Raw genomic sequence first — 50,951 nt, 5'->3', positions numbered from 1 at the left:
CAAGCCGAAATCGAACTGAGGGCCGTAGAGATGAAAAAAGATACCCATCCCGAGTACCACATCATCGACGTCAAGATGACCGACGGCACCGTGGTGCAGATGCGCTCCACCTGGGGCAACGAGGGCGACCAGCTGGCGCTGGACATCGACCCCTCCGTGCACCCGGCCTGGACCGGCGGCAGCTCGCGCCTGCTGGACACCGGCGGCCGCGTGTCGAAGTTCAAGAAGAAATACGAAGGTCTCGGCTTCTGAGCCCAGCCTCTTCGACAAGACCAAAGGCGCGCCATCGGGCGCGCCTTTTTTGTTGCGCCGCGGCTGGTCCGTCGCCCGGCATACGGTTTCGCCCCGCACAGCGGCTGTCGGGACCGCGCAATGCGCGTCGCGCCCCCTGTGAAGGTCAGGCCCGCGCGGAGGGCTGCTCGCCTAGAGGGACAGAACGGCCCCGCCGGCTTGCTTGCAAAAGACTGAGCGCAAGACCGGCACGGCGGACCCTGCCAGCTGCGACAGCCGCAATTTCGACTCAAACCGGCGGGCATTAACCAAAAAGCAAAACGCGCCATGGCATGACTTTGGCCAATGACGCCGCACTTGGCGGATTGTCGCCGTTTTGGGATTCCAAACCGGGAAGCAGCTGAATACTGTGCGCGCAATCCGGCGGGGCACGGGTCACGTCGAGAAGAAGGGTCGCGCAGTGGCACATATCATCGTCTTCGGCAACGAAAAGGGCGGCTCGGGCAAGTCGAGCACCTGTATGCATGTGGCCACCGCGCTCACACGTATGGGGCATCGGGTGGGCGGGGTTGATCTCGACCTGCGCCAGCGGAGCTTTGGCCGTTATCTCGAGAACCGCGCCGCCACCTGCGAGCGCGAGGAAATCGTTCTGCCGCTTCCGACCCTGATCGAGCTGCCGCAGATCGATCAGGCCAGCCTGCCCGAGGGCGAGAATATCTGGGACTACCGGCTGAGTGCTGCGGTGTCCTCGCTTGAGGAGGAGTGTGATTTCGTCGTGATCGACTGTCCCGGCTCACATACACGGCTGAGCCAGGTGGCCCATTCGCTGGCCGATACGCTGATCACGCCGCTGAACGATTCCTATGTAGATTTCGACATGCTCGCGCGGATCGATCCGACGAGTAACAAAGTGCTCGGCCCGTCGGTCTATTCCGAGATGGTCTGGAGCGCGCGGCAATTGCGCGCCCGCGCGGGCCTGCCGCCGATTGACTGGATCGTACTTCGCAACCGGCTCGGCACGCAATACATGCACAACAAGAAGAAGATCGGCGACGCCCTGCAGGATCTGAGCAAGCGGATCGGGTGCCGCGTCGCGCCGGGCTTTTCCGAGCGCGTGATCTTTCGCGAGCTGTTCCCCCGGGGCCTGACCCTGTTGGATCTGCGCGATATCGGCATCGCTCAGCTGAACATGTCGAACGTGGCCGCCCGGCAGGAGTTGCGGGATCTCATCACTGCGCTGAACCTGCCCGGGGTCGAGGTCGACTTCTGAGAAGCGCGCCCCCGTGGATCATGCAGCACCGCCGAGCTGTGCTGCGCCGGAGCGCCCCGCGCGAAGGGAGCGCTCGGCAACACAGCCACCCGTCAGCCGCAGGACAGGTTCGTCACGTCGTTCCAGGGATCGATCCGGATGTTCAGCCGGTCCGGACGGAAATCCATGGTGACAGGGCCGAAATAGATCACCCGCACGCTCCCCGCCCCGCGCGGCACCAAGGTGGAGTTGGGGTCAATCGGCTGCCCGATCAGGCCTTCATTGTCCCAAGCCCCGCACGTATCGGCATCGCGCGGCGTGGTCACGCCCCAGGTCTCGAGGTCAGGCTGGAGGGCCTTGCGGATCCAGAACCGCTCCCCCTCCCGGCGCAAACGCTCCTGGTCCTTGGGCTCCAACTCGTCACCATAGACGCCGTTGCGCGCCTCAAACGCGTCCATCAGGGCGCGCAGGGCGGGCGGCAAGGGGGGACCTTCCATGGCCGAGGCATTCACCGGTCCCAGCTTGAGGTACCGGCCCAGCGCATCGAGACCCCGTTCGGTCGCAGGGCCGACCACCCCATCCACCGGGCCCGGAACAAACCCGTAGAAATTGAGCGCCGTCTGAATGTCGAACACATCCTCCCGCAGCCCCGACTGCGCCTCGGCGCTCCCCGGAGGCACCAGTGCCAGCAAACTCACCCAAAGCCCGACCACAAAAGCGCGCAGCATTCCAAAGCTCCTTATCTCTCTCCGCCCCACCCTAGCCGCAGCGCAGCACCGGGGTCCATCCTGTAACAAAGCCCATATTCCCCCCGCCGCCTGTTACAGTTTCCCGCCCTTTTGCAACGAAAGCCCCCGTGCCGATCACCCGAGATCAAGCGGGCGTGATCGCCCTAACGCAGCCGCGCATTCAGGCGCAAATCATGGGACAACAGCCCCATAGCCAAAGGAACCCCGGGATGTCGACCATGGAAGAAAACCGCAAGTCCGCTCTGCCCCGCTGGGTGCCGCTGGCCGGAATCGCCGCCATCGCCGCGATCGGGGCCTTTACCCTCAAGGACACGCTGAGCTTTCAGGCCCTTGCTGACAATCGCGAGGCGCTGATCGCCTTTCGCGACGCCAATCTGGTCCTGACCATCGCGGCCTATATGGCCATCTACATCGCCGTGGTGGCCTTCTCGCTGCCCGGCGCGACCATCGCGACGCTGGCGGGCGGGTTCCTCTTCGGGCTGACCACGGGGACGGTCCTGACGGTGTTCGCGGCCACGATCGGCGCCACGATCATCTTCCTCGCCGCCCGCTGGGGGCTGGGCGAGAAGCTTGCCGCGAAAATGGACGCCTCCTCGGGCAACGTGAAAAAGATCAAGGAGGGCCTGGCCGAAAACGAGCTGAGCGTGCTTTTCCTGATGCGCCTCGTCCCCGCGATCCCGTTCTTCGTGGCCAACCTTCTGCCGGCGCTCGTGGGCGTGAAACTGCGCAACTTCCTGCTGACCACCTTCTTCGGGATCATCCCCGGCACCGCCGTCTACACTTGGGTCGGCGCAGGTCTGGGCGAGGTCTTCGCCCGCGGCGAGACCCCGAACCTCGGCATCATCTTCGAGCCCCATATCCTCGGCCCCATTCTCGGCCTCTCGGCGCTCGCCCTTCTCCCCATCATCCTCAAGCAATTCCGCAAGACCAAAGGCGCCTGATCCATGACCAACCGTATTGAAACCGATATCTGCGTGATTGGCGCGGGCTCCGGCGGGCTGTCCGTTGCGGCGGGCGCGGTCCAGATGGGCGCAAAGGTCGTCCTGATCGAAGGCCACCTGATGGGCGGCGACTGCCTGAACTTCGGCTGTGTCCCCTCTAAGGCGCTGATCGCCGCGGGCAAGCAGGCACATCTGGTGCGCAAGGGCGGCTTTGGCGTCGCCCCGGCCGAGCCCGAGATCGACTATGCCGCCGCCAAGGACCATGTGCGCAGCGTGATCGACACCATCGCCCCGGTCGATAGCCAGGAGCGGTTCGAGGGCCTCGGCTGCACCGTGATCCGCGACTACGCCAAGTTCATCTCGGAAACCGAGGTGCAGGCGGGCGATACGGTGATCAAGGCGCGCCGCTTCGTGATCGCCACCGGTTCACGCCCCTTCGTGCCGCCAATCCCCGGTGTCGAGGACGTGCCCTACTTCACCAATGAGACGATCTTCGATCTGCGCGAGAAGCCGGACCACCTGATCGTCATCGGTGGCGGCCCGATCGGCATGGAAATGGCCCAGGCCCATGTGCGCCTTGGCTGCAAGGTCACCGTGCTCGAAGGCGCCAAGGCGCTCGGCAAGGACGATCCGGAGCTGGCCGCCATCGCCCTCGAGCGTCTGCGCGGCGAAGGCATCGAGATCATCGAAGGGGCACAGGCCTCCAAGATCTCGGGCGGTGACGGCGCCATCACGGTCGAGACCGCCGATGGCCAATCCGTGACCGGCACGCATCTGCTGATGGCGGTGGGCCGGACGCCCAACCTCGACAAGCTGAACCTCGAAGCGGCGAAGATCGAGTATGATCGTCGCGGGCTCAAGGTCGATGCCTCGCTGCGCACCACGAACAAGCGCGTCTATGGCGCGGGCGATGTGGCCGGACCGCTGCAATTCACCCATGTGGCCGGTTACCACGCGGGCATCCTCATCCGGCAGATCGTGCTTGGCCTGCCCGCCAAGACCCGGGACGACCACGTGCCCTGGGCCACCTATACGGATCCGGAGATCGCGCAGGTTGGCCTGACCGAGGCGCAGGCCCGGGACAAGCATGGCGACGCGCTGGAAGTGGCCCGGTTCGAATATGACGAGAACGACCGTGCGATTGCCTCGGGCAAGACCACCGGCCTGATCAAGGTCATGATCGTGAAAGGCCGCCCCATCGGGGCGTCGATCGTCGGCGCCGAGGCGGGCGAGCTGATCGGGCTCTGGGCCTATGCCATCGCCAACAAGCACAAGATGGGGGCCGTGGCGAACATGATCGCGCCCTATCCGACGCTGGGTGAGATCAACAAGCGCGCCGCCGGGGCCTATTTCAGCCCCCGCCTGTTCGAAAGTGATCTCGTCAAGCGGATCGTGCGCATTGTCCAGAAGTTCTGACAGGCTTATGTCGGGATCGAGAAAGGAGCGACTGATTTGAACTCGCTATCCGGACGCTTTCTGATCCTGACCGTCATCTTCGTGATGCTGGCCGAGGTGCTCATCTTCGTGCCCTCGGTCGCGCGCTTCCGAGAAGACTATCTGCTGGACCGGCTGGAGCGGGCGCAGATTGCCTCGCTGGCCCTTTTGGCGACGCCCGATGACATGGTCGCCCCCGAACTCGAAGAGGAATTGCTGGAGAATGCCGAGGTTCTCAACGTCGTGTTGCGGCGGGATGAGGTGCGGCAGCTGATTCTCTCGGTTCCGATGCCCGGAGAGATCTATGGCACCTACGATCTCCGGGATCCCTCGGCCTTCGAGTTGATCCGCGATGCGATGTGGAACCTCACCATGACCGAGGATCAGGTGATCCGCGTGATCGGCACGCCGGTGCGCGGGGCGGGCGAGGTGATCGAGGTGACGATGCCCACGGCCCCCCTGCGGGCGGCCCTCATCGATTACGGGATCCGGATCCTGATCCTGTCGGCGGTGATCTCGATCTTCACGGCCGCGCTGCTCTTTCTGGCGGTGCGCCGGTTCCTTGTGAAACCCATGCGGCGGGTGGTCGATCACATGACGGCCTATGCGGAGGCGCCCGAGGATGCCCGCCGGATCATCGCGCCCGATGCCGGGGTGACCGAGTTGCGCGATGCCGAAGACGCCCTGAATTCCTTGCAGACCCAGCTGACCACGGCCCTGAAGCAGAAGGACCGTCTGGCCCAGCTTGGCGGGGCGGTGGCCAAGATCAGTCATGATCTGCGCAATATTCTGACGGTGGCGCAGCTCTTGGCGGACCGGATGGAGCGGTCGGAGGACCCGACCGTGCAACGCGCCGCGCCCAAGCTCGTCCGCTCGATCAGCCGCGCGGTCAATCTCTGCGAGGGCACGCTGGCCTTCGGCAAGGCGGAGGAGCTGCCTCCGACGCTCTCGCGGTTCAATCTCGGTCCGCTGATCGATGATGTCATCGATAGCGAGACGCTGGCCTGTACCGGCGACGCGGTGACGCTTGTCTCCGAGGTGCCGCCCGCGCTGGCGATCCGCGCCGATAGCGAGCAGCTCTACCGAGTGATCTCCAATCTGGTGCGCAATGCCCGGCAGGCGATCGAGGCGACCGGTCAGCCGGGACAGATCTGCGTGGCCGCCCGCGAGGAAGACGCCGAATGGATCATCTGCATCCGCGATACCGGACCCGGCCTGCCGCCACGGGCGCGCGAGAACCTGTTCACGGCGTTTCAGGGCGGGGTGCGCAAGGGCGGAACCGGGCTGGGTCTCGTGATTGCCGCCGAGCTCGTGCGTGGTCATGGCGGCGCGCTGGAACTGGTGCAGACCGATGCCGAGGGCACCGAATTCGCCCTGCGCCTGCCGCGCAGCTCGGCCATTCTTGACGCGGCTGCAGAATAACGAAAAACCCGCTTGCAATGACCGGGGACGGGCGTTAGTGACCTCCCTCACGGACCGATAGCTCAGCTGGATAGAGTACTTGACTACGAATCAAGGGGTCGGGGGTTCGAATCCTCCTCGGTCCGCCACTCCCCCCTCAAGGCGCTGTGTGACACAGCCTGCAGGGGCGGGGGAAACGCCGCAAACGCGTTGACTCAAATGGCCCGTGCGCTTAAACGACGGGCTCTGTAGATTTTCTGGCACGCGCGCCATCCGGGCGGCGGGTCAACCGAAGGAGAAAAGCGATGAAGCGCACGTTCCAACCGTCGAACCTGGTTCGCAAGCGTCGTCACGGGTTTCGCGCGCGCATGGCCACCAAGGCCGGCCGCAAGATCCTGAACGCCCGTCGTGCTCGCGGCCGCAAGTCGCTGAGCGCCTGAGCCCTGCCGCTGGCCTTCGGGCTATGACGACAGAGCGCTCGCCCTCCGAGCCCGGTGCCGCGCAGGCACCCGCACCGCCGCCCGCGACGTCGCAGGCGGCGCTTGTCGTTTTGACCAAGCGTGCGGATTTTCTCGCCGCCGCCCGGGCCCGGCGTCAAGCCGCCCCTGCCTTTCTGCTACAGGCGCGACGGCGCGCCGAGGACATGTCCTCGGCGCAGACCCGCATCGGGTTCACCTGTTCCAAGAAGGTTGGCAACGCGGTCGCCCGCAATCGCGCCAAACGCCGCCTGCGCGAGATCGCGCGGCTTGAGCTGCCGACCCATGGCAAGCCGGGCTGGGACTATGTTTTGATCGGGCGCAAGGAGGCCACCGCCTCCCGTGATTTCGCGGCCCTGCGCGCCGATCTGGTCGCGGCACTCGCGCGCATTCATGCCCCGGGCAAACCGCGCGGGCCCGGTGGCCAGCGGTCCAAGGCCCCGCGCGCATGAGCCCGCTGGCGTTCCTTCTGTCGCTTCCCGTGCGCGCCTATCGCGCGGTGTTTTCCCCCTGGGTTGGGTACAATTGCCGCTATGACCCCACCTGTTCCGCCTATGCCATGGAGGCGCTGCGCAAGCATGGCGGGATGAAGGGAGGTTGGCTGGCCCTGCGCCGTATCCTGCGATGCCACCCCTGGGGCGGGATGGGCGTGGATGACGTGCCGGACTGAGCCGGTCCCGGGCCTGCCGCCGGTGCGGTGATCCGCCTCTCGGTGGTGTCCGCCCCCCTATGATCAGAGCTTTTCGAAGGTGATGATCACGTCCCCGACATAGACCCCTGCTCGGGTCATGTAAGCGCGGTTGAGCAGCCGATCCTCCGAGAGCAGCCACATCCAGTCATCGAAGGCAAATCGCGTGGTCGTGCCATCGCCGAGTGGCAGGTCGATGGTATACACCCAATTGAACGTATCCCCCCGCTCCACCCCCGTCGCAGTGCCGATCACGCCGGGGGCCGTCCCCTCCCAGCTTTGCGCACCCGTCTTGGTCAGGGTCCAGATCCGCTGCTCGGTGCTGGCATCCTCATAGACGAAATCCTCGACCAGGCGCAGGGTCTGACCATCCCAGTGGCCCGTGATCTCGACCTCGAAACGCCGTCGAACCGTGCCCAACACGTCCTGAAACTGGCCATAGGCGATGAGATCGCCCGAGAAGAAGTCTTCGAGATTGAGCTGCCTGTCGCTCAGGGCCGGATCTTCGAGCGCCGGTTTGCCCGTACAGGCCGCCAGCAACAAAACCGCTCCGATCAGAAATGCGCGCATGTGATCCCCCTTTGGGCCAGAGCTAAGTCCCTCCCCCCGCCGGGCAAGCGATTGACGCCGGGGGGTGCGCTCGCCTATGCCCTCCGGGACCCCTGAAGGATGACTGATATGCTCGACGAGACCGAGATCCATCCGCTGTTTCACGGCGCGCCCAGCAGCACCGAATTCAAGAAGCTGCGCAAGCGGATCATCCGCAACACGCGCGAAGCGATCGAGCAATACGGGATGATCGAGCCCAGCGCACGGGATGGCGCCAAGCCCCGTTGGCTGGTCTGCCTGTCCGGTGGCAAGGACAGCTACACGCTGTTGGCCGCGCTCCACGAGTTGCAATGGCGTGGGCTCCTGCCCGTGGACATCCTTGCCTGCAACCTCGACCAGGGCCAGCCCGGTTTCCCGGCCACGGTACTGCCGGCCTTTCTGGAGCAGATGGGCGTGCCGCATCGGATCGAATACCAGGACACCTATTCCATCGTGATGGACAAGGTCCCGGAGGGCCGGACCTATTGCGCGCTCTGCTCACGGCTGCGCCGCGGGAACCTCTATCGCATCGCGCGGGAGGAAGGCTGTTCCGCCGTGGTACTGGGGCACCACCGGGACGACATTCTCGAGACATTTTTCATGAATCTTTTTCATGGCGGTCGTCTGGCCACGATGCCGCCGAAACTGCGCAATGAGGAAGGCGATCTCTTCGTCTATCGACCCCTCGCCCATGTGGCCGAAGCCGATTGCGAAAAATTCGCGCGCGCGATGCATTATCCTATTATTCCCTGCGACTTGTGCGGCAGCCAGGACGGGCTGCAACGGCAGCAGGTCAAGGCAATCCTCGACGGGTGGGAGGCCAACAGTCCCGGACGCCGGCAGGTCATGTTCAAGGCCCTGACCAATATCCGGCCGTCTCACATGTTGGACCCGAAACTCTTCGACTTCGCCAATCTGTCCTTGGATGCCGAAGGGTTTTCGGAAAATTCGAAACAGAAGGAAACCGGCCCTTAACGGCTTGGCGATGGACGGAACATAGCTTCATTCGCAGCGAGCGGCACAAGGCCGTGCGCGCAAGAAGAGGCATGTGTTTTGGTTTCGCGTCTTTTGGACACTTTGAAGAACACTGGTCGGCAGCTGCTCCGCGATCCGGCCTTACTTGTTGGGTTTATTCCTCTTTTTGTGGCGATTTCCTATTCGACACGGGATATTCGCTGGCTGGTCGGGGCCAGCACACTCATTCCGTTCGTGGTTCTGGCCTTTCGCGCGATGGATGTCGTGACCTCGCCCAAAGGCGGGCGCGACACGCTGACGGGCCTGCCGAGCCGAGCCGCCCTGCTGGATATCGTGGACCGGTATTTCGCGACACCGGGGGCGAGCACGCGGACGGCCGCCTGCCTCGTGATCGACATCGATGAGTTTCATTCTTTCAACGAAAGATGGGGGCGGGATGCGGGTGACGAAGTGCTCCGCCAGACCGCCCAGCGCCTGCGCAGCGCGGTGCGCGAGAATGACACGGTTGTCCGGCTGGACGCGGATGCCTATGCGCTCTTCCTCGCACCGTCCCAAGGTATGACGCTCGATTCGATTCTGTCCATTGGCGACCGGATCCAGCGCGCGCTGAGCGAACCGGTGGTGGTGCATGGCACGACCGCCTATGTCAGCGCCTCGGTCGGGATTGCGCTGGCCAGCAAATCGCCCGAACCCACCGCCGCGAGCCTGCTGGTGGCGGCGGAGCGCGCCATGGTCGAAGCCAGGTCCCATGGCGCAGGGGCGCTGCGTCTCTTTTCCTCGGAAATGCAGACCGAGATTCGCGCGAGCCACGAACTGGCCGAGGATGTGGCCAAAGCACTCGAGAATGGCGAGATTGTTGCATGGTTCCAGCCGCAGGTTTCCACGGAAACCGGGCAGGTCACGGGGTTCGAGGCCTTGGCCCGGTGGGAGCATCCGACCCGCGGCACCGTCTCTCCGGCGGAATTCCTTCCTGCGATCGAGGCCACCGGCCGCACTGAACGGCTGAGCGAAGTTATGCTGTACCAGGGCCTCAAGGCGCTGGTGGCTTGGGAGCGGGGCGGTTTCGCCATTCCGAACATCGGGGTAAACTTTGCCGGGATGGAGCTGCGGAATCCCCATCTGATCGACAAGGTGAAGTGGGAGCTCGACCGCTTTGGCCTGACGGCGGATCGTCTGGCGGTTGAGATTCTGGAATCGGTGATCTCGCAAACCGAAGACGACATTATCCTGCGCAATATCAGCGCCTTGGGCGAATTGGGCTGTGGCATCGATCTGGATGATTTCGGGACAGGCCACGCCTCGATCAGCTCGATCAAGCAGTTCCGGATCAACCGGATCAAGATCGACCGCTCCTTCGTGACCCATGTGGACAAGGATGGCGAGCAACAGCGCATGGTGGCGGCCATCCTCACCATGGCGCAGCAACTGGGGCTCGACGCCCTTGCCGAAGGAGTCGAGACGATCGGCGAGCATTCCCTGCTCGGCCAGTTGGGCTGTCATCATGTCCAAGGCTACGGCATTGCGCGCCCCATGCCCTTCGAAGACACCTTTGCTTGGCTCGAGTCCCATAACGCCAAGCTTGCCCCGCCCCCCCGGATCGAGCGTCAGCAGGGCCATTAAGCCCTGCATACCCCGCACGACGCCCTTGCGTGGCAATGCCACGGATAAGGCGAGTTTCGGGAAAATGACTTGACCTTCCACTGCCTTCTCGGTTGAACCCACCTATTCCGAGATTAACAGGTGTGGGTCCCAGATGGACGATCAGAATAAGAACCTCATTCTTGCCACGGCTCTCAGCTTTCTGGTGATCCTGGTCTGGTTCCTCGTCTTTCCTCCGGAAGAGCCCGTGTCCGATCCGAATGCCCCGGCCCAGCTGTCCGAACAGGCCACTGGTGGGGATGTCGCCCTGACCCCGCCCGCAGCGGTCACCGAGGCGGCCCCGGGTGCCGCACCGCAAGCTGCAACTGCCAGCACAAGCGACGCGCCGCGCCTGCCGATTGAAACGCCCGCGGTCGAAGGGTCGATCTCGCTGCTTGGCGGTCGCATCGATGATCTCAGCCTCAAAGGGTATAACGAGACGCTCGAGCCGGATTCGCCCATCGTGCGCCTGTTGTCGCCCGTCGACGAGCCCGGTGCCTATTATGCGCTCTATGGTTGGGCCCCTGCAGGGGCGCTGTCCTTTGACGACGTGCCCGGCGCGAACACTGTCTGGTCGGTCGAGAGCGGTGAGACCCTCTCGGTTAACAGTCCCGTGACCCTGCGCTGGGACAGCCCATCGGGCCTGATTTTCCGTCGTGTCATCGCGATTGATGAGGACTTCATGTTCTCCATCACGCAAAGCGTCGAGAACCCCACGGAAACCAGCCAGCGGATGCAGCCCTACGGCATCATCGCGCGCCATGGCGAACCCGAAACCGTGAATTTCTTCGTTCTGCACGAGGGCGTCGTGGCCATGGCCGATGGCGGCCTGATCGAATCCGACTATGACGACATGCTGGATTACGATTTTGTCGAGCGCGAAGGCGCGCGCGCCGAAGTCACCCAGATCGAGCAAAACGGCTGGATCGGCTTTACCGACAAGAACTGGATGACGACGCTCATCCCGACACCGGGGCAAGCCTTCACCTCGGTCGCGAAATACGTGGGCAATGCGGACATTTACCAGACCGAAACCCGGCTGGCGACGCAAAGCGTGGCGGCGGGCCAGACGATCACGGTCGAGTCCCGTCTCTTCGCAGGTGCGAAGGAATGGGAGGCCATCCGGGGTTACGAGAAGACCCTTGGCATCGAGGGCTTCATCGACAGCATCGACTGGGGCTGGTTCTACTTCCTGACCAAGCCGATCTTCTTCGTGCTGCACGAACTCAACCTGCTGATCGGCAATATGGGTGTCGCGATCATCGTGCTGACTCTGCTGATCAAGGCGCTCCTGCTCCCGCTGGCCTGGAAATCCTATGTCTCCATGGCCCGCATGAAAGAGCTTCAGCCGCAAATGGAGAAGCTCAAGGAGAAAGCCGGGGATGACCGTCAGAAGCTCCAGGTTGCGATGATGGAACTCTACAAGAAGGAAAAGGTGAACCCCGCCGCCGGCTGCCTGCCTATCCTGCTGCAGATCCCGATCTTCTTCTCGCTCTACAAGGTGATCTTCGTCACGATCGAGCTGCGCCACGCGCCGTTCTTCGGCCCGTTCCAGGATTTGTCCGCACCGGACCCGACCTCGCTGATGAACCTCTTCGGCCTCTTGCCGAACGCGGCGCCCGAGCCCGGCTCGATCCTCGCACTGATCTTCATCGGCATTCTGCCGCTGCTGCTCGGGATCTCCATGTGGCTGCAGCAGAAACTGAACCCGGCGCCCACCGACCCGACACAGGCGATGATCTTTGCCTGGCTGCCCTGGGTGTTTATGTTCATGCTAGGCACCTTCGCCAGCGGCCTGATCGTCTACTGGATCGCGAACAACGTGATCACCTTCAGCCAGCAGTATTTCATCATGCGGCGCCACGGCTACAAACCTGACGTCTTTGGCAACATCACCGCGAGCTTCAAGAAAAAGAAGCCGACGGAGGATAAGTGACCGGCACCATCGCCGACATCTGGCGCCACCCGATCAAATCGCACGGGGTTGAGGCGCTGAAACAAGCCGGGCTGGAGGTTGGCAAGACCCTGCCCGGCGACCGTCTTTGGGCGGTCCAGCACGAAGCTGCGAAGCTCGATGGCCCGGGATGGGCCTCTTGCGCAAACTTCTTGCGCGTGGCCAAGGCTCCCGCACTCGCAGCCCTGCGGGCGCGGCTCCATACGGATGGGCAAACCGTCACGCTCACCCACCCGGAGCGTCCGGATCTGACCTTCAAACCGGATCAGGACGCGGCGATGTTCCTCGACTGGATCGCACCGCTGTGCCCCGCGAACCGCGCGCAGCCCGTGGGGCTCGTCCGCAATGACGATCGTGGATACACGGATTCCCCGGAACCGACTGTCAGTCTCTGCAACTATGCCTCGCACCGCGCGGTTGCCCAGAAACTGGGCCATGACATCTCGCCCCTGCGTTGGCGGGGGAACATCTGGCTGGACGGCCTCGGCCCTTGGGAAGAATTCGAATGGATCGGTCGCACCCTGCGCATCGGCACCGCCGAGCTTGAAGTGATCGACCGGATCGAACGGTGCACCGCCACCATGGCCAATCCCGAGACCGGGCTGCGTGACGCAGACACGCTGGCCGCCCTGCGCGAAGGTTGGGGACATCAGGATTTCGCCGTCTACGGCGTCGTCAAAACCCCGGGCGAGATCGCAATCGGCGCGCCCTGCGAGGTTATCACGTGACCAGTCTTCCCTTCCCGCTGACGCCCGAGCCCGATGCAGCGCGCCTCGAGGCGGGCCGCAAGCTCTTTGCCGGCGACGTCACCTTCCTCAAAGGCGTGGTGGCGATGAACGGACTGCCCCCCGCGGACCGGTTGGAGGTCTGCTTTGCCGGGCGCTCCAATGTGGGCAAATCCTCCCTGATCAACGCCCTGACCGGGCGCAAGGCACTGGCCCGCACCTCAAACACCCCGGGCCGCACCCAGGAGATCAACTATTTCTGCCTCGGCACGGACCGCTACCTCGTGGACGTTCCCGGCTATGGCTTCGCCGAGGCCCCGGTGGCCGTGGTCGCGAAATGGCAAGCCCTGCTGAAAGCCTATCTCACCGGGCGCCAAACCCTGCGCCGTGCCTTCGTGCTGGTCGATGCGCGCCATGGGATCAAGGCCGTCGACCACGAGATCATGGCCCTTCTGGATACCGCCGCCGTGACATTCCAGGTCGTGCTCACCAAGGCCGACAAGATCAAGGTGAACGAACAGGACCGCGTCCTCGATCAGGTTCGCAAGGGCCTCGCCGAACACCCGGCCGCCTTTCCGGAGCTCTTGCTCACCAGTTCCGCCAAGGGCGATGGCATCGCGACACTGCGCGCGCTGATCGCCGGATTGGTCTGACTTAAGTCTCTAAATATCCCGGGGGTTTGGGGGCTGGCCCCCAAGACGCTAGACGTGCTGCCCGCCATTGACCTCGATTTCGGTCCCCGAGATGTAGCTCCCGGGCTCCGAGCAGAGGAAATAGATCGCCGCCGCCACCTCCGAAGGCTGCCCCAACCGCCGCAAGGGCAGTTTTTCGACGATTTTCTCCGTCCCCGGCGACAGGATTGAGGTCTCCACTTCTCCCGGCGCGATGGCGTTCACCCGCACCCCGAGCGGGCCGAAATCATGAGCCATTTCCCGGGTCAGCGCCGCCAACGCCGCCTTCGAGGTCGCATAGGCCGCCCCGGCAAAGGGGTGCACCCGCGTTCCGGCGATCGAGGTGACATTCACCACCGCCCCGCCCGCAGCGGCAAGCTCGGTTTGCAAGCCACGTGCCAGAACAACGGACGCGAAGAAATTCACGTGAAAGACCTGCCCCCAGGTGCGCAGATCCGTCTCCAGCGTGTTCAAGCGCGCGCCGCCCTCCCCCTTGGGCGAGATCCCCGCATTGTTCACCAGCGCATCCAGCTTGCCGTCAAGCTTGCTCCGGATCGTCTCGATGGCTTCGATGGTATTCTTCGGGTCCGCCAGATCGAGCTGGATATGGTTGTCCTCCCCGCCCGGCCAGGGGCAGCGCGCATCGAAGGGTTGGCGCGAGCAGGTCAGCACGCGCCAGCCCGCGGCGGAGAACGCCTTGACCGTGGCGTGCCCGATACCCCGGCTTGCACCGGTCAGAACAAGTGTACGCTGACGACTCATGCGGAGGACCCTTTCCCGCCAACCCTACGCCTTGGCAGGCGGGCGTGAAACAGGTAACAGGCAGCACCACCAAGACAGAGCCAAGATGAAAACGAGATCGATGAAAAGCGACTGGATCGCCACCGCGCGCACCCTCTCCGAAGCCGTGCCGTTCCTGCGGCGCTATGACGACGCGATCGTCGTGGTGAAGTTCGGCGGCCATGCCATGGGGGATGCCGAGGCGCTGGCAAGCTTTGCCCGCGACATCGTTTTGATGCGGCAGGTCGGGGTAAACCCGGTGATCGTCCATGGCGGCGGCCCGATGATCAACGACATGCTGGCCAAGCTCAACATCAAATCCGAATTCGTCAAAGGCAAGCGCGTCACCGATGCGGCCACGGTCGAAGTGGTCGAGATGGTGCTCTCGGGGCTTGTGAACAAGCGGCTGGTGCAGGCCATCAACGGCGAGGGCGGCCGCGCCATCGGGCTGAGCGGCAAGGACGCCAACCTGATCGTCTGCGACCCGGCGGACCCCGCGCTCGGCTTTGTCGGCGACCCGGTCGAGGTGACGCCGGACACGCTGTTGCAGCTTGTCCGCTCCGAGATCATCCCGGTGATCGCGCCCATCGGCACGGGCCGCGAGGGCGAGACCTATAACATCAATGGCGACACGGCGGCGGGCGCGATTGCCGCCGCGCTCAAGGCGGACCGGCTCTTGCTGCTGACCGATGTGGCGGGTGTGAAGGATGCCGACGGCAAGGTCGTCACCGAGCTGACCGTCGAGCATATCGCCGAGATGACCGAGAGCGGCGTGATCGCCGGCGGCATGATCCCCAAGACCGAGACCTGCGTCGCGGCAGTCAAGGGCGGGGTCCGCGCAGCGGTGATCCTCGACGGGCGCGCGCCCAATGCCTGCCTGCTGGAGCTCTTTACCGAGCATGGCGCAGGCTCGATGATCCGAAGTGGCTGACACGCTCTCCTATGCGGCGCTGGAGGCTGACGCGGCAGCGCGGCAGCTTGCGATTTTTGGCGCATGGCATCCGGAGGGGGATGCGGACGTGCCCGATGGCACCCGGACCATGCTCCTTCTTGGTCCGCGAGAGCCCGGCTTCTGGGTTCATCTGCAGACCACGCCCGAGTTTACCGATGGCGCGCCCGATCCGCTGGATCGCTGGTCGCGGCGGGTGATCGGGCAATGGGCCTGCGGTCTGGGCAACCGGACCAAGGCGCTCTTTCCGTTCGGCGGACCACCCTGGCGTCCCTTCATCCGCTGGGCACAGGAGAGCGCACGCGCCCATGTCTCGCCCGTGGGGCTCTTGGTGCATGACGCGGCGGGGCTGATGATCAGCTACCGGGCTGCGCTGGCCCTGCGCGCGCGGATCGAGCTGCCCCCGCCACCGCCCAACCCTTGTGAGAGCTGTACGCACCAGCCCTGCCGCCTCGCCTGCCCCGTCAGCGCGCTCGCGCCCACGGCCTATGATGTGCCGCTGTGCAAATCCTTTCTGGACACACCCGCCGGTCTGGATTGTCATGGACGGGGCTGCGCGGTGCGCCGCGCCTGCCCGATCAGCAAGACCTATGGCCGCGCCGAGGCGCAATCGGCCTTTCACATGAACAGCTTTCACAGGCGCCCATGAAAACACTTCTTCTTCTACGTCATGCCAAGTCGAGCTGGGCCGAGCCCGGGCGCGACGACCATAGCCGCCCCCTGAACGGGCGTGGCCGGCGCGGAGCAGAGGCGCTGGGGCGCTGGATCACCGAAGAGGGCCTGACGCCTGATGAGGTGCTCTGTTCCGACGCCACGCGCACGCAGGAAACCTGGCGCAGGTTGGGGCTGGAGGGCGAGGCAACGCTGCGCCCGACGCTCTACCACGCGGGCCCTGCCATGCTCATGCAGACGGTGCAGGAGGCCACAGGTGCGCAGGTGCTGGTCATCGCCCATAACCCGGGGATCGCAGAGTTCGCCGACCAGATGGCCCGGGTGGCACCGGATCACCACCGCTTTGCCCAATATCCCACTTGCGCGCTGACGGTCCTGCAGTTCGAGATCGATGACTGGGCCGCGCTGGCCCCCGGCACCGGAGAGGTGCGCGCCTTCGTCATCCCGGCGGATCTGGGCGTGACCCGGACATGACAAAGCCCCGGGAGTTCCCGGGGCCTTGCCGCAATGGAACGAAGCTCAGTGACCGAGGATCTGGCTGAGGAACAGCTTGGTCCGGTCGCTTTGCGGGTTGTTGAAGAACTCTTCGGGCTCGTTCTGTTCTACGATCTGACCCGCATCCATGAAGATCACCCGGTTCGCCACCTGACGGGCAAAGCCCATCTCATGGGTCACGCAGAGCATGGTCATCCCCTCTTCGGCGAGCTCGATCATCGTGTCGAGCACCTCCTTGATCATCTCCGGATCGAGGGCCGAGGTCGGCTCGTCAAAGAGCATGATCCGCGGCTTCATGCAGAGCGAGCGGGCAATCGCCACACGCTGCTGCTGACCACCGGACAGCTGGCCGGGATACTTGTTCGCCTGATCCGGGATCTTGACCTTTTCCAGGAAATGCATGGCCGTCTCCTCGGCCTCTTTCTTGGGGGTCTTGCGCACCCAGATCGGGGCGAGCGTGCAGTTCTCGAGGATCGTCAGATGCGGAAAGAGGTTGAAGTGCTGAAAACACATGCCCACCTCGGACCGGATCGTGTCGATGTTCTTGAGATCCGAGGACAGCAAGGTGCCGTCCACGGTGATCGAGCCCGCCTGATGCTCTTCCAGCGCGTTGATGCATCGGATCAGCGTCGATTTCCCCGAGCCCGAAGGCCCGCAGATCACGATCCGCTCGCCCCGGTACACGGTCAGGTCGATGTCGCGCAGCACGTGGAATTGCCCGTACCACTTGTTCATCTTGTCGATTTCAATCGCCACCTCAGAAGAGATGGTCATTGTCGGGGCTTGGTCAGTCATAGCCATTTTCGTGCCCTTTCCTTAACGATGTCCGGTTTGAAGCTGCCGCTCCAACCATTGCGAGTATTGCGAGATGCCGTAGCAGAAGACGAAGAACAGCAGGGCGGCAAAGCCCAGAAGCTCCCAGTAGACGCCGAACCATTCCGTGGTGGACAGGATCGGACCCTGGATCATCCCCAGCATGTCGAACATCGAGATGATCGAAACGAGGGTCGTATCCTTGAACAGGCCAATCGCGATGTTCACGATAGAGGGGATCGAGATCTTCAGCGCTTGCGGCAGGATGATCAGGCGCATGGATTGCCAGTAGTCGAGGCCAAGGCTGTCGCCCGCCTCGTACTGTCCCCGCGGTAGGGCTGCGAGACCGCCCCGGATCGCCTCGGCGATATAGGCCGCGGCAAAGAGCGTGATCATGATGATCACCCGCAGCACCAGGTCGAAATTCGTGCCTGGAGGCAGGAAATAGGCCAGCATCACCGACGCCACGAACAGGAGCGTGATCAGCGGCACGCCCCGGATGAACTCGATGAAGACCACGCAGATGCCCTTGATGATCGGCAGGTTCGACTGCCGTCCAAGTGCAAGCGCGATCCCCAGTGGCAGCGACAGCACGATGCCCGAGGTCCCGAGGATGAAGTTGATCATGAACCCGCCGATGAACCGGCTTTCCACCGGTGTCAGCGACAGCGACACAATAGAGGCAAAGACCCCGCTCAGCAGGGGCGCGATGAAGATCCAGAAGACCACCGTCGCAACAAGCGACGCGACGATCCCACCGAAGAAGGACCGCCCTTCCAGAGCCCGGAACACGAAGTACCCGACGACGACCCCGACCAGCGCAAAGACCGACACCCAGAGCGACCCGCCCCAGATCAGCCAATAGGCGATGAAGGGGAAGAGGCCGGTGAACCACAGAAGCTTCCGGGGCAGCATGATGAACAGCACCGGAGCCAGCGCGATGAAGAGGCCGATAAAGGCCAGAACCGCGCGCCAGTATTCATCCGCCGGGTAGTTGCCAAAGATCAGCTGCGGCCAGCGCTCGGTGATGACCGCAAAGCAGCCCCCGATCTTGCCCTGCAACTGCTCGCGGCAATCCCGGATGGACTCGGCATCCCAGACCCCGTTGAAGAGCCATGGCAGGATGATCGAGGACAGCCAGTAGATAAACAGGATCGTCAGCACCGTCAGGATCGTGGACGGGATCGAGTAGAACAGGTTGCTGCGCAACCAACCGACCACCCCCACTTCCGTGGCGGGCGGCGCACTCGGCTGGATCTGCGTCGTGCGGACGAAGGCGACATTTGAGTTTGCTTTGCTCATCTCAACGCTCCTTCAGCTTCACGGCGTTGTTGTAGACGTTCATCAGCGCTGAGATGCTCAGAGAGATCAGCAGATAGAACAGCATGAGCAACAGCACGCATTCAAAAGATCGCCCGGTCTGGTTCAGGGTCACGCCCCCGAGGGTCCCGGTCAGATCCATGTAGCCAATGGCCGCCGCGAGCGACGAGTTCTTGGTCAGGTTGAGATACTGCGAGATCAGCGGCGGGATGATCACCCGCAGCGCCTGCGGCAGCACGATCAGGTTCATGATCCGGCCCGGGCGCATGCCCAGCGCGGCTGCGGCTTCTGTCTGCCCCTTCGAGACCGCGAGGATCCCTGCCCGGACGTTCTCGGCGATGAAGGCCCCCGTATAGAGCGCCAGACCGAACCAGAGCGCGATCAGCGTGCCCTTGATGTTGATCCCGCCCCGGAAGTTGAAGCCGCCAAGCTCGGGGTAGTCCAGACCGATGGGACGGCCCATGATGAAGAACATCAGCAGCGTCGGCAGGACCAGGATCGCCAGCGAGATGCGCCCGGTGGGCAGCAGCTGGCCGGTGTTGAAGAGCAGGTTGCGCGCATAACGCCGGAACAGAAACACGCCGATGACCGACAAGAGGAAGGTCGCGACGACAATGCCCGAGCCCGGGTTCCAGACCGGCGCGGGCACGTAGACACCGCGGTTGGTGAAGGCGACGCTGTCCCACAGGATCATCGCGGCTTCGGCGTCCTCGCCCCGGAAATCCCGCGGTTGCGGCAGGGCCTGGCTCATTACGGCCGAAACGATGACGATCCAGATCAGGACCGGAATATTGCGGAAGATTTCGACGTAGAACGACATCACCTTGGCCACGAGCCAGTTCTGCGACAGGCGCAGAACACCGACCACGACGCCCAGGATGGTCGCGGTGACACAGCCGAGGAAAGCCACCAGCAGCGTGTTGAACAGGCCAACAAAGGCCGCCCGCATATGGGTGTCGGTCGAGGTATAGGGGATCAGCTTCTGGTCGATCTCGTAGCTGGCCGCCTGCCCGAGGAAATCGAAATTGATGTCCTGTCCCAGTGCCGCGAGGTTCTGGATCGCGTTGCTCACCAGCCAGCCGATGCCGAGCACCAGCGCGCAGGTTGCCAGAAACTGAAAGGTGTACCCCCGATATCGGGTGTCGTTGATCAGCATGCCAAGCTGGAAGGATTGGCCGGGGGGTCCGCTATTGGGTGGCGGATCGCTGTAAGTCGTCATCTGAGGCCCCTGGAGCATCGCAAGGTTCTGTTTTGCACGTCGTTTCGCGTGCCGCCTTGCTGTTATGATTGCCTAAAATAAAAAGGGCGCAGGAAACCCTGCGCCCGATCTTTACGAGTGTTTACCGGAAGGGCGGTGCGTAGAGCAGGCCACCTTCGGTCCACTGAGCGTTCAGCCCGCGGGCCAGACCGATCGGCGTGTTCTCACCGATATGGGTCTCGAAGATCTCACCGTAGTTGCCACCGGCCATGATGACGTTCTTGGCCCAATCCGCCGAGAGGCCGAGCTGCTCGCCCAGGTTGCCCTCGGTGCCCAGCAGACGGTTGATCTCGGGGTTGTCGGTGCCTGCGGACAGTTCGGCGACATTTGCCGAGGTCACGCCAAGCTCTTCGGCTGCGATCAGCGCGTTGAGCGACCAGCGCACGATGTCGCCCCACTCATTGTCGCCGTGACGCACGAGCGGACCGAGCGGCTCTTTCGAGATGATCTCGGGCAGAACCACGTGGTCGCCCGGGTTCTCGAAGGCAGCACGGGTGGCCGCAAGACCGGAGGCGTCCGTGGTGTAGACGTCACAGGCCCCTGCGAGGTACTGCTGCTGTGCTTCGGAGGCGGTCGAAATCGGCACCGGCTCGAAGGAGATGTTGTTGGCGCGGAAGAAGTCCGCGAGGTTCAGCTCGGTCGTGGTGCCCTTCTGGATGCACACGGTCGCGCCGTCCAGCTCGGTCGCCGAGGACACGCCCAGCTCCTTGGGCACCATGAAGCCCTGACCGTCATAGTAGTTGATGCCGCTGAATTCGAGCTTCAGGTCAACGTCACGGGAGAAGGTCCATGTGGTGTTCCGGGCCAACATGTCGATCTCACCGGAGTTCAGAACCTCGAACCGCACCTGGTTGGTGACCGGGTTGAAATTCACGGCAGCCGGGTCGCCAAAGACAGCGGCAGCCACGGCGCGGCACACGGCCACGTCAAAACCCTGCCAGTCGCCATTCGCATCCTGAGACGCAAAGCCAACCAGACCGGTGCTGATACCGCAGTTGACGGCGCCACGCGCCTTGACCTCTTCCAGCGTGTCCGCAGCAGCACCACTGGCCGCGAGCCCCGCGACAGCCAAAGCGCTAAAGAGTACGGTTTTTTTCATTTTTTCCTCATCCTGATGGGACGCTGAGCAAGGCAGCGCCTTTGACCTTTGCGGTCAGTTTTAACGTTACGGAAGGGAACACCCCTCCCACCAGCGTCACAAATTGGGCATCTTCCCAAAATAACGTCAAGAGTGGGCTGAAACATTCCCCTAGGGCCTATGCTAGGGCGATTGCGCACCGGGGAAATGCCCAGAAATTACGCGGCTGCACTCAAAAGGGCCGCATACTGGGGACAAATATCGGTAAAAGCAGAGCTTTTTGGTGGGGATTAGGCGCGACAAAAGCCGTTTGGAAATCGGCGCTGCGCACCCGCCCTGGGGGAGACGCGCGTCAGGCGTCCGGTTGACGTTGCGACAGGTCGAAAATTTCTTTTGCGCGCAGGTAGTCTGTTCGCTTCAAGGAAACAAGCTCGGCCTCTTCCTCGTCCTCGCCCCATTGTTCGATCTGCCAATTCTCATCGATTCGCGACAGATCGAACCCTTCTTCCGCCGTCAGTCGCCCCCGCGCGACGGCCAGGCCGAGCACCAGCGACCCGGAGATCGCGATCAGATCATGGAGCCCCGTCAACGCAAAGGGGGCGTAACTGTGCACCGCCGCAGAGAGCCTGGCGAGAGCCTCCGGCGACTGGTCCACGGGCACGATCCCGGCCGTCACCTGCAACCGCGCGCCATAGGTCTCGGACGCCCAGTCCAGAAGCGGGTCCCAGCCCGCCGCCTGCCGCATGCGCAATCCCTCCGGGTCGGTCGCGCGGTAGCACAGCAGATCGGTGCCGCCATAGGCTGCCAGCATGTCCGCCACCTCGACCCGCTGCACCGTCACCTTGTCGAGCGCCGCATTGGCCGCGCGGGTGAAAGGCATGGTCTTGGGATCGATCAGCTCTTCTTGCGCCTGCCACTCGGCGGCGATCTTCTGCGCGAAGGCCTCGGTCGGCACGACGAGCCGGGTCTTGAGCGGCGTCTTCACGCTGCGCCCGTCCAGTTGCACCTCATACCCCTCGCCGCAGGCCAGCACCTCGGCATCGGTCCAGAACCGTTTCGGAGCCCAACTGCTCATGTCATCCTCCAGATCGTGTTAAGCGCAGGCAGCAGCGCGCCGAATTCCGGCAGCACATCGACCGCGCCATGGTCGCGCAGGGTGGCCGCCGGGTGGTAGCCCCAGCTGACCCCCAGCGAGGACAACCCCGCCGCGCGGCCCATCTCCATGTCGAAACTCGTATCGCCCAGCATGACGCCCGCCTCCGCCGCGACGCCGGTCTCGGACAGCACCTGCCAGAGCATCGAGGGATGGGGCTTGGACGGGTGATCATCCGCCACCTGGGTCGAGATGAAAAAGGGGCGCAAGGCATGCGCGTCGAGCAGATGCTCCAACCCGCGCCGGGACTTGCCCGTGGCGACGGCGAGCAGCACGTCCTCTTGCTGCGCCAGCGCCTCCAGCGCCGCGCGCGCCCCGGGATACAGCGGGGAGGCCGCCTCCGCCCCGCCCTGGGTGCGGCGGGTGAAATAGGCCTCCTTATAGGCGGCAACGAGCCGGGTCTGCACGTCCTCGGGCTCGGCCGGGACAAGCACCGCCATGGCCTGAGGCAGGGACAGGCCGATGATGCCCAGCACCGCCGCCCGGTCGGGCGGGGTCAGGCCGAGCGCTGCAAAGGCGTCTTCCATGGCCTGATGGATCTGGCCCTGGCTGTCCACCAGCGTCCCGTCCACATCGAACACCACCAGCCGCAGGCTCATTCAAGCTCCTCGAACGGATCCACCGGCACATCGCGCGCCTCCCAGCCCAGCGCGTCCCACGTGCGGGTCATATGGGGCGAGAGCGGCGCGGTCAGCGACAGCCGCGCGCCGGTCACCGGATGCGTCAGGCTCAGGTGCCGCGCATGCAGATGCAGCTTCTTGGACATCTCGCCGCCCAGTTGCGCGCCCCAGCCATCGCCAAGATTTTCCTGCCCGGAACCGCCATATTTGCCATCGCCGATGATCGGATGCCCCAGCTCGGCCATATGCGCCCTGAGCTGGTGGGTCCGCCCGGTGACAGGCACCAGCGCGCACCAGGACACCCGCCGCCCCAGCGCCGAGAGGACCGCGTAATCGGTCGTGGCGCGCTTGGCGTCCGGATGGGCCGCCATCTGGCGCGGGTCGATGCAGAGCATCTTCTCGCCTTCGCCATGCCGGCCATGCCCCGGGGCCTTGACCAGAGCGTAACGGATCGTGCCCATCTGCGGATGGGGCACCCCGGCCACTGCCGCCCAATAGATCTTGCGCGTCTCGCGCGCCCGGAACGCCGCCGTCAGCGCCGCCGCACTCCGCCGGGTCCGCGCCATGAGCAGAACCCCGGAGGTGTCCTTGTCGAGCCGATGCACCAGGCGCGGCGGATCCTCGAACCCGAAGCACAGCGCCTCGGACATGCCGTCCAGATGCCGGTCCTGCCCGGAACCACCCTGCACGGGCAGCCCGGCGGGTTTGTTCAATGCAAGGATATGGTCGTCGCGATACAGGACGGCCTTTTGCAGCATCTCGACATCGGCCTCCGAGACCTTGGGCCGCGCGGGACGGGCGGTGATGTCGCCCGGCTCCGGCAGGGGCGGGATGCGCACGGACTGGCCGGTCTGGACCCGCGTGGCGGGCTTCACCCGCCCGCCATCCACGCGCAGCTCGCCCTTGCGGCACATCTTCTCGATCCGGCCCTGCCCCACATGGGGAAACCGCCGTCGCAGCCAGCGATCGAGCCGCTGATCGCCCTCGTCCGGCTCGACCATCAAGGTTTGCACACCGCTCAAGTCAGCACCGCCCGGGCCACGGTCAGCCCCGCAAAGAGTCCGCCCACCGAGAGGCACACCGAAGCCAGAACATAAATCGCGGCATGGCTCATCTGGCCGCGCTCGATCAGAGTCACCGTTTCCAGCGAGAAGGCCGAGAAGGTCGTGAACCCGCCCAGAAGCCCGGTCATCACCAGCGGGGACAGATGTGTCAGCCCCTTATGGGCCGCCAGCACCACGAACACCCCCATGATGAAGGAGCCCACGATATTGGCGGACATCACGGCGACGGGAATGGCCGTGGGCCCTGTCATCCGCAGGATCCACACCCCGAGCAGCCAGCGGCAGCTGGCCCCGACCGCGCCCCCGAGGGCGACCTGTGCAAGCGTTGGTATCATGGGCGTTCTGTCCGCGCTGTGGCGGCGGATGTCAACTCTGCCTCTTGGCGCGGAGCTTGTTGAAATAGGCCATGCGCTTGGCCAGATCCCGCTCGAACCCGCGCTCGACCGGGGCAAAGAGATCCGGCCGCGGCATGTCATCCGGAAAGTAGTTCTGCCCCGAGAACCCGTCCTCGGCATCATGATCATAGGCGTAATCCGCGCCGTAGCCTTCGGCCTTCATCAGGGCCGTGGGCGCGTTCAGGATATGCTTGGGCGGCGGGGCCGAGCCGCTGGATTTCGCAAGCTTCATGGCCGCCTTGTAGGCCGTATAGGACGCGTTGGATTTCGGCGCCAGCGCGAGATAGAGCACCGCCTGCGCGATGGCGAGCTCCCCCTCGGGGCTGCCCAGCCGCTCATAGGTCTGCCACGCATCCAGACAGAGCCGCTGGGCCTGGGGATCGGCGAGGCCGATATCCTCGACACCCATCCGGGTGATCCGCCGCATCAGGTAGCGCGGGTCCTCGCCTGCCGTCAGCATCCGCGCCAGCCAATAAAGCGCGGCCTCCGGGTCCGAGCCGCGTACGGATTTGTGCAGCGCCGAGATCAGGTTGTAATGCCCGTCCCCGGACTTGTCGTATTGCGCCGCGCGCTGGCTGAGACGCTGCCCCAGCGCCTTGGCATCGAGCGGGGCCTCCGGGGTCCAGCGGGAGATCTGTTCGATCAGGTTCAAAAGCGCGCGCCCGTCCCCATCGGCCATCTCCAGCAGGGCCGCCCGCCCCCCTGGATCCAGCGGCAGGGCCGCGCCCAGCAGGCTCTCGGCCCGAGCGGCGAGTTTTTCCAGCGCGGCAAGGTCCAGCCGGTGCAGCACCAGAACCTGCGACCGGCTCAGCACAGCGGCGTTCAGCTCAAAGGACGGGTTCTCAGTGGTCGCGCCCACCAGCAGGATCGTGCCGTCCTCCATATGGGGCAGAAAGCCGTCCTGCTGGGCCTTGTTGAAGCGGTGGATCTCATCCACGAAGAGCAGCGTGCCCTGCCCCGAGCGGCGGCGCAGGCGCGCGGCATCGAAGACTTTGCGCAGTTCCGGCACACCGGTGAATATCGCACTGATCTGCACGAATTCCAGATCGGTCTCATGGGCGAGGAGCCGGGCGATGGTGGTCTTGCCCACGCCGGGCGGGCCCCAGAAGATTACCGAGCCGAGCGACCCGCCGGCCAGCATGGCACCCAGCGGACCCTCTTCATCCAGAAGGTGATCCTGTCCGATGACCTCGGAGAGCTGCGCCGGGCGCAGTCGGTCGGCCAGGGGCCGCGGGGCCGCTTCGGCCTCGTCCTCATCCGTGTCAAAGAGGTCCGCCATCTCAGCCCCGCCCCGCCGAGGCAGACACGCGCTCGGGCACGGCGCGGGGTGAGGGCGAAACCAGAGGGCGCAAGGAGCAGAAACGTGGCAGCATGCTCCGATGATATGCGCCCTCCGGGGGTCTTACACAAGCATCCCAAGCGCCGGGATCAGTGCAGCTTGCGGGTCAGATCGATGGAGACGCATTGGTTGTCGACACCGTCGATCTCCATGATGCGGCCCGCGGGTTCGATATCGAGCCCCAGCCGGTCGGCAAAGCGAGTCCAGACCGCCGGGACAAGCCCGATCACCTTGGAGGCGCCGTTGTCGCGGGCGGCCTTGGTCATCTCGCCGATCAGGAAGGCGTGCACCCGGCGACGGATCTTCTGCGGCGTCGTGTGCGAAACGAACACCCGGCTCGATTCCCAGATGCTCTCGTCCACCGGCGCGGGACCATAGAGCAAGTCCTGCGGGATGGAATCCAACAGGCCCATCTGGGCGTCCCGGATCATGTAGGTGTAGATCCCGCAGCGCGCCGTGGTGGGGGTCAGCCGGATGCCGGCATAGACCTCGCCGAATTCGTGAACGGCCACCCAGCGGCTCGCGGGCGTGTCGTATTGATCATACTCCATGCCCATGGCCTCCGGCAGGTCCCATTTGTTCTGGACGATGAACGACTGCCGTCTAGCGCGAAAAAGATTCGCAAATAACTCGCCATGGTTGTGCAGATTTTCGAACGAAAGAGTGGTGGTTTGCATGGGTCAGTCTCCAGTTTGTGGTGGGTCGATAGTCAGTCGACCGAAACGACGCCCGTCAGAGCAACCGGTAATCCTTTGCCCGCTGAATGGCTTCGGCTGTGGTACGTGCCATCAGCTTCTGTCTCGCCGCAGTCAGGCGAGCTTTCAACGCACTTTCAGAAATACCCAGCTTGGCAGCAGCTGCGGTGTGACGGTCGCCGGCCGCAATATGGCCGAGCGCTTCGATCTGTGCCTTGGTGAGGCTGTCCGGCGGCGTCGTGGTGTCGTGAAGCCGCAGAACAATCGCTTGGATGGCCGAGATTTCGTCATCCGTGAATTCACGGTCCGACCGGGCAGCTCCGGCGATGGTCCGCGATTTGATCTCGCCGCAAGAGACGGCGACACCATAGTTCAGCCCGAACCGAGCAGCATCTTTGAGGATGCCAAACGGATCGGGTATTCCGATCTCGCTCCACCTAGTGGCCCCGGTCATCCCGAAGCCCCACGCCAAAAGGGGGTCGCGCAGGGCATAGGCCTGCTCGGTGTAGCGGTCTTTCCATTCCTGGGGATAGGTCTGGTAGTCCATGAGGGGGGCGGCGAACCGGATATGCAGGCCGATATAGTAGCCAGCCGGGGAAAGAAGCCCCAGTTGATGCAATTCCAGATCTATGCCGAGTTTCGTGGACATGTCTTTTTAGACAAGTTGCGAGAATCCACGTCAAGCTTCAAAACTATTCTACCGAAGGTTGTAACGAGGTATCGAATGCCCGCAAAAATAAGTCCGGGCCTGTTTGCGCGCGTCATGGCATTGCCCGACGCCGCCCGGGAAGATTTGCTAGAGTTTATGGGCGGTTCGCCTGTTGATGACACGTGTCTCGAGGCCCTCATCGATGACATTTCGGATCGTATTGAAGCCGAACGTCAGCAGCGAAAAGCCAAGGTCTCAGAGCCGAATTAACGGATCTGACCACACGTCAAAAAAAACCCCGCTTCTGGCGGGGTTTTTTACATCTTCGAGCTATACTCGCTGAATTAAAGGGCGTTTTCTTCCGCCTCGACGCGGGCTTTATCAGCCGCGCCTTTTGCGTCCACATCCCGGTCGACAAACTCGATGATCGCCATCGGAGCCATGTCGCCATAGCGGAAGCCAGCCTTCATGATGCGGACATAACCACCCTGACGCTCGGCATAGCGCGGGCCCAGCACGTCAAACAGCTTCGCCACATAGGCGTCCTGCTTGAGCTGAGCGGCCGCCTGGCGGCGCGCATGGAGGTCCCCACGCTTGGCCAGCGTGATCATTTTCTCGATGATCGGACGCAGTTCCTTTGCTTTCGGCAAAGTCGTCTTGATCTGTTCATGTTCGATGAGCGACCCGGCCATGTTGGCGAACAGGGCCTTGCGGTGCTCATGGGTGCGGTTCAGGCGGCGATAGCCTCTCGCGTGACGCATTTTCTTACTCCGTAGCTTTGTTTTGCTTTGTCCGGCAGCCGATGCGTGTCAGCCGCTCTCCTTGGGGCGGGATGCCCGGGGGTGGGCCGGCGGGTTGCCCCGCCGATCCGATCAGAATTGATCTTCGAATTTCTTCGCCAGATCCTCGATGTTCTCAGGCGGCCAGTCGAGGATATCCATCCCCAGATGCAGCCCCATGCCCGAGAGCACTTCCTTGATCTCGTTGAGCGACTTGCGGCCGAAGTTCGGCGTGCGCAGCATCTCGGCTTCGGTTTTCTGGATGAGATCCCCGATATACACGATGTTGTCGTTCTTGAGGCAGTTCGCAGACCGCACCGACAGCTCGAGCTCGTCGACCTTCTTGAGCAGCAGCGGGTTGAATTCCAGATCGTCTTCTTCGGTCTGGCTGCGCGCCGCTTCGGGCTCGTCGAAGTTCACGAACACCGACAGCTGGTCCTGAAGGATCCGCGCGGCATAGGCCACGGCATCGTCCGGGCTGACGGAGCCATCGGTTTCGAGCTTGAGGGTCAGCTTGTCATAGTCGAGCACCTGCCCCTCGCGGGTCGGCTGCACGTCATAGGAGACCTTCTTGACCGGCGAGTAGATCGCATCGATCGGGATCAGGCCGATCGGCGCGTCCTCGGGACGGTTCTTGTCCGCCGAGACATAGCCCTTGCCGGTGTTGACGATCAGTTCCATGAACAGATCCGCCCCGTCATCCAGGTGGCAGATCACGTGCTCGCGGTTCAAAACCTCGATACCCGCGCTCTCGGAAATATCGCCCGCGGTCACAACCCGCGGCCCTTTGGCCGAGATCGAAACCCGCTTGGGACCTTCGACTTCCATGCGCATGGAGACCTGCTTGAGGTTCAGCACGATATCCGTGACATCCTCGCGCACGCCTGCAACGCTGGAAAACTCATGCAGCACGTTATCGATCTGCACGCTGGTGATGGCCGCGCCTTGCAGCGAGGACATCAGAACCCGGCGCAGGGCGTTGCCCAGCGTCAGGCCAAAGCCGCGCTCGAGCGGCTCTGCCACAACCGTGGCCTGCCGTGCGGGCTCATTGCCCGGCTTGACCTCAAGCTGGGTCGGTTTGATCAGTTCTTGCCAGTTCTTATGGATCATAGGTGTCGCCTCCATGCCTGTCTCCAGCGGTGATCCGTTGCCAGAGACGCCCGAGGTAAAATTGACACCAAGGGCCACGGGACATGCCGCGGCCCTCGGGTAGATAGTCTGTGCCTTAGACGCGGCGGCGCTTCGGCGGGCGGCAGCCGTTATGGGCAATCGGGGTCACGTCACGGATCGCCGTGATGTTGAACCCGACCGCGGCCAGAGCACGCAGCGCGCTCTCACGACCGGACCCGGGACCCTGCACCTGAACCTCGAGCGTCTTCACGCCATGTTCCTGTGCTTTCTTGCCCGCGTCTTCGGCGGCCATCTGGGCGGCGTAGGGGGTGGATTTACGCGAGCCCTTGAAGCCCATCGTCCCTGCGGAGGACCACGAAATCGCGTTGCCCTGCACATCGGAGATGAGGATCTTGGTGTTGTTGAACGAGCTGTTCACATGCGCCACGCCTGCGGCGATGTTCTTGCGTTCTTTTTTCTTCGTGCGCTGCTTGTCACGTGCCATATCTGCGCCCTCCCCTTACTTCTTCTTGCCGGCAATGGCCTTTGCGGGGCCTTTGCGGGTGCGAGCGTTGGTGTGGGTGCGCTGGCCGCGCACAGGCAGGTTGCGGCGATGACGCAGACCGCGATAGCAGCCCAGATCCATCAGACGCTTGATGTTCATCTGGGTCTCGCGACGCAGGTCACCTTCGACCGTGTAGTTCGCGTCGATATGCTCGCGGATCGCGAGGATCTCACCATCCGACAGCTCGTTGAGGCGACGGCTCTCTTCGATACCGACCGCTTCGCAGATCGCTTTCGCGGAGCTGGGGCCGATCCCGGTGATGTAGGTGAGGGCGATGGGTGCGCGCTTGCCCGTGGGCAGGTTCACGCCAGCGATACGTGCCAAATCGTCTTTCCTTTTCGTTGCGGTTCCGTGGTTCCAGAACCTTTTTTCACAACCAAAAGCCCGTGGAGGCTCCACGGGCCCGGACCGGGACAACCGGACGAGGAATCGCCCATCCCGGGATGCGTTGACCTAGGCCCGTTCAGACCGGAGGTCAACCCAATTCAAATGCTGTCAAGAGTTTTCTTGATCTCGCCCGCAACCACATCAATCTCGGCCAGTCCATCCACCGAGCGCAGCGCTTTGTGCGCGTGGTAATAGCCGATCAGCGGCGAGGTCTTCTTGTAGTATTCGATCAGCCGTTTCTTGAGGCTTTCCGCGTTGTCATCGGCCCGCACCGGCTCGCCGGCGGCGGCGGCTTCCTTGGCCCGGTTGACGATCCGGTCGACGAGAACCTCGTCGTTGACCGCAAGCTCGACCACGCAGTCGAGGCTCTGACCCATCTTTTCTAGCAGCGCGCCGAGGGCGTCCGCCTGGCCAAGCGTTCTCGGGAAGCCGTCGAAGATGAAACCGTTGCCCTCCGCCAATTGCAGCTTTTCCTCGATCAGGCCGATCACGATCTCATCGGTGACAAGGCCACCTGAGTCCATGATCGCGGCGACCTTCTGGCCCATCTCCGTACCGGAGGCGCGCGCCTCCCGGAGCATGTCACCCGTGGAGAGCTGGACCATGCCGCGCTCGCTCACAAGCCGTGCGGCCTGTGTTCCCTTACCGGCCCCCGGAGGCCCAAGCAGAATAATGTTCATCGACGTGCCGGGCTCCTCTTCCCTTTGCCGCGTTTCTTGCCGCGCAGCTGGGACTTTTCAATAAGCCCTTCGTATTGGTGCGCCAGCAGATGGGACTGGATTTGTTGGACAGTGTCCATCCCCACCGACACGATAATCAGGATCGAGGTCCCGCCGAAATAGGCCGTGATGGCCAGTTCCGTCCGCACCATCTCGGGGATGAGACAGACAAGCGCCAGATATCCCGAGCCCACCACGAGGATGCGGCTCACCACATAATCGAGATATTCCTCGGTCTTCTTGCCCGGGCGGATCCCCGGAATGAAGCCGTTCTGGTTCTTGAGATTGTCAGCCACATCCTCGGTCTTGAACGAGACATTGGCGGTGTAGAAATAGGTGAAGAAGATGATCATGCCCGCAAAGAACAGCAGGTAGAGCGGCTGCCCTGGCCCGAAATAGGCGAGGATCGTCGACATGATCGGTCCCGATTGCCCGCCCGAGAAGGTGCTGATCGTCGTCGGCAGCAGCAGGAGCGAGCTGGCAAAGATCGCGGGGATCACGCCGGCGGGGTTGATCTTCACCGGCAGGTGCGAGGACCCTCCGTCATACATCTTCATCCCGACCTGACGGCGCGGGTACTGGATGTGGATCTTGCGCAGCGCCCTCTCCATGAAGACCACGAAGACCAGCGTGCCCAGCAGCATGGCCACCACGCCCAGGATCACTGGGGTCGAGAGCGCACCGGAGCGGCCCGAGGCAAAGAACTGCGCCAGAGCGGCGGGCAGTTCAGCGATGATCCCCACGAAGATGATCAGCGAGATGCCGTTGCCGATGCCGCGCTGGGTGATCTGCTCGCCCAGCCACATCAGGAACATGGTGCCGCCCACAAGGGTGATCACGCAGGCCGCGCGGAAATACCAGCCCGGATCGGTCACCAGACCGCCGGATTCAAGGCTCACCGCCAGCCCATAGGCCTGGAAGGTCGCCAGAAACACCGTGCCGTAGCGCGTGTATTGGTTGATCTTCTTGCGGCCCTGTTCGCCCTCTTTCTTCAGCTGCTCAAGCTGCGGCACCATGGCCGTCAGAAGCTGCACGATGATCGAGGCCGAGATATAGGGCATGATCCCCAGCGCGAAGATCCCCATCCGGGAGATCGCACCGCCGGTGAACATGTTCAGAACGCCACCCAGACCGGCGGCTGCCTGGTCCATGAACTCCCGCAACTGCGCGCCGTCGATCCCCGGCACCGGGATATAGGTTCCCAGCCGGTACACGATCAAAAGACCCAGGGTGAAGAAGATCCGCTGCCTGAGCTCAGTCGCCTTCCCCAAGGCGCTCCAGCTCATGTTGGCGGCCATTTGCTCTGCTGCTGATGCCATATCTCGTTCCTCGGGGCCGTATGATGGGCGTCTAATGAACAACGCCGCCAAACCGTTTCCCGGTCAGGCGGCGTTGGAAAACTGATATCAGATGTAAGGACCGCTCGGGCCGCTCACAACCGGTTACGCAGCCGCCTGCGCAGATGTGACCGAAAGGGAGCCACCGGCCTTCTCAACCGCGTCCACGGCGGATTTGGAGGCGCCGGTCACGGTCAGCTCGACCTTGGAAGTCAGCTCGCCCTTGGCCAGCACGCGCACACCGTCCAGCTTGCGACGGATCAGGCCGGAGGCCAGCAGCGTGTCCTCGGTGATCGGTGCGGAGGCGTCGAGCTTGCCCGCTTCGATGAATTTCTGGATCAGGCCCAGGTTCACCACGGCGTAGCTCTTCTTGTTGCGGCTGTTGAAGCCACGCTTCGGCAGGCGCTGGTAGAGCGGCATCTGGCCACCCTCGTACCCTTTGATCGCCACACCCGAACGGGACTTCTGACCCTTGATCCCGCGACCGGCGGTTTTACCCATGCCGGAGCCCGGGCCACGGCCAACGCGCTTGCGGGGTTTGGTTGCGCCGGGATTGTCGCGCAGTTCGTTGAGTTTCATATCGCTTCTCCTTGCCGGATGCGGGGATCGAAGCGAAAGCCCCCGACCTCGGCGTTTCTTGCTTGTTTTTAGACTCGGGTCCTAAGACCACCGGGGGCGTATACGCGGGCGCGGGCCATGGTTCAAGCCCTTCCCGCTCTGGCGCGCGCAGATGCCCCCACTTGGGTCGGTGCGCGGACCAAGCTCGGCACGTTTTGGGTCTGTCCTGCGCAGTCCACGGGCCCGCAATGCAAGGGCCACCGCGCCTTGCATTCGCTCCAGGAGTGCTTCCCGGCACATCTGCAATGCGGCAGTGCAGCGGGAAAAATCCTTGTGGCGAGGGGGTATAGCGTGCCACGCTGGCCCCCTATCGAAGACGGAGATTAGCCAATGAAGTATTTCATAGCCACCATTGCAACTGCCTGTGTCCTCAGCGCCTGCGCGCCCACGGAAGACATGTCCATGGCCACAGCGGTCGACCCGTTCATCGGCAAGAGCCTCGTTGCCGCCGATGGCACCACATTCAAATTCATGTCCGATGGCTCGGTCGGTGGCATGTTGGGCGGCGAAGAGATTGTCGGAGCCTACACGGTGGACGGCGCAGAGATCTGCAGCACCTACAGCGCGCCGGAGCGCCTGACAGGCCGGGAGTTCTGCTCGGTCCCGAGTATCGATGGCGAGAGCGTCGTCTTCAACCGCCGCGATGGCAGCCAGTCGGCGGTCTACAATATTCAGGGGTGAACTGCCCCATCATGGTGGCGTCGTGCCGCCCACAGAAAAACGCCCCGGATCTCCGGGGCGTTGTCGTTTTGGGGTGTCACTTGCGGCGCTGATATAGGCCCGGCGCTGGTGGCGTCGCAACAGCCTCAGCGCGCCGATCCCCAGCACCGCTAAGGGGAAGAACGCAGGGATCGGAAGGGGCGCCACACGGAGGTCAAAGCTGCGGACCTGACGCACGATACTCGCGCCACCCGTCGAGCCGGTGAAGCCGACATAGGACTGTGAGCCTACGATGTCGAAGAGGGCGAGATCGGCGGGAACGAGGGTCGTGGCGAGCCTCACATCCGTGATGGCAGCAAACACATCGAGGGGCGAGCGTCCTACGCGAAACAGACAGAAAGGGCGTCCGGGGTCTCGATCCCGCAACCCGGTGTACCCGTGGCAATCGAGGCGACGCTGCCATTCAGGTTGATCCTCACATCGTTCCCGTCCGGATCGGCGCACTGAGTGTTTTGCCACGTGTCGCGCTGGCCCCCGACACTGTTGGTGGCACCGTCAAGCCGATCCGGGCGAGATCCCCCTCACCCAACCCTAAACGAAAAAAGGCCCCACAGAACTCGCGGGGCCTTTTGAATGTCTTGAAATGAAATCGGAAGGCGGGTGCCTTACCCTTTTTCCTCGATGATCTCGACCATGTGCGGGATCTTGTTGATCATGCCGCGCACTGCCGGGGTGTCTTCGAGTTCACGCACACGGTGCATCTTGTTCAGGCCCAGGCCGATCAGCGTCTGACGCTGCTTTTCCGGGCGGCGGATCGGGGAGCCGATCTGCTTGATGACGATGGTTTTTGCCATGGTCCGCTCTCCTTACGCTTCGGCCGGCTCTGCAGCCGCCTCGGTTTCGGGCTTCTTGAGGATGTCAGACACCTTCTTGCCGCGACGCTGCGCGACCATCCGGGGGCTGGTTTCCTTCGTCAGGCCGTTCAGCGTGGCGCGGATCATGTTGTAGGGGTTCTGAGAGCCGATGGACTTGGCCACCACGTCCTGAACACCCAGCATTTCGAACACGGCACGCATCGGACCACCGGCGATGATCCCGGTACCTTGCGGAGCGGTGCGCATCATGACCTTGCCGGCGCCATGGCGGCCTTCCATGTCATGGTGCAGCGTCCGGCCTTCCCGCAGGGGCACGCGGATCATCTGACGCTTGGCCTGCTCGGTGGCCTTGCGGATCGCCTCGGGCACCTCTTTGGCTTTGCCCTTGCCGAAGCCCACACGGCCCCGCTGATCGCCGACGACAACAAGCGCGGCAAAGCCGAAGCGCTTACCGCCCTTGACGGTCTTGGACACACGGTTGATTGCGACCAGACGGTCTGCAAATTCAGGGGTCTCATCGCGATCGTCACGACGTCCCCGGCGGTTATCACGCTCTGCCATTGCGGGCTCCTTGCGTTTGAATTTGGGTCAATCCTGGTGACCGGACCCGGCCCCGGATCATCGAGGGCGCCCCGGCGGAGCGCCCTACGGTGTTGTTTGTCCTCGCGCAGCAGGTGCCACGCGAAGGCCTTAGAACTTCAGACCACCTTCGCGGGCGGCGTCGGCCAGAGCCTTCACCTTGCCGTGAAAGAGGAAGCCGCCGCGGTCGAAATAGCACTCTTCGACACCGGCCTTCTTGGCCCGCTCGGCAATCGCCGCACCCACCTTGGCGGAGGCTTCGACATTGTTCTTGCCGACGACGCCCAGATCCTTCTCGAGGGTCGAGGCGGAGGCCAGAGTGCGCCCTTCCAGATCGTCGATCAGCTGAACGCTGATGTTCTTGCCGGAGCGGTGCACGGACAGGCGCGGACGCCCATCTGCCATTTTCTTCAGTTTGTTCCGAACGCGCAGGCGGCGCTTCAAGAACAGGTCTCGTTTGCTGTTTGCCATTGTCTGCGTCCTTACTTCTTCTTGCCTTCCTTGCGGAAGATGAACTCGCCCTTATAGCGGATCCCTTTGCCCTTGTAGGGCTCGGGCTTGCGCCAGTCGCGGATATTGGCCGCGACCTGACCGACGAGTTGCTCATCCGTGCCCTCGATCACGATCTCGGTGACCTTCGGGCAGGTGACGGTGACGCCCGCGGGGACGTCGTAGTTCACCTCGTGGGAGAGGCCGAGGTTCAGCTTCAGGGTGTTGCCCTGCATCTGAGCTCGGTAACCCACGCCCTGGATTTCCAGCTCTTTCTTGAAGCCGCTCGTGACGCCGGTCACAAGGTTGCCGACCATGGTGCGGGACATGCCCCACTGCTGGCGGGCGCGCTTGGACTTGCCGCGCGGCTCGATGGTGACAACGTTGTCTTCGACCTTGAGGGTCACGTCGTCGGTGGCGGTGAAGCTGCGGGTGGCCTTGGGCCCCTTCACTTCGATGGTCTGGCCGGACACGGAGGCGGTAACACCTGCGGGCAGCTCGACCGGTTTCTTACCAATACGGGACATCGCAGGACCTCCTTAGAAGACCGTGCAAAGCACTTCGCCACCAACATTGGCAGAGCGTGCATTTGCATCCGACATGACACCGCGCGGTGTGGAAACGATGGAAACACCCAGGCCCTGACGGACCGAGGGGATCTCTTTCGAGCCCATATACACACGACGGCCAGGCTTGGAGACGCGCTTGAGCTCGCGGATCACCGGAACGCCTTCGTAGTATTTCAGGCTGATTTCCAGCTCCGGGTGCTTGCTGTCTTCGACCTTGTCATAGCCACGGATGTAGCCTTCGTCGGTCAGAACATCGAGCACCCAGGCGCGCAGCTTGGAGGCCGGCGTGCGGACGGTGGACTTGCCACGCATCTGCGCATTCCGGATACGGGTCAGCATATCGCCGAGAGGATCGTTCATCATGGACTAACCCTCCTTACCAGCTGGACTTCACGAGGCCAGGGATCTGACCTGCGGAGCCGAGGTCGCGCAGGGCGATCCGGCTGATTTTCAGCTTGCGGTAGTAAGCGTGCGGACGACCGGTGAGCTGGCAGCGGTTGTGCAGCCGGGTCGCCGAGCTGTTGCGCGGCAGTTCAGCGAGCTTCAGGCGCGCCTTGAAGCGCTCTTCCATCGGCTTGCTCTCGTCATTCGCGATCTCTTTGAGCGCGGCCCGCTTGGCAGCGTATTTTGCCACCAGCTTCTCGCGCTTCTTTTCGCGTTCGATCATTGCTTTTTTAGCCATATCAGTCTCTCCCGCGCGTCACGAGTTGAAGGGCATGTTGAAATGCTTCAACAGCGCTTTCGCTTCCGCGTCGTTTGCCGCGGTGGTGCAGATAATGATGTCCAGACCCCAGACCTCATCAACCTTGTCGAAGTTGATCTCGGGGAAAACGATGTGCTCCTTCATGCCCATGGCGTAGTTGCCACGGCCATCGAACGCCGTACCTTTGACGCCGCGGAAGTCGCGGATCCGGGGCATGGCGATCGTGATCAGACGATCGAGGAATTCGTACATCCGGTCCCCGCGCAGGGTCACCTTGGCGCCGAGCGGCATGTCTTCACGCACCCGGAAGCCCGCGATGGACTTCTTGGCTTTCGTGACCATGGCCTTTTGACCAGCGATCGCGGTCAGGTCTTCCTGAGCCGATTTCGCCTTCTTGCTGTCTTTGACAGCTTCGGCACCGCAGCCAATGTTGAGAACAATCTTCTCAAGGCGCGGGATCATCATGTCGTTCTTGTAACCGAACTCTTCCTTCATGGCGGCGCGGATGGTGTCCGCATAGGCCGTCTTCAGGCGCGGTGTGTAGGTTGCAGCGTCCAGCATCAGACAGCCTCCCCGGTGGTCTTGGCGAAGCGGACCTTCTTGCCGTCTTCCTCACGGAAGCCAACGCGGGTCGGTTTGCCGTTGCTGTCCAGAAGCGCCAGGTTGCTCAGGTCGATCGGCATCGCTTGCGGGATGCGGCCCCCTTGAGAATTCTGGGACTGCTTGGCGTGGCGGATGGCGATGTTCAGCCCGTCCACAACAGCCTTGCCGGTCTTCGGGGACACGGAGGAAATCTCACCCTCTTTGCCCTTGTCCTTGCCGGCGAGCACGACGACCTTGTCGCCTTTTTTCAGTTTCGCAGCCATCTCAGAGCACCTCCGGCGCCAGCGAGATGATCTTCATGAAGCTCTTGCCGCGCAACTCGCGCACAACCGGCCCGAAGATACGGGTGCCGACCGGCTCGTTGTTGTTGTTGAGGATCACGGCCGCATTGCGGTCGAAACGAATGGCGGTGCCGTCTTCACGACGGACCTCTTTGGCGGTGCGCACGACGACAGCCTTGCGGACGTCGCCTTTCTTCACGCGGCCGCGTGGGATGGCTTCCTTCACCGAGACGACAATGATGTCGCCCACGGAGGCGTATTTACGCTTGGACCCACCCAGAACCTTGATGCACTGAACTCGGCGCGCGCCGGAGTTGTCAGCGACATCCAGATTGGTTTGCATCTGGATCATGTGGTGTCTCCCGACCTTTGGGGACACCGATGCATGGTGCCCCAGGGTTTCGAATCTGGGAGAAGGGGTCGCTTATCCGACGACCACTTCCCAACGTTTCGTTTTCGACATCGGTGCGCATTCCTGGATGCGGACTTTGTCACCAACTTTGAAAGCGTTCTCGGCATCGTGAGCCCGGTACTTCTTGGACTTACGGATGGTCTTCTTCAGAACCGGATGCGTGAAGCGACGCTCCACGGAAACGGTCACGGTCTGAGCATTGGCGGCGCTCGTCACAACGCCATTCAGGATACGCTTGGGCATGTGATGAGGTCCTTATTCGGCAGAGGCCGCAGCAGCGGCTTTTTCGTTGAGCACGGTGGCCACACGGGCCACATCCCGGCGCACGGAGCGCATGCGGGCCGTGTTCTCAAGCTGGCCTGTGGCCTGCTGGAAACGCAGGTTGAAGGCTTCTTTTTTCAGAGAGGCAAGCTGGTCACGCAGCTCGTCCGGCGTCTTATCACGCAGTTCCTGGGCGTTCATCGCCATTTTCCTTTTTTTCAACGTCACTGGCAGGCCCCTTTTGGGTCACCCTGATTCCAGTGGAGGTCAGATGAAGGGGCCGTATAGGCCTGATGCCGTGCTGTGGCAAGCCCGTTATGCGCACCATCGGTCTGAATCGTGCGATCCCAAACAAAACAAGGCCCTCCAAAGAAAAAAGCCCGCCATTCAGCGGGCTTCAATCTGGGTCAGGTCAGGATCTCAGGCTGTGCGCTTGCGCCGACCGACACAGGCGGTTGCCCCAAGAACACCGAGCAGCAACAGACCACTTGCGGGCAAGGGAATTGGGGTCGGTGCAATGCTCGACACACTCTCAAAGACGATGTCGTCGTACCCTGTTGCATCACCCGGGGTCACGATATTGACCCGGGAGAAGAACCCAAGTCCCGTCAGTGTCAGCGTCTGATCAAAAGCGCTGGAGGTCGTTGACACCGACCCTACCAGATTGTCATCGGCGTCAAAGGCGCTCAACGTTGTACCAAGACCATCCCCGCCATCCGTCACCAGGATCGAGAAAAAATCCGTCGCAGCTGTGACGGATTTGTCCGCAGTGTCCACAAAAAAGAAATTTATATCGGGCGTGGTGTCTACGATGCCGCCTCCAAAATTGCCATACAGATGCGCCGGGTCGCTGCCGACTCCATTTGAGACGTCACCGACCACCGCACCCAATCCGCTCGCATCACGGATCAACAGACCGAGGGATGCGAACTGGTCATCGACAACCTGCGCGGCACCTTGAGCCAGGACAGTGTAGTCAGCCTGGTCCACGTCGAAGTTAATGGATATCGGAGCTGCCTGAGCAGCACCCGTGGTGGCCAGCACGGCCAAAAATGTTCTCAAAACCTTCATGGTAAAAACTCCTTGAATTGCTCGAATTGGTTAACATGCACGTCCAGTCGCGTCAAAGACGGTCGCCCGCTATCTTTGGCGCCGCGGGTCCGATCGTCTGGTATGCTACGGGAACAGAAGGATCGCGCCGCAGCAAGCGGGGGCAGATTGAACGGCGGGCGACACCCGAACTGACCTCAAACATCACGACCGCACCTCTGCCGATGTCCACGTCCGGCAAACGTAAAGACCACCTGGCTTCACGGACATGGCCCCTCGTCCCCTGCGCCATTCCACGCTAAGACAACGCCATGGCTACTCTCTCATCGCTCTTTGTGACCCGCCTTTATCGCGCCCCGCTCGGGGAGTTCAAACCAACTGTTGACGCCACTGAACTGGAGCAATCCTGCCTCGTGATCGCCGAGGATGATGAGGCCGGACAGGAATGGTGCGAGGAGAACGGGTATCCCGGCTATACCTCCTACGCGTCGCTGACCGATCTGCCCTGGCGGTTCCCGATCTTTGCCGATCTGGTCAAGGCGCTCGACGCCCATGTGGCCGCCTTTGCCGAGGATCTGGCCTTTGATCTGGATGGTCGCGCGCTCAAGCTCGAAGATCTCTGGATCAACATCCTGCCCGAGGGCGGGATGCATGCGAGCCACATCCACCCCCATTCGGTGATCTCCGGCACCACCTATGTGGCCATGCCCGAGGGCACCTCAGCCCTGAAACTCGAAGACCCGCGCTCCGCCCGGATGATGGCCGCCCCGGCCCGGCGCAAGGATGCGCCCGAGGAGCTCCGCCAGTTCGTCTATGTCGCCCCCAAGGTCGGTGATGTCCTGTTGTGGGAGAGCTGGCTGCGCCACGAGGTGCCCATGAACATGGCCGAGGACGAGCGGATCTCCGTCAGCTTCAACTACGCCTGGGCCTGATCATGCCGCGGGAGGTTTCTCCCGCCGAGGCGGCCGAACTGCTCGCCTCCGCGCGCCGGGTGCTGGTCTTTGGCGTCTCGGGCGGGGGCAAATCCACCCTCTCCCGCTGGATCGAGCAAACATACGGGCTGCCCCATGTTTCCATGGATCGCGATATCCGCTGGCTGCCGGGCTGGCAGGTGCGCGACCGGGCCGAACAACGCCGGCGAACCGAGACCTATGTGGTGCAGGACCGCTGGGTCATGGATGGCACGACCGTGTCGAGCTTTGACATTCGGGTGCCGCGCGCGGATCTCGGGATCTGGATCCGCGTGCCCCGGTCACAAGCCCTGTGGCAGATGATGGGGCGCGTCCTCAAGAGCTATGGCCGGGTGCGGTTCGACATGGCCGAAGGCTGCCCCGAGCAGTTGCCGGATCGCGCGTTTCTCGACTGGATCTGGTCCTTCGAGGCCAAGCAAGCCCCGAGGATCTGCGCCGCGTTGGAGCAATACGGGCCCGACCTGCCCGTGGTGACCTTGCGGACCCGGCGCGAGATCGCGGCCCTGAAAACCGCGCGCCGCACCTGAGCAGGCGCCCGGGCGCCCCTCCCCACTTGGCGCCAGCCACCGCGCAAAATCGCGCAGGGGGATCGACGCACGGGGCACGCCGCCTATCTGTCCGGCACCCCTGACCGGAGGATGACATGACGGAAATCGCGCTCCTGCTTTCGGCCACCCTGCTGGGCGGCATGGTGTTTTACAGCTTCGGCTTCGCGCCGGTGCTCTTTGCGCAGCTCCCGATGGAGCGGGTCCGCCCCCTGCTGCGCGGGACCTTTCCCTACTATTACCTCGCGGTGATCGGGCTCTCGGCCCTCACTGCGCTCGCGGCCTGGTTCGTCTCCCCCCTGGCGGCGGGCCTTTTCGCCGCCATCGCCCTCAGCACGGTTTACGCCCGTCAGATCCTGATGGCGCAGATCAACGCCGCGACGGATCGCGGCGACAAGAAGGCCTTCGGCCGGTTGCACGGCGCCTCTGTCGTGATCCAGCTGATCCAGATCGGCCTGGCTGGCTGGGCGGTCGTGCTGGTGGCCTGACGGCCCGCGCAGGTTGCCCCGGGGCGAACCCGAAACCGCGCTTGCCCCGCCCCTGAGGCTCGCTAGGGTCGGGCATCATGGATCGACGGCTTCTTCTTGAATTTCTACCCGGCGCGGCCTTCCTGCTGGGGCATGCCTATGGCGGATTGCTCTGGGCTGCCGCGGTGACCGTTCTGGCGACGGGCGTGGCCGTTGCGCTGCGCTGGCGATGGGACGGCGCAATCCCATGGCTCGCGGTCGCAACATTGGCGCTGGCCGTGATCCTCACGGCATTCGGCCTGGCCCTGAAGGACGAGACCTTTGTCCTGATCCGCCCCACCGTGGGTGCGCTGGCCTTTGCCGCGATCCTGGCGGTCGGCGCGCTGGCCCGGCCCAGCCTGCTGGAGCGGACCTTGGGCTATCGCCTGCAGCTGGAGCGGCAGGGATGGGCCGTGCTGCACATGGCCTGGATCACGCTCTCGTTGCTCTCGGCCGGGGCGAATGAAGTCGCCAGACGGGTTCTGTCGACGGATCATTGGGCGATCTACAACGTGGCCTCGGACCCGGCTCTGTTCGGCCTGATCTATCTGGCGACACGTTGGATCGCCGAGTGGTACTGGATCGAGGACTAACCGCCAGCCCGACCGGACCTGACACCGCCCCCTCTGCACAACGCAAAAGCCCCCGCCGGATCGGCGGGGGCTTTGTGATCTTTGACGGTGTCGGTCCGGCGAAAGACGATATCTTTCGCCCGACCGGCCCGGCAACCCACGACGGGGCTCCCCGGTTACCAGTCTTCGCGAACGACCGTACGGGTCTTGATCGGCAGCTTCATCGCGGCGAGGCGCAGGGCTTCGCGGGCGACGCTCTCGGAGACGCCGTCGATCTCGAACATGATCCGACCCGGCTTGACCTTGCAGGCCCAGAAATCGACGGAGCCCTTACCTTTACCCATACGCACTTCGACGGGCTTGGAGGTCACCGGCAGGTCCGGGAAGATCCGGATCCAGACGCGGCCCTGACGCTTCATGTGACGCGTCATGGCCCGACGGGCGGCTTCGATCTGGCGCGCGGTGATGCGCTCCGGCTGGGTCGCCTTCAGACCGTAGGTGCCGAAGGTCAGGTCAGACCCGCCCTTGGCTTCGCCACGGATGCGGCCCTTATGCTGCTTGCGGAATTTGGTACGCTTTGGCTGTAGCATCTTTCTCTACTCCTCAGCGGTCGCGGCGCGGACGGCCGCCACCTTGCGGACGCGGGCCACCACCTTCTTGCAGTTCCGCGTGACGACGGTCACGGGCCTGCGGATCGTGTTCCATGATCTCGCCTTTGAAGATCCAGACCTTGATCCCGATGATCCCGTAGGCGGTCATCGCCTCGGAATGTGCGTAATCAATGTCCGCGCGCAGGGTGTGCAGGGGCACACGGCCTTCGCGATACCACTCGGTCCGGGCGATCTCGGCACCGCCGAGGCGGCCTGCGAGGTTCACACGGATACCTTGCGCACCCATGCGCATGGCGTTCTGAACCGAGCGCTTCATGGCGCGGCGGAAGGACACCCGACGCTCGAGCTGCTGCGCGATGGACTCGCCGACCAGAGCCGCGTCCAGTTCCGGCTTGCGGACCTCGACGATGTTGAGGTGCAGCTCGCTATCGGTCATCGAGGCCAGCTTCTTGCGCAGACCTTCGATGTCTGCACCTTTCTTGCCGATGATGACGCCCGGACGTGCGGTGTGGATCGTGACGCGGCACTTCTTGTGCGGACGCTCGATGATCACACGGCTGATGCCGGCCTGCTTGCACTCTTCCTTGATGAACTCGCGGATCTTCAGATCCTCGAGCAGAAGATCGCCATAGTCCTTGGTATCTGCATACCAGCGGCTGTCCCAGGTCCGGTTGACCTGAAGCCGCATGCCGATGGGATTAACCTTGTTACCCATTATGCCTGCTCCTCAACTTGACGGACCTTGATGGTGATTTCCGCAAAGGGCTTGATGATCTTGCCGAACCGGCCACGGGCCCGCGGACGCCCGCGCTTCATGGTCAGGTTCTTGCCAACCCAGGCCTCCGCGACGATCAGCTCGTCCACGTCCAGACCGTGGTTGTTCTCGGCATTGGCGATCGCGGACTGAAGGCATTTCTTCACGTCCACGGCGATGCGCTTGTGCGAGAAGGTCAGATCGGCGAGCGCCTTGTCGACCTTCTTGCCGCGGATCATCTGGGCGACGAGGTTCAGCTTTTGAGGCGAGGTGCGCAGCATGCGCGTCTTCGCCATGGCCTCGTTCTCAGCCACGCGGCGGGGATTCTTGTCCTTACCCATGACTTATTTCCTCTTCGCTTTCTTGTCCGCCGCGTGACCGTAATAGGTCCGGGTCGGAGAGTACTCGCCAAATTTCTGGCCGATCATGTCCTCGGTGACGTTCACCGGGATGTGCTTTTTGCCGTTGTAGACCCCGAAGGTCAGGCCAACGAACTGCGGCAGAATGGTGGAGCGACGCGACCAGATCTTGATCACTTCGTTGCGGCCCGACTCGCGGGTCTTTTCGGCCTTTTTGAGGACGTAAGCGTCGACAAAGGGGCCCTTCCAAACAGAACGCGACATCTATCAGCGGCCCTTCTTCTTGGCGTGCCGCGAGCGGATGATCAGCTTGCTCGACGCCTTGTTCTTGTTGCGGGTACGTGCGCCCTTGGTCGGCTTGCCCCAGGGGGTCACCGGGTGACGACCACCAGAGGTCCGGCCTTCACCACCACCATGGGGGTGATCGACGGGGTTCATCACAACACCACGCACAGACGGGCGGATGCCCTTGTGACGGTTGCGGCCCGCTTTACCGAAGTTCTGGTTGGAGTTGTCGGGGTTCGACACGGCACCGACAGTGGCCATGCATTCCTGACGCACGAGGCGCAGCTCGCCCGAACTCAGACGGATCTGGGCATAGCCACCGTCACGACCGACGAACTGGGCATAGGTGCCCGCGGCGCGTGCGATCTGGCCACCCTTGCCGGGCTTGAGCTCGATATTGTGGATGATCGTCCCGATCGGCATCCCCGAGAACGGCATCGCGTTGCCCGGCTTGATGTCTGCCTTTTGCGAGGCGACGACCTTGTCACCAACCGCGAGACGCTGCGGGGCCAGGATATAGGCCTGCTCGCCATCATCATACTTGACCAGCGCGATGAACGCGGTGCGGTTGGGGTCATATTCGATCCGCTCGACCGTGGCGGCCACGTCGAACTTGCGACGCTTGAAATCCACGATGCGGTAGAGACGCTTTGCCCCGCCACCCCGGCGGCGCATCGTGATCCGTCCCGTGTTGTTCCGGCCACCGTTCTTCGTCAAACCCTCGGTGAGAGATTTGACCGGACGGCCTTTCCACAACTCAGAACGGTCGATCAGAACCAGCCCACGCTGGCCCGGCGTCGTCGGCTTATACGACTTGAGTGCCATGCTTTCTGTCTTCCGTTACTGTGTACCGGGTATCCCCGGCTTTTCGGTTTGAAGGGCCCCGAAGGTCCCCGTCGTCACGCCCGGGATCAAAGATCCAACGAGCAAAAGCGAAGCCCCGGACGAATCCGGGGCCTTGCCGATGAGGTCGTTTAGGGGGTTGGGGGGTGAGGGTCAAGTGAGAGGGATGCGATACTGGTAGAAATGGCAATACAAACTTAGAAATCAGGGAGGCAGGCTGGCACACGCGTACTAAACTCTAAGCGGTGGTCTCGACCGTAGAGCGATCCTAGTTGCGCTGCGCCGGAAATGCCTGTTCAGGACCCACTTTATGGAATGCCGCACTTCGCGCGAATGGCCACGTTGGCCAAAGAGCTAACCTATTGCCCCTCGACATCGCTCAACTCAGCGCAGGGCTCGCCGCACATTCGCTCGTAGCCTGCGCAGAAATGACGGGATTGTATGAAGGCGTTAGGGGTCGTTGCACGTTCAGAATAGCTCGTCTCGTAACCCTCACCGCCATACGTGTGTATACCGACCAAGAAATACCCCCGCTCCGTCTCGAGAACATACGGTGAGCCCGAGACGCCGTTTTCTACTGGACAAGTTGTATCTCGCACTGAGGATCCGCGCCGATCAATTATCTCGCAGGCATTGTTTACACGGTAAGGGACTTGGAGCCGGTTCATCCCTTCGTTACCGCCAATAAGTGCCGTGGTGCTAAAGTCCGGCGATCCGTCGGAATTCTGTTGATAACGCGTAATTGGCCGATAGAGGTACACGTCCGAGCGAGCGGCCAGCTGCTCATCCGCCATTGCTATGGGACGCAGAACCCCGGCGTTGGGTGGGTCGCTTAGTCGGAAGAAGAGGTAATCTGTTTCAGCCTGCCCCCAGGCATCAAACGTTTCCATTCTAGGGGAAAAAAACGTAGACGGATCGGGAAGCTCCCTAACCATTTCTTGGCTCATCGGATACGCTGAAATGTGCCACGAGGGTCCGTTGCCTTCCGGACCGCCGGGACGGTCAACGAGGTTGTGGACATTCGCGAGGTAGACGCCGTCGCACACCTGAACCGCTTGTGACCAACCACGATGCGACATCACTGTTGCCATCGCAGCCCCAGGCCCCTCCGTAGCAGAAACAGGTCTCATGGAATTGTCTCTATCGAGATACCAGGCGGCATTGGCTGATACCGTGAAAAGGAACGCCAAAAAGGTTAAAAAGAGCCCGATTTTCATGCATGGACGCCCCGAAAACGTCACCCGTGACCTATGAAGTATCGAACCGAGGGGGAAAAGCAAAAGCTGACCTTCACTTGCGTCGCGAGAAATGCCGCTCCGTCCGCAATTAAGCATTGCGCTTGGCCTGAAGAAGGTCCGCGACGGAGACAAGTAATCGCATCAGTGTAACCTGCAGCCCTGAGAACTCTCGTACGAAAGTCAGCATGTGCTCCTAACCCGCCCCCCGATCACGCGCTCATGCCGCAGCAGTGATGGATTGGTGATCCAAGTTTATTCGCTTTCACCGCCCCCGCGCGGCATGTCTTGGCCTGCACGGCGAGCGTGCGACGTCGATCCGACCGAAGGCGGCCGGCGTTCAAAAGATAACCCTGCGAGGAAGAATCCCATGTCTTTGAAATCTCTCCGTAACGGCATTGCAATCGCGTCTCTGGCAACGGCCATGTCGCTCGGCGCCGCGTTTGCAGCAGACGAGGTGTTCATCACCGATGCCGACATGAACATCGCGATCAACGGCTACGATCCGGTTGCCTATCACACCGAGGGTGCCCCCACCAAAGGTGTCGCGGAGTTCAAGGCGGAGTATGACGGGGCTGTCTACAAGTTCTCTTCCGCGGATAACAAAGCTGCCTTCGAGGCAGATCCGGCGAAATACGCCCCGGCCTATGGCGGCTGGTGCACGGTTGGCGCCTCCAAGGGCAAGAAGATTGCCACCCAGCCCGAGTTCTTCGACATCGTGGACGGTCAGCTCTACCTGAACTCCTCTGCAGGCGCGCATAAGCTCTATCTGAAGCAGACCAGCCAGACCATCGATACGGCCGATACCAACTGGACCGAAATCATGAGCACCCCGGCGTCGGATCTCTGATCTGAACGACCAGAGGGCTCAAGCGGAAAGGGCGCGGATCATCCGCGCCCTTTTCCAGTTATCCGGTGCCCGCCGTGTCGCGGGGATCCTCGGCGCATCCATTAGGCGGAGGCAAATGTTTGCCTCCTAGCCATCGCGGTGCCCGACCTGGCCCTGAGTGTCGTTCGGACCCTTGCGTCAGGGAAAACGGATCGGGCGCGGGCAGACGCCTCAAGCCTTGCGGCGACGCCGTGCCACAAGGCCCAGGCCCGCCAGCGTTGTCAGCAGCAGGGGCAGTCCAGCCGGCAGCGGGATCGGGCTGGTGGCGGCATCAAAGGTCCAGTCCGCATAGGAAACCCCATAGGCGGTGGAGCTGTCATCGAGGAACATGCTGGTCACACCGTTGCTGGAGAAGCTGTAGATGCCGTTGGCCAGGATCGTGGTCGTCTCAAGCACGTTGGACATGGAATCGAACAGCGTCACGGCAATGCTGTCGCCAACGCCCCAGCCTTCCACATTGAACGAGATATTGGTGACAGCCGTGCTGAAATCCACGGTGAGGTCATTCGAGCAGTTATAGGCCACGGAGTTCAGCGCGCAGATCGAATTCGAGCTGTTGGCGCCCACATAGAGGGCATCCGCGCCAGAGGTCAGTGTCGCCTCGGGCAGCATCGCGGTTGCGCCCGGCACAGTGCCGGAGCCCAGCGTCGTGAAGTCGAGGGAGGCAGCAGTGGCCGCGCTGGCGCCGAAAGACAGGGACAGGATGGCGGCGGACAGAATGGACTTCAGCATGGGTCGGATACTCCGGGATACGCAAGGAACGCTACGGTTTCAAAAAAACTGTGCCCCGGGTTTGATGATGGTCTCGCCGGGAACACCTGAACGTTACGATCAGGCATCGCACGAAACAACAAACATGTTTCGCATCAGTTAATTGACTTAAAATTCGAAACGGCTGCGGAACATACGGAACCAATTCATCGAAAATTCAATGTTTGGAGCGGCATAGCCAAAGGCTCGTCTCCGGATGGCACCCCCCGTCGGGCGCAAAGAGCCGGGGCCCAACAGCCCACTCCCGGGGCCATGGATGCGCGAGCCTCGTTCACTCCGCCGTAGCGCGCCCCCCGCAAAGCAAAAAGGCCCCGGCGCATGCCGAGGCCTTTCTCAAGTCTGTGAAGACCGATCAAAGACCGGTGGAGACGTCGATCGTGTTGCCCTCTTCGAGGGTGACATAGGCTTTCTTGACGTCCTTCCGCTTGCCGGGCTGGCCGCGGAAACGCTTGGTCTTGCCTTTGGTGATCGTCGTGTTGACCGCTTTGACCTTCACACCAAAGAGCGCCTCAACGGCCTCCTTGATCTGGGGCTTGTTGCTGTCGATCGCGACCTCGAAAACCACTGCGCCGTTCTCGGACGCCATGGTGGCCTTCTCGGTGATGATCGGCTTGCGGATCACGTCGTAGTGCTGTGCCTTCGTGCTCATTTCAGGCGAGCCTCCAGTGCTTCGACACCCGCTTTGGTCAGCACGAGCGTGTCGCGCTTGAGGATGTCATAGACGTTTGCGCCCATGGACGGCAGGATATCGAGCGTGTCGATATTCGCCGCCGCCTTGGCGAAGCCTGCATCCACAGCAGCACCATCGATGACAAGCGCGCGCTTCCAGCCCAGATCCTTGATCTGCTTGGCCAGGGTTGCGGTCTTGCCGTCATTGGCCGCCGTGTCGATCACAACCAGCTCGCCCGCCTTCGCTTTGGCAGACAGAGCATGCTTGAGACCAAGCTTGCGGAACTTCTTGGGCAGATCATGGGCGTGGCTGCGCGGGGTCGGACCCTTGTAGATACCACCCTTGCGGAAGATCGGCGCGTTCCGGTCGCCGTGGCGTGCGCCACCGGTACCCTTCTGGCGGTAGATCTTCTTGGTGGAATAGCTGGTCTCGGACCGCGTCTTCACCTTGTGGGTGCCAGCCTGCGCCTTGTTGCGCTGCCAGCGGACCACGCGGTGCAGGATGTCCGCGCGCGGTTCGAGGCCAAACAGGTCCTCGGACAGCTCGACGGAGCCGGCAGTGCCGCCATCCAGAGTGATCACATCGGTTTTCATTCTTCAGACCCTCCCTCAGCGGGGGCTTCTGCAGGTGCCTCGGCAGCAGCCTCGGTCACAGCGGCAGCTTTGATCGCAGCAGGGGTCGGCAGACCTTCGGGTGCCTTCTTCTTGACGGCATCCTTGATCGTCACCCAACCACCTTTGGAGCCGGGAACGGCGCCTTTGATCATGATCAGACCACGGTCGGCATCGGTCCGAACCACTTCGAGGTTCTGCGTGGTCACCCGCGCAGCGCCCATGTGGCCGGCCATTTTCTTGCCTTTGAAGACCCGGCCCGGATCCTGACACTGACCGGTGGAGCCGTGCGAACGGTGCGAGATGGACACACCGTGGGTGGCGCGCAGGCCCCCGAAGTTGTGCCGCTTCATCGCGCCGGCAAAGCCTTTACCGATGGAGGTGCCGGAAACGTCGACCTTCTGACCCTCAAGGAAGTGCTCGGCGGAGATTTCCGCACCGACTTCGATCAGGTTGTCCGGGCTCACGCGGAATTCCGCAAGCTTGCGCTTGGGCTCCACTTTCGCGGCGGCGTAGTGGCCGCGCATCGCCTGACTGGTCCGCTTGGCTTTGGCTGCGCCAGCACCGAGCTGCACGGCCGAATAGCCGTCCTTCTCGGCGGTGCGCTGTGCCACCACCTGCAGGTTTTCCAGTTGAAGAACGGTCACAGGGATCTGCTTGCCGTCTTCCATGAACAGGCGGGTCATCCCCACCTTCTTTGCAATTACTCCAGAGCGCATCTGTTCTGCCCTCCTTAAACCGAGATCTGCACGTCCACGCCAGCCGCGAGGTCGAGCTTCATCAGCGCGTCCACGGTCTGGGGGGTCGGGTCAACGATATCGAGCAGACGCTTATGGGTGCGGATCTCGAACTGGTCGCGGGACTTCTTGTCCACGTGGGGACCACGAAGAACCGTGAACTTCTCGATCTTGTTCGGCAGCGGGATCGGCCCGCGCACCTGTGCACCCGTGCGCTTGGCGGTGTTGACGATTTCCTGCGTGCTGGCGTCCAGCACACGGTAGTCAAACGCCTTCAGGCGGATGCGAATGTTCTGGCTTTGGATGGCCATTGGTCAGTGCCTTTCGCGGCTTGAGATTGAGAGGAGGAGCGGCGATTGCCGCCGCCCCTCGTCGAACCTTTTGGGCAGGGTTTGGGCCCTGCCCGTTTGGTCTGTTACTCGATGATTTTGGAGACGACGCCAGCGCCGACGGTGCGGCCGCCTTCGCGGATGGCGAAGCGGAGGCCGTCTTCCATGGCGATCGGGGCGATCAGCTCGACACCGAATTTCAGGTTGTCGCCCGGCATCACCATCTCGGTGCCTTCCGGCAGCGTCACGGTCCCGGTCACATCCGTCGTCCGGAAGTAGAACTGCGGACGGTAGTTCGCGAAGAACGGCGTGTGACGGCCACCTTCATCCTTGGTCAGGATATAGGCTTCGGCTTCGAACTTGGTGTGCGGCGTCACGGAGCCCGGCTTGCAGAGAACCTGACCACGCTCGACACCTTCACGGTCCACACCGCGCAACAGGGCGCCGATATTGTCGCCCGCTTCACCGCGATCCAGCAGCTTGCGGAACATTTCCACACCGGTGCAGGTCGTCTTGGTGGTGTCGCGGATGCCGACGATTTCGATCTCGTCGCCCACATTGATCACGCCACGCTCCACACGACCGGTCACAACCGTGCCGCGGCCGGAGATCGAGAACACGTCCTCGATCGGCATCAGGAAGGGCTGGTCCACGGCGCGCGCCGGGGTCGGGATGTAGTCATCCACAGCCGCCATCAGCTCGGCGATCTTCTCGGTGCCGATCGCGTCGTCACGGCCCTCGAGAGCCGCCAGGGCGGAGCCCGCAACGATCGGAATGTCGTCGCCCGGGTACTCGTAGCTGTCCAGAAGCTCGCGGATTTCCATCTCGACCAGCTCCAGGAGCTCTTCGTCGTCGACCTGGTCCACCTTGTTCATGAAGACGACCATGTAGGGGATGCCCACCTGACGGCCGAGCAGGATGTGCTCGCGGGTCTGGGGCATCGGGCCATCGGCCGCGTTCACCACGAGGATCGCGCCGTCCATCTGGGCCGCGCCGGTGATCATGTTCTTGACGTAGTCAGCGTGACCCGGGCAGTCCACATGGGCGTAGTGACGCGCGTCGGTCTCGTATTCCACATGCGCGGTCGAGATCGTGATCCCGCGGGCCTTCTCTTCCGGCGCGCCGTCAATCTCGTCATAGGCTTTGAAGTCGCCAAACTGCTTGGTGATCGCAGCCGTCAGCGTCGTCTTGCCGTGGTCAACATGCCCGATCGTGCCGATGTTAACATGCGGTTTAGAACGCTCAAACTTTTCCTTAGCCATGATG

Annotated in this window: 70 protein-coding genes and 1 tRNA gene (1 of these 71 running past the window's edge); 25 read left to right on the top strand and 46 right to left on the bottom strand. The window is 62.8% G+C overall.

The window, feature by feature from the left end; all coding sequences use genetic code 11:
- The 3 genes from rplS to ACP15I_RS19050 all read left to right on the top strand — a co-directional run.
- Nucleotides 1-19, top strand: partial view of a 50S ribosomal protein L19 gene (gene rplS / locus ACP15I_RS19060; RefSeq protein ID WP_424968045.1) — the 3' end only. 356 nt of this gene lie to the left of the window's left edge; 19 of the gene's 375 nt are visible here — the last part of the coding sequence; the start codon falls outside the window, past its left edge; the stop codon is at nucleotides 17-19.
- An 11-nt stretch (nucleotides 20-30) separates the two neighbouring features.
- Entirely contained in the window at nucleotides 31-252 is a 222-nt protein-coding gene (rpmE, locus tag ACP15I_RS19055) for a 50S ribosomal protein L31 (protein ID WP_424968046.1), read from the top strand.
- A 439-nt stretch (nucleotides 253-691) separates the two neighbouring features.
- Nucleotides 692-1,501, top strand: a complete 810-nt coding sequence (locus ACP15I_RS19050; protein ID WP_424976264.1) for a division plane positioning ATPase MipZ — start codon at nucleotides 692-694, stop codon at nucleotides 1,499-1,501.
- 92 nt (nucleotides 1,502-1,593) lie between these two features.
- Here the strand turns inward: ACP15I_RS19050 and ACP15I_RS19045 are convergent, their stop codons facing one another.
- Nucleotides 1,594-2,208 (bottom strand): I78 family peptidase inhibitor, encoded by a 615-nt coding sequence (locus ACP15I_RS19045; RefSeq protein WP_424976263.1) that lies wholly within the window; start codon nucleotides 2,206-2,208, stop codon nucleotides 1,594-1,596.
- Nucleotides 2,209-2,438: 230 nt separating this feature from the next.
- Here ACP15I_RS19045 and ACP15I_RS19040 point away from each other — a divergent pair, with 230 nt between their 5' ends.
- From ACP15I_RS19040 to yidD, 7 genes are all read left to right on the top strand, one after another.
- On the top strand, nucleotides 2,439-3,170 hold the full coding sequence (locus ACP15I_RS19040; protein ID WP_424968049.1) for a TVP38/TMEM64 family protein: 732 nt from the start codon (nucleotides 2,439-2,441) through the stop codon (nucleotides 3,168-3,170).
- A gap of 3 nt (nucleotides 3,171-3,173) precedes the next feature.
- On the top strand, nucleotides 3,174-4,586 hold the full coding sequence (locus tag ACP15I_RS19035; RefSeq protein WP_424976262.1) for a dihydrolipoyl dehydrogenase family protein: 1,413 nt from the start codon (nucleotides 3,174-3,176) through the stop codon (nucleotides 4,584-4,586).
- A gap of 84 nt (nucleotides 4,587-4,670) precedes the next feature.
- Nucleotides 4,671-6,026, top strand: coding sequence for a sensor histidine kinase (locus ACP15I_RS19030; RefSeq protein ID WP_424976355.1), 1,356 nt, complete (start codon nucleotides 4,671-4,673; stop codon nucleotides 6,024-6,026).
- Nucleotides 6,027-6,077: 51 nt separating this feature from the next.
- Nucleotides 6,078-6,154 (top strand) — tRNA-Arg (locus ACP15I_RS19025).
- 156 nt (nucleotides 6,155-6,310) lie between these two features.
- Entirely contained in the window at nucleotides 6,311-6,445 is a 135-nt protein-coding gene (gene rpmH / locus ACP15I_RS19020) for a 50S ribosomal protein L34 (protein ID WP_012177012.1), read from the top strand.
- A gap of 23 nt (nucleotides 6,446-6,468) precedes the next feature.
- Nucleotides 6,469-6,933: a ribonuclease P protein component gene (gene rnpA / locus ACP15I_RS19015; RefSeq protein WP_424968051.1), complete on the top strand. Its 465-nt coding sequence runs from the start codon at nucleotides 6,469-6,471 to the stop codon at nucleotides 6,931-6,933.
- The gene (yidD, locus tag ACP15I_RS19010) at nucleotides 6,930-7,151 is read left to right on the top strand and encodes a membrane protein insertion efficiency factor YidD (RefSeq protein WP_424976261.1); all 222 of its coding nucleotides are present in this window, start codon (nucleotides 6,930-6,932) and stop codon (nucleotides 7,149-7,151) included. The genes rnpA and yidD overlap by 4 nt, the downstream gene beginning before the upstream one ends.
- A 63-nt stretch (nucleotides 7,152-7,214) precedes the next feature.
- Here yidD and ACP15I_RS19005 read toward each other — a convergent pair whose 3' ends face one another.
- On the bottom strand, nucleotides 7,215-7,739 hold the full coding sequence (locus ACP15I_RS19005; protein WP_424976260.1) for a DUF3833 domain-containing protein: 525 nt from the start codon (nucleotides 7,737-7,739) through the stop codon (nucleotides 7,215-7,217).
- A 108-nt stretch (nucleotides 7,740-7,847) separates the two neighbouring features.
- On the opposite strand from ACP15I_RS19005, the gene ttcA reads away from it, so the two are divergent.
- The 5 genes from ttcA (at nucleotide 7,848) to yihA (ending at nucleotide 13,702) form a co-directional block, all read left to right on the top strand.
- A complete protein-coding gene (gene ttcA, locus ACP15I_RS19000; protein ID WP_424976354.1) occupies nucleotides 7,848-8,732 on the top strand; it encodes a tRNA 2-thiocytidine(32) synthetase TtcA in 885 nt (294 codons plus the stop codon).
- A gap of 168 nt (nucleotides 8,733-8,900) precedes the next feature.
- Nucleotides 8,901-10,352, top strand: coding sequence for a putative bifunctional diguanylate cyclase/phosphodiesterase (locus ACP15I_RS18995; RefSeq protein ID WP_424976259.1), 1,452 nt, complete (start codon nucleotides 8,901-8,903; stop codon nucleotides 10,350-10,352).
- A 133-nt stretch (nucleotides 10,353-10,485) separates the two neighbouring features.
- Nucleotides 10,486-12,306: a membrane protein insertase YidC gene (gene yidC, locus ACP15I_RS18990; protein WP_424976258.1), complete on the top strand. Its 1,821-nt coding sequence runs from the start codon at nucleotides 10,486-10,488 to the stop codon at nucleotides 12,304-12,306.
- Nucleotides 12,303-13,052, top strand: a complete 750-nt coding sequence (locus ACP15I_RS18985) for an MOSC domain-containing protein (protein ID WP_424968057.1) — start codon at nucleotides 12,303-12,305, stop codon at nucleotides 13,050-13,052. The genes yidC and ACP15I_RS18985 overlap by 4 nt, the downstream gene beginning before the upstream one ends.
- Nucleotides 13,049-13,702 carry a ribosome biogenesis GTP-binding protein YihA/YsxC gene (gene yihA, locus ACP15I_RS18980; protein WP_424968058.1) on the top strand — a complete coding sequence of 218 codons (654 nt, stop codon included), beginning with the start codon at nucleotides 13,049-13,051 and terminating at the stop codon, nucleotides 13,700-13,702. Before ACP15I_RS18985 ends, yihA begins: the two co-directional genes overlap by 4 nt.
- A gap of 48 nt (nucleotides 13,703-13,750) precedes the next feature.
- Here yihA and ACP15I_RS18975 read toward each other — a convergent pair whose 3' ends face one another.
- Nucleotides 13,751-14,482 carry an SDR family NAD(P)-dependent oxidoreductase gene (locus ACP15I_RS18975; protein ID WP_424976256.1) on the bottom strand — a complete coding sequence of 244 codons (732 nt, stop codon included), beginning with the start codon at nucleotides 14,480-14,482 and terminating at the stop codon, nucleotides 13,751-13,753.
- Between the two features lie 85 nt (nucleotides 14,483-14,567).
- On the opposite strand from ACP15I_RS18975, the gene argB reads away from it, so the two are divergent.
- The 3 genes from argB to ACP15I_RS18960 are packed head-to-tail and all read left to right on the top strand — an operon-like array spanning nucleotide 14,568 to nucleotide 16,595.
- Nucleotides 14,568-15,431, top strand: coding sequence for an acetylglutamate kinase (gene argB / locus ACP15I_RS18970; protein WP_424968060.1), 864 nt, complete (start codon nucleotides 14,568-14,570; stop codon nucleotides 15,429-15,431).
- Complete coding sequence (locus ACP15I_RS18965) at nucleotides 15,424-16,098, top strand: ferredoxin (RefSeq protein WP_424976255.1); 675 nt, start codon at nucleotides 15,424-15,426, stop codon at nucleotides 16,096-16,098. Before argB ends, ACP15I_RS18965 begins: the two co-directional genes overlap by 8 nt.
- Complete coding sequence (locus tag ACP15I_RS18960) at nucleotides 16,095-16,595, top strand: SixA phosphatase family protein (RefSeq protein ID WP_424976254.1); 501 nt, start codon at nucleotides 16,095-16,097, stop codon at nucleotides 16,593-16,595. The genes ACP15I_RS18965 and ACP15I_RS18960 overlap by 4 nt, the downstream gene beginning before the upstream one ends.
- 45 nt (nucleotides 16,596-16,640) lie before the next feature.
- Here the strand turns inward: ACP15I_RS18960 and ACP15I_RS18955 are convergent, their stop codons facing one another.
- The 11 genes from ACP15I_RS18955 to ACP15I_RS18905 all read right to left on the bottom strand — a co-directional run bounded on the left by ACP15I_RS18955 (nucleotide 16,641) and on the right by ACP15I_RS18905 (nucleotide 27,000).
- A complete protein-coding gene (locus ACP15I_RS18955; RefSeq protein ID WP_424968063.1) occupies nucleotides 16,641-17,411 on the bottom strand; it encodes an amino acid ABC transporter ATP-binding protein in 771 nt (256 codons plus the stop codon).
- A gap of 21 nt (nucleotides 17,412-17,432) precedes the next feature.
- Complete coding sequence (locus tag ACP15I_RS18950) at nucleotides 17,433-18,731, bottom strand: amino acid ABC transporter permease (RefSeq protein WP_424968064.1); 1,299 nt, start codon at nucleotides 18,729-18,731, stop codon at nucleotides 17,433-17,435.
- Nucleotide 18,732: 1 nt separating this feature from the next.
- A complete protein-coding gene (locus ACP15I_RS18945; RefSeq protein ID WP_424976253.1) occupies nucleotides 18,733-19,968 on the bottom strand; it encodes an amino acid ABC transporter permease in 1,236 nt (411 codons plus the stop codon).
- 121 nt (nucleotides 19,969-20,089) lie between these two features.
- Complete coding sequence (locus ACP15I_RS18940) at nucleotides 20,090-21,106, bottom strand: amino acid ABC transporter substrate-binding protein (RefSeq protein ID WP_424976252.1); 1,017 nt, start codon at nucleotides 21,104-21,106, stop codon at nucleotides 20,090-20,092.
- Between the two features lie 331 nt (nucleotides 21,107-21,437).
- Nucleotides 21,438-22,160 (bottom strand): ATP12 family chaperone protein, encoded by a 723-nt coding sequence (locus tag ACP15I_RS18935; protein WP_424976251.1) that lies wholly within the window; start codon nucleotides 22,158-22,160, stop codon nucleotides 21,438-21,440.
- A complete protein-coding gene (locus tag ACP15I_RS18930; protein WP_424976250.1) occupies nucleotides 22,157-22,837 on the bottom strand; it encodes an HAD-IA family hydrolase in 681 nt (226 codons plus the stop codon). Before ACP15I_RS18930 ends, ACP15I_RS18935 begins: the two co-directional genes overlap by 4 nt.
- Nucleotides 22,834-23,880, bottom strand: a complete 1,047-nt coding sequence (locus tag ACP15I_RS18925; protein ID WP_424976249.1) for an RluA family pseudouridine synthase — start codon at nucleotides 23,878-23,880, stop codon at nucleotides 22,834-22,836. Before ACP15I_RS18925 ends, ACP15I_RS18930 begins: the two co-directional genes overlap by 4 nt.
- The gene (crcB, locus tag ACP15I_RS18920) at nucleotides 23,877-24,257 is read right to left on the bottom strand and encodes a fluoride efflux transporter CrcB (protein WP_424968070.1); all 381 of its coding nucleotides are present in this window, start codon (nucleotides 24,255-24,257) and stop codon (nucleotides 23,877-23,879) included. Before crcB ends, ACP15I_RS18925 begins: the two co-directional genes overlap by 4 nt.
- A gap of 31 nt (nucleotides 24,258-24,288) precedes the next feature.
- Nucleotides 24,289-25,596 (bottom strand): replication-associated recombination protein A, encoded by a 1,308-nt coding sequence (locus ACP15I_RS18915; RefSeq protein WP_424976248.1) that lies wholly within the window; start codon nucleotides 25,594-25,596, stop codon nucleotides 24,289-24,291.
- A 149-nt stretch (nucleotides 25,597-25,745) separates the two neighbouring features.
- Nucleotides 25,746-26,333 (bottom strand): acyl-homoserine-lactone synthase, encoded by a 588-nt coding sequence (locus ACP15I_RS18910; RefSeq protein ID WP_424968072.1) that lies wholly within the window; start codon nucleotides 26,331-26,333, stop codon nucleotides 25,746-25,748.
- A gap of 55 nt (nucleotides 26,334-26,388) precedes the next feature.
- Nucleotides 26,389-27,000: an autoinducer binding domain-containing protein gene (locus ACP15I_RS18905; protein WP_424968073.1), complete on the bottom strand. Its 612-nt coding sequence runs from the start codon at nucleotides 26,998-27,000 to the stop codon at nucleotides 26,389-26,391.
- Between the two features lie 114 nt (nucleotides 27,001-27,114).
- Between ACP15I_RS18905 and ACP15I_RS18900 the strand changes: the two genes are divergently transcribed.
- Entirely contained in the window at nucleotides 27,115-27,270 is a 156-nt protein-coding gene (locus ACP15I_RS18900) for a hypothetical protein (RefSeq protein ID WP_424968074.1), read from the top strand.
- A 74-nt stretch (nucleotides 27,271-27,344) separates the two neighbouring features.
- Here the strand turns inward: ACP15I_RS18900 and rplQ are convergent, their stop codons facing one another.
- The 7 genes from rplQ to rplO all read right to left on the bottom strand — a co-directional run bounded on the left by rplQ (nucleotide 27,345) and on the right by rplO (nucleotide 32,476).
- Nucleotides 27,345-27,761 carry a 50S ribosomal protein L17 gene (rplQ, locus tag ACP15I_RS18895; RefSeq protein ID WP_424968075.1) on the bottom strand — a complete coding sequence of 139 codons (417 nt, stop codon included), beginning with the start codon at nucleotides 27,759-27,761 and terminating at the stop codon, nucleotides 27,345-27,347.
- A 111-nt stretch (nucleotides 27,762-27,872) separates the two neighbouring features.
- Complete coding sequence (locus ACP15I_RS18890; protein ID WP_424968112.1) at nucleotides 27,873-28,889, bottom strand: DNA-directed RNA polymerase subunit alpha; 1,017 nt, start codon at nucleotides 28,887-28,889, stop codon at nucleotides 27,873-27,875.
- 115 nt (nucleotides 28,890-29,004) lie between these two features.
- Nucleotides 29,005-29,394, bottom strand: coding sequence for a 30S ribosomal protein S11 (rpsK, locus tag ACP15I_RS18885; protein WP_424968076.1), 390 nt, complete (start codon nucleotides 29,392-29,394; stop codon nucleotides 29,005-29,007).
- 15 nt (nucleotides 29,395-29,409) lie between these two features.
- Nucleotides 29,410-29,778: a 30S ribosomal protein S13 gene (gene rpsM, locus ACP15I_RS18880; RefSeq protein WP_424968077.1), complete on the bottom strand. Its 369-nt coding sequence runs from the start codon at nucleotides 29,776-29,778 to the stop codon at nucleotides 29,410-29,412.
- Between the two features lie 161 nt (nucleotides 29,779-29,939).
- Nucleotides 29,940-30,521: an adenylate kinase gene (locus ACP15I_RS18875; RefSeq protein WP_424976247.1), complete on the bottom strand. Its 582-nt coding sequence runs from the start codon at nucleotides 30,519-30,521 to the stop codon at nucleotides 29,940-29,942.
- Complete coding sequence (gene secY / locus ACP15I_RS18870; protein WP_424968079.1) at nucleotides 30,518-31,879, bottom strand: preprotein translocase subunit SecY; 1,362 nt, start codon at nucleotides 31,877-31,879, stop codon at nucleotides 30,518-30,520. Before secY ends, ACP15I_RS18875 begins: the two co-directional genes overlap by 4 nt.
- Nucleotides 31,880-32,002: 123 nt before the next feature.
- The gene (gene rplO / locus ACP15I_RS18865; RefSeq protein WP_424968080.1) at nucleotides 32,003-32,476 is read right to left on the bottom strand and encodes a 50S ribosomal protein L15; all 474 of its coding nucleotides are present in this window, start codon (nucleotides 32,474-32,476) and stop codon (nucleotides 32,003-32,005) included.
- Between the two features lie 369 nt (nucleotides 32,477-32,845).
- On the opposite strand from rplO, the gene ACP15I_RS18860 reads away from it, so the two are divergent.
- Complete coding sequence (locus ACP15I_RS18860; RefSeq protein WP_424968081.1) at nucleotides 32,846-33,196, top strand: hypothetical protein; 351 nt, start codon at nucleotides 32,846-32,848, stop codon at nucleotides 33,194-33,196.
- A 9-nt stretch (nucleotides 33,197-33,205) separates the two neighbouring features.
- On the opposite strand, the gene ACP15I_RS18855 is transcribed toward ACP15I_RS18860, so the two are convergent.
- From ACP15I_RS18855 to ACP15I_RS18795, 13 genes are all read right to left on the bottom strand, one after another.
- A complete protein-coding gene (locus tag ACP15I_RS18855; protein ID WP_424976246.1) occupies nucleotides 33,206-33,538 on the bottom strand; it encodes a hypothetical protein in 333 nt (110 codons plus the stop codon).
- Between the two features lie 302 nt (nucleotides 33,539-33,840).
- Entirely contained in the window at nucleotides 33,841-34,029 is a 189-nt protein-coding gene (gene rpmD / locus ACP15I_RS18850) for a 50S ribosomal protein L30 (RefSeq protein WP_085892909.1), read from the bottom strand.
- 12 nt (nucleotides 34,030-34,041) lie between these two features.
- Nucleotides 34,042-34,611: a 30S ribosomal protein S5 gene (rpsE, locus tag ACP15I_RS18845; RefSeq protein WP_424976245.1), complete on the bottom strand. Its 570-nt coding sequence runs from the start codon at nucleotides 34,609-34,611 to the stop codon at nucleotides 34,042-34,044.
- Between the two features lie 129 nt (nucleotides 34,612-34,740).
- Complete coding sequence (gene rplR, locus ACP15I_RS18840; protein WP_424968083.1) at nucleotides 34,741-35,100, bottom strand: 50S ribosomal protein L18; 360 nt, start codon at nucleotides 35,098-35,100, stop codon at nucleotides 34,741-34,743.
- Between the two features lie 11 nt (nucleotides 35,101-35,111).
- Entirely contained in the window at nucleotides 35,112-35,645 is a 534-nt protein-coding gene (gene rplF, locus ACP15I_RS18835; protein ID WP_424968084.1) for a 50S ribosomal protein L6, read from the bottom strand.
- 12 nt (nucleotides 35,646-35,657) lie between these two features.
- The gene (gene rpsH / locus ACP15I_RS18830) at nucleotides 35,658-36,047 is read right to left on the bottom strand and encodes a 30S ribosomal protein S8 (protein ID WP_424968114.1); all 390 of its coding nucleotides are present in this window, start codon (nucleotides 36,045-36,047) and stop codon (nucleotides 35,658-35,660) included.
- A 16-nt stretch (nucleotides 36,048-36,063) separates the two neighbouring features.
- Nucleotides 36,064-36,369 carry a 30S ribosomal protein S14 gene (gene rpsN, locus ACP15I_RS18825; protein ID WP_424968085.1) on the bottom strand — a complete coding sequence of 102 codons (306 nt, stop codon included), beginning with the start codon at nucleotides 36,367-36,369 and terminating at the stop codon, nucleotides 36,064-36,066.
- Nucleotides 36,370-36,387: 18 nt separating this feature from the next.
- Nucleotides 36,388-36,951 carry a 50S ribosomal protein L5 gene (gene rplE, locus ACP15I_RS18820; RefSeq protein ID WP_424968086.1) on the bottom strand — a complete coding sequence of 188 codons (564 nt, stop codon included), beginning with the start codon at nucleotides 36,949-36,951 and terminating at the stop codon, nucleotides 36,388-36,390.
- Nucleotides 36,951-37,256, bottom strand: a complete 306-nt coding sequence (gene rplX / locus ACP15I_RS18815; protein ID WP_424968087.1) for a 50S ribosomal protein L24 — start codon at nucleotides 37,254-37,256, stop codon at nucleotides 36,951-36,953. The genes rplE and rplX overlap by 1 nt, the downstream gene beginning before the upstream one ends.
- A gap of 1 nt (nucleotide 37,257) precedes the next feature.
- Nucleotides 37,258-37,626, bottom strand: coding sequence for a 50S ribosomal protein L14 (rplN, locus tag ACP15I_RS18810; RefSeq protein ID WP_424968088.1), 369 nt, complete (start codon nucleotides 37,624-37,626; stop codon nucleotides 37,258-37,260).
- A gap of 72 nt (nucleotides 37,627-37,698) precedes the next feature.
- Nucleotides 37,699-37,929 carry a 30S ribosomal protein S17 gene (gene rpsQ / locus ACP15I_RS18805; RefSeq protein WP_424968089.1) on the bottom strand — a complete coding sequence of 77 codons (231 nt, stop codon included), beginning with the start codon at nucleotides 37,927-37,929 and terminating at the stop codon, nucleotides 37,699-37,701.
- Between the two features lie 12 nt (nucleotides 37,930-37,941).
- Nucleotides 37,942-38,148, bottom strand: a complete 207-nt coding sequence (gene rpmC, locus ACP15I_RS18800; RefSeq protein WP_424970021.1) for a 50S ribosomal protein L29 — start codon at nucleotides 38,146-38,148, stop codon at nucleotides 37,942-37,944.
- A gap of 219 nt (nucleotides 38,149-38,367) precedes the next feature.
- Complete coding sequence (locus tag ACP15I_RS18795) at nucleotides 38,368-39,018, bottom strand: hypothetical protein (RefSeq protein ID WP_424968090.1); 651 nt, start codon at nucleotides 39,016-39,018, stop codon at nucleotides 38,368-38,370.
- 290 nt (nucleotides 39,019-39,308) lie between these two features.
- On the opposite strand from ACP15I_RS18795, the gene ACP15I_RS18790 reads away from it, so the two are divergent.
- The 4 genes from ACP15I_RS18790 (at nucleotide 39,309) to ACP15I_RS18775 (ending at nucleotide 41,612) form a co-directional block, all read left to right on the top strand.
- Entirely contained in the window at nucleotides 39,309-39,929 is a 621-nt protein-coding gene (locus ACP15I_RS18790) for a 2OG-Fe(II) oxygenase family protein (protein WP_424976244.1), read from the top strand.
- A gap of 2 nt (nucleotides 39,930-39,931) precedes the next feature.
- Entirely contained in the window at nucleotides 39,932-40,495 is a 564-nt protein-coding gene (locus tag ACP15I_RS18785) for a hypothetical protein (RefSeq protein ID WP_424976243.1), read from the top strand.
- Between the two features lie 116 nt (nucleotides 40,496-40,611).
- On the top strand, nucleotides 40,612-41,001 hold the full coding sequence (locus tag ACP15I_RS18780) for a DUF4149 domain-containing protein (RefSeq protein WP_424968093.1): 390 nt from the start codon (nucleotides 40,612-40,614) through the stop codon (nucleotides 40,999-41,001).
- A 77-nt stretch (nucleotides 41,002-41,078) separates the two neighbouring features.
- The gene (locus ACP15I_RS18775; protein WP_424976242.1) at nucleotides 41,079-41,612 is read left to right on the top strand and encodes an inner membrane-spanning protein YciB; all 534 of its coding nucleotides are present in this window, start codon (nucleotides 41,079-41,081) and stop codon (nucleotides 41,610-41,612) included.
- A gap of 155 nt (nucleotides 41,613-41,767) precedes the next feature.
- Here the strand turns inward: ACP15I_RS18775 and rplP are convergent, their stop codons facing one another.
- From rplP to ACP15I_RS18745, 6 genes are all read right to left on the bottom strand, one after another.
- Nucleotides 41,768-42,181 carry a 50S ribosomal protein L16 gene (gene rplP / locus ACP15I_RS18770; RefSeq protein WP_424968096.1) on the bottom strand — a complete coding sequence of 138 codons (414 nt, stop codon included), beginning with the start codon at nucleotides 42,179-42,181 and terminating at the stop codon, nucleotides 41,768-41,770.
- 13 nt (nucleotides 42,182-42,194) lie between these two features.
- Complete coding sequence (rpsC, locus tag ACP15I_RS18765; RefSeq protein WP_424968097.1) at nucleotides 42,195-42,917, bottom strand: 30S ribosomal protein S3; 723 nt, start codon at nucleotides 42,915-42,917, stop codon at nucleotides 42,195-42,197.
- Nucleotides 42,917-43,297: a 50S ribosomal protein L22 gene (gene rplV / locus ACP15I_RS18760; RefSeq protein WP_012176967.1), complete on the bottom strand. Its 381-nt coding sequence runs from the start codon at nucleotides 43,295-43,297 to the stop codon at nucleotides 42,917-42,919. The genes rpsC and rplV overlap by 1 nt, the downstream gene beginning before the upstream one ends.
- Before the next feature lie 3 nt (nucleotides 43,298-43,300).
- Nucleotides 43,301-43,579, bottom strand: coding sequence for a 30S ribosomal protein S19 (gene rpsS / locus ACP15I_RS18755; protein ID WP_424968098.1), 279 nt, complete (start codon nucleotides 43,577-43,579; stop codon nucleotides 43,301-43,303).
- Between the two features lie 3 nt (nucleotides 43,580-43,582).
- Complete coding sequence (gene rplB / locus ACP15I_RS18750; protein WP_424968099.1) at nucleotides 43,583-44,425, bottom strand: 50S ribosomal protein L2; 843 nt, start codon at nucleotides 44,423-44,425, stop codon at nucleotides 43,583-43,585.
- A 377-nt stretch (nucleotides 44,426-44,802) separates the two neighbouring features.
- Nucleotides 44,803-45,660, bottom strand: a complete 858-nt coding sequence (locus tag ACP15I_RS18745) for a hypothetical protein (RefSeq protein ID WP_424976241.1) — start codon at nucleotides 45,658-45,660, stop codon at nucleotides 44,803-44,805.
- A 388-nt stretch (nucleotides 45,661-46,048) separates the two neighbouring features.
- Between ACP15I_RS18745 and ACP15I_RS18740 the strand changes: the two genes are divergently transcribed.
- Complete coding sequence (locus tag ACP15I_RS18740; protein ID WP_424968102.1) at nucleotides 46,049-46,528, top strand: YHS domain-containing (seleno)protein; 480 nt, start codon at nucleotides 46,049-46,051, stop codon at nucleotides 46,526-46,528.
- A gap of 210 nt (nucleotides 46,529-46,738) precedes the next feature.
- Here the strand turns inward: ACP15I_RS18740 and ACP15I_RS18735 are convergent, their stop codons facing one another.
- From ACP15I_RS18735 to tuf, 6 genes are all read right to left on the bottom strand, one after another.
- Nucleotides 46,739-47,299 carry a VPLPA-CTERM sorting domain-containing protein gene (locus ACP15I_RS18735; protein WP_424968103.1) on the bottom strand — a complete coding sequence of 187 codons (561 nt, stop codon included), beginning with the start codon at nucleotides 47,297-47,299 and terminating at the stop codon, nucleotides 46,739-46,741.
- 391 nt (nucleotides 47,300-47,690) lie between these two features.
- Nucleotides 47,691-47,987 carry a 50S ribosomal protein L23 gene (locus tag ACP15I_RS18730; protein ID WP_424976240.1) on the bottom strand — a complete coding sequence of 99 codons (297 nt, stop codon included), beginning with the start codon at nucleotides 47,985-47,987 and terminating at the stop codon, nucleotides 47,691-47,693.
- Nucleotides 47,984-48,601 carry a 50S ribosomal protein L4 gene (gene rplD / locus ACP15I_RS18725; protein ID WP_424968105.1) on the bottom strand — a complete coding sequence of 206 codons (618 nt, stop codon included), beginning with the start codon at nucleotides 48,599-48,601 and terminating at the stop codon, nucleotides 47,984-47,986. Before rplD ends, ACP15I_RS18730 begins: the two co-directional genes overlap by 4 nt.
- Nucleotides 48,598-49,338: a 50S ribosomal protein L3 gene (rplC, locus tag ACP15I_RS18720; protein ID WP_424968106.1), complete on the bottom strand. Its 741-nt coding sequence runs from the start codon at nucleotides 49,336-49,338 to the stop codon at nucleotides 48,598-48,600. The genes rplD and rplC overlap by 4 nt, the downstream gene beginning before the upstream one ends.
- A 14-nt stretch (nucleotides 49,339-49,352) precedes the next feature.
- Nucleotides 49,353-49,661 (bottom strand): 30S ribosomal protein S10, encoded by a 309-nt coding sequence (gene rpsJ, locus ACP15I_RS18715; protein ID WP_044028221.1) that lies wholly within the window; start codon nucleotides 49,659-49,661, stop codon nucleotides 49,353-49,355.
- A 110-nt stretch (nucleotides 49,662-49,771) separates the two neighbouring features.
- Nucleotides 49,772-50,947: an elongation factor Tu gene (gene tuf / locus ACP15I_RS18710; RefSeq protein WP_424968117.1), complete on the bottom strand. Its 1,176-nt coding sequence runs from the start codon at nucleotides 50,945-50,947 to the stop codon at nucleotides 49,772-49,774.
- Nucleotides 50,948-50,951 lie beyond the last annotated feature (4 nt).

The sequence above is a fragment of the Dinoroseobacter sp. S124A genome (assembly GCF_049801015.1).
GTDB lineage: Bacteria > Pseudomonadota > Alphaproteobacteria > Rhodobacterales > Rhodobacteraceae > Dinoroseobacter.
Note: the sequence above shows the minus strand (reverse complement) of the source record. Positions and strands in the feature narration are given on the sequence as shown.

What these genes read in the sequence shown, in the direction of transcription:
- rpmE (WP_424968046.1), top strand. Translation starts at nt 31, where the DNA reads ATGAAAAAAGATACCCATCCCGAGTACCACATCATCGACGTCAAGATG.
- ACP15I_RS19045 (WP_424976263.1), bottom strand. Translation starts at nt 2,208, where the DNA reads ATGCTGCGCGCTTTTGTGGTCGGGCTTTGGGTGAGTTTGCTGGCACTG.
- ACP15I_RS19040 (WP_424968049.1), top strand. Translation starts at nt 2,439, where the DNA reads ATGTCGACCATGGAAGAAAACCGCAAGTCCGCTCTGCCCCGCTGGGTG.
- ACP15I_RS19035 (WP_424976262.1), top strand. Translation starts at nt 3,174, where the DNA reads ATGACCAACCGTATTGAAACCGATATCTGCGTGATTGGCGCGGGCTCC.
- ACP15I_RS19030 (WP_424976355.1), top strand. Translation starts at nt 4,671, where the DNA reads ATGCTGGCCGAGGTGCTCATCTTCGTGCCCTCGGTCGCGCGCTTCCGA.
- rpmH (WP_012177012.1), top strand. Translation starts at nt 6,311, where the DNA reads ATGAAGCGCACGTTCCAACCGTCGAACCTGGTTCGCAAGCGTCGTCAC.
- rnpA (WP_424968051.1), top strand. Translation starts at nt 6,469, where the DNA reads ATGACGACAGAGCGCTCGCCCTCCGAGCCCGGTGCCGCGCAGGCACCC.
- yidD (WP_424976261.1), top strand. Translation starts at nt 6,930, where the DNA reads ATGAGCCCGCTGGCGTTCCTTCTGTCGCTTCCCGTGCGCGCCTATCGC.
- ACP15I_RS19005 (WP_424976260.1), bottom strand. Translation starts at nt 7,739, where the DNA reads ATGCGCGCATTTCTGATCGGAGCGGTTTTGTTGCTGGCGGCCTGTACG.
- ttcA (WP_424976354.1), top strand. Translation starts at nt 7,848, where the DNA reads ATGCTCGACGAGACCGAGATCCATCCGCTGTTTCACGGCGCGCCCAGC.
- yidC (WP_424976258.1), top strand. Translation starts at nt 10,486, where the DNA reads ATGGACGATCAGAATAAGAACCTCATTCTTGCCACGGCTCTCAGCTTT.
- ACP15I_RS18975 (WP_424976256.1), bottom strand. Translation starts at nt 14,482, where the DNA reads ATGAGTCGTCAGCGTACACTTGTTCTGACCGGTGCAAGCCGGGGTATC.
- argB (WP_424968060.1), top strand. Translation starts at nt 14,568, where the DNA reads ATGAAAACGAGATCGATGAAAAGCGACTGGATCGCCACCGCGCGCACC.
- ACP15I_RS18960 (WP_424976254.1), top strand. Translation starts at nt 16,095, where the DNA reads ATGAAAACACTTCTTCTTCTACGTCATGCCAAGTCGAGCTGGGCCGAG.
- ACP15I_RS18955 (WP_424968063.1), bottom strand. Translation starts at nt 17,411, where the DNA reads ATGACTGACCAAGCCCCGACAATGACCATCTCTTCTGAGGTGGCGATT.
- ACP15I_RS18950 (WP_424968064.1), bottom strand. Translation starts at nt 18,731, where the DNA reads ATGAGCAAAGCAAACTCAAATGTCGCCTTCGTCCGCACGACGCAGATC.
- ACP15I_RS18945 (WP_424976253.1), bottom strand. Translation starts at nt 19,968, where the DNA reads ATGACGACTTACAGCGATCCGCCACCCAATAGCGGACCCCCCGGCCAA.
- ACP15I_RS18940 (WP_424976252.1), bottom strand. Translation starts at nt 21,106, where the DNA reads ATGAAAAAAACCGTACTCTTTAGCGCTTTGGCTGTCGCGGGGCTCGCG.
- ACP15I_RS18935 (WP_424976251.1), bottom strand. Translation starts at nt 22,160, where the DNA reads ATGAGCAGTTGGGCTCCGAAACGGTTCTGGACCGATGCCGAGGTGCTG.
- ACP15I_RS18930 (WP_424976250.1), bottom strand. Translation starts at nt 22,837, where the DNA reads ATGAGCCTGCGGCTGGTGGTGTTCGATGTGGACGGGACGCTGGTGGAC.
- crcB (WP_424968070.1), bottom strand. Translation starts at nt 24,257, where the DNA reads ATGATACCAACGCTTGCACAGGTCGCCCTCGGGGGCGCGGTCGGGGCC.
- ACP15I_RS18915 (WP_424976248.1), bottom strand. Translation starts at nt 25,596, where the DNA reads ATGGCGGACCTCTTTGACACGGATGAGGACGAGGCCGAAGCGGCCCCG.
- ACP15I_RS18910 (WP_424968072.1), bottom strand. Translation starts at nt 26,333, where the DNA reads ATGCAAACCACCACTCTTTCGTTCGAAAATCTGCACAACCATGGCGAG.
- ACP15I_RS18905 (WP_424968073.1), bottom strand. Translation starts at nt 27,000, where the DNA reads ATGTCCACGAAACTCGGCATAGATCTGGAATTGCATCAACTGGGGCTT.
- ACP15I_RS18900 (WP_424968074.1), top strand. Translation starts at nt 27,115, where the DNA reads ATGGCATTGCCCGACGCCGCCCGGGAAGATTTGCTAGAGTTTATGGGC.
- rplQ (WP_424968075.1), bottom strand. Translation starts at nt 27,761, where the DNA reads ATGCGTCACGCGAGAGGCTATCGCCGCCTGAACCGCACCCATGAGCAC.
- ACP15I_RS18890 (WP_424968112.1), bottom strand. Translation starts at nt 28,889, where the DNA reads ATGATCCATAAGAACTGGCAAGAACTGATCAAACCGACCCAGCTTGAG.
- rpsK (WP_424968076.1), bottom strand. Translation starts at nt 29,394, where the DNA reads ATGGCACGTGACAAGCAGCGCACGAAGAAAAAAGAACGCAAGAACATC.
- ACP15I_RS18875 (WP_424976247.1), bottom strand. Translation starts at nt 30,521, where the DNA reads ATGAACATTATTCTGCTTGGGCCTCCGGGGGCCGGTAAGGGAACACAG.
- secY (WP_424968079.1), bottom strand. Translation starts at nt 31,879, where the DNA reads ATGGCATCAGCAGCAGAGCAAATGGCCGCCAACATGAGCTGGAGCGCC.
- rplO (WP_424968080.1), bottom strand. Translation starts at nt 32,476, where the DNA reads ATGAAACTCAACGAACTGCGCGACAATCCCGGCGCAACCAAACCCCGC.
- ACP15I_RS18860 (WP_424968081.1), top strand. Translation starts at nt 32,846, where the DNA reads ATGAAGTATTTCATAGCCACCATTGCAACTGCCTGTGTCCTCAGCGCC.
- rpmD (WP_085892909.1), bottom strand. Translation starts at nt 34,029, where the DNA reads ATGGCAAAAACCATCGTCATCAAGCAGATCGGCTCCCCGATCCGCCGC.
- rpsE (WP_424976245.1), bottom strand. Translation starts at nt 34,611, where the DNA reads ATGGCAGAGCGTGATAACCGCCGGGGACGTCGTGACGATCGCGATGAG.
- rplR (WP_424968083.1), bottom strand. Translation starts at nt 35,100, where the DNA reads ATGGCAAACAGCAAACGAGACCTGTTCTTGAAGCGCCGCCTGCGCGTT.
- rplF (WP_424968084.1), bottom strand. Translation starts at nt 35,645, where the DNA reads ATGTCCCGTATTGGTAAGAAACCGGTCGAGCTGCCCGCAGGTGTTACC.
- rpsH (WP_424968114.1), bottom strand. Translation starts at nt 36,047, where the DNA reads ATGAACGATCCTCTCGGCGATATGCTGACCCGTATCCGGAATGCGCAG.
- rpsN (WP_424968085.1), bottom strand. Translation starts at nt 36,369, where the DNA reads ATGGCTAAAAAAGCAATGATCGAACGCGAAAAGAAGCGCGAGAAGCTG.
- rplE (WP_424968086.1), bottom strand. Translation starts at nt 36,951, where the DNA reads ATGCTGGACGCTGCAACCTACACACCGCGCCTGAAGACGGCCTATGCG.
- rplX (WP_424968087.1), bottom strand. Translation starts at nt 37,256, where the DNA reads ATGGCTGCGAAACTGAAAAAAGGCGACAAGGTCGTCGTGCTCGCCGGC.
- rplN (WP_424968088.1), bottom strand. Translation starts at nt 37,626, where the DNA reads ATGATCCAGATGCAAACCAATCTGGATGTCGCTGACAACTCCGGCGCG.
- rpsQ (WP_424968089.1), bottom strand. Translation starts at nt 37,929, where the DNA reads ATGCCCAAGCGTATCCTGAATGGCGTTGTGACGAGCGCCGCCAATGCT.
- rpmC (WP_424970021.1), bottom strand. Translation starts at nt 38,148, where the DNA reads ATGAACGCCCAGGAACTGCGTGATAAGACGCCGGACGAGCTGCGTGAC.
- ACP15I_RS18795 (WP_424968090.1), bottom strand. Translation starts at nt 39,018, where the DNA reads ATGAAGGTTTTGAGAACATTTTTGGCCGTGCTGGCCACCACGGGTGCT.
- ACP15I_RS18790 (WP_424976244.1), top strand. Translation starts at nt 39,309, where the DNA reads ATGGCTACTCTCTCATCGCTCTTTGTGACCCGCCTTTATCGCGCCCCG.
- ACP15I_RS18785 (WP_424976243.1), top strand. Translation starts at nt 39,932, where the DNA reads ATGCCGCGGGAGGTTTCTCCCGCCGAGGCGGCCGAACTGCTCGCCTCC.
- ACP15I_RS18780 (WP_424968093.1), top strand. Translation starts at nt 40,612, where the DNA reads ATGACGGAAATCGCGCTCCTGCTTTCGGCCACCCTGCTGGGCGGCATG.
- ACP15I_RS18775 (WP_424976242.1), top strand. Translation starts at nt 41,079, where the DNA reads ATGGATCGACGGCTTCTTCTTGAATTTCTACCCGGCGCGGCCTTCCTG.
- rplP (WP_424968096.1), bottom strand. Translation starts at nt 42,181, where the DNA reads ATGCTACAGCCAAAGCGTACCAAATTCCGCAAGCAGCATAAGGGCCGC.
- rpsC (WP_424968097.1), bottom strand. Translation starts at nt 42,917, where the DNA reads ATGGGTAACAAGGTTAATCCCATCGGCATGCGGCTTCAGGTCAACCGG.
- rplV (WP_012176967.1), bottom strand. Translation starts at nt 43,297, where the DNA reads ATGGGTAAGGACAAGAATCCCCGCCGCGTGGCTGAGAACGAGGCCATG.
- rpsS (WP_424968098.1), bottom strand. Translation starts at nt 43,579, where the DNA reads ATGTCGCGTTCTGTTTGGAAGGGCCCCTTTGTCGACGCTTACGTCCTC.
- rplB (WP_424968099.1), bottom strand. Translation starts at nt 44,425, where the DNA reads ATGGCACTCAAGTCGTATAAGCCGACGACGCCGGGCCAGCGTGGGCTG.
- ACP15I_RS18745 (WP_424976241.1), bottom strand. Translation starts at nt 45,660, where the DNA reads ATGAAAATCGGGCTCTTTTTAACCTTTTTGGCGTTCCTTTTCACGGTA.
- ACP15I_RS18740 (WP_424968102.1), top strand. Translation starts at nt 46,049, where the DNA reads ATGTCTTTGAAATCTCTCCGTAACGGCATTGCAATCGCGTCTCTGGCA.
- ACP15I_RS18735 (WP_424968103.1), bottom strand. Translation starts at nt 47,299, where the DNA reads ATGCTGAAGTCCATTCTGTCCGCCGCCATCCTGTCCCTGTCTTTCGGC.
- ACP15I_RS18730 (WP_424976240.1), bottom strand. Translation starts at nt 47,987, where the DNA reads ATGAGCACGAAGGCACAGCACTACGACGTGATCCGCAAGCCGATCATC.
- rplD (WP_424968105.1), bottom strand. Translation starts at nt 48,601, where the DNA reads ATGAAAACCGATGTGATCACTCTGGATGGCGGCACTGCCGGCTCCGTC.
- rplC (WP_424968106.1), bottom strand. Translation starts at nt 49,338, where the DNA reads ATGCGCTCTGGAGTAATTGCAAAGAAGGTGGGGATGACCCGCCTGTTC.
- tuf (WP_424968117.1), bottom strand. Translation starts at nt 50,947, where the DNA reads ATGGCTAAGGAAAAGTTTGAGCGTTCTAAACCGCATGTTAACATCGGC.